Here is a 57,671-nt window from a genome sequence, read left to right as displayed (position 1 = left end):
ATGATTTTGCCTCAATGGAAGAGGTAGTTCACAGAAGATATAAAAGACTTCTTGAAGAAGATGCACCATTGCCTCAATTGATAATAATTGATGGAGGAAAGGGTCAGTTGTCTTCTGCTCTTAAAAGTTTGGATTTATTGGGCTTAAGAGGTAAAATTGCAATTATCGGTATTGCGAAGCGTTTAGAAGAATTATTCTATCCAGATGATCCAATTCCACTATATTTAGACAAGAAAAGCGAGACACTGAAAATTATTCAGCAATTAAGAAATGAGGCGCACCGTTTTGGTATAGAGCATCATAGAAACAGAAGGAGTAAAAGCGCACTAACTACAGAGCTTGAAAATATTTCAGGTGTTGGTGAGCAAACTATAATAGATTTAATGAAACACTTTAAAACCGTGAAACGGATTGCAAATGCAAAATTAGATGAATTGGAAAACGTGGTTGGTGTTTCAAGAGCAAATAAAATTTACAATTATTATCACAAAGAATAGAGTGAAAATAGTAGGACAACATATTGTAATTCTAGTTTTATTATTAGGATTAATAGTTAATACTTCTGTATTTGCTCAAAAAAAGGAAGAGCCAAAAGTAGGATTGGTGCTAAGTGGTGGAGGTGCTAAAGGATTTGCACATATCGGAGTATTAAAAGTGATTGATAGCTTAGGTATAGAGGTTGATTATATCGCTGGAACAAGTATGGGAGCAGTTATAGGATCTTTGTATTCTACAGGCTACTCAGGCAAACAACTAGAAGCGTTTTTTAATAGTCAAGATTTTAATGTATTAATTAACGATGAATTTGAGAGGTCTTCAAAAACATTTTATGAACGAGAGAATGCCGAAAAATATGCTGTAAGCTTACCCTTTGAAAATTTAAAAATTAGTCTTCCTTCGGCTCTATCTAGAGGTCAGAACGTCTATAACCTACTATATCAATTAATGTTACCTGTTAAGGAAATAGATGATTTTAGTCAACTGCCTATTCCATTTTTTTGTGTTGCTACAGATATTGAAACTGGCGAATCTATTATAATGGATAAAGGAAGTTTAGCAGAAGCCGTAACAGCTAGTGGCGCTTTACCATCCCTATTTGAACCTGTTGTTATTGATGATCAAATTTTAATAGACGGAGGCGTTACCAATAATTTCCCTGTGGAAGAGCTAAGGGCAAGAGGAATGGATATTATCATTGGTGTGGATGTACAAGATGCTTTAAAAGACAGAGAATCATTAAAATCAGCACCTGAGATATTATTACAAATAAATAATTTTCGCACCATCAACGCGATGAAAAATAAGGCACCACTAACAGATATTTATATTAAACCAGACATAAAAGATTTCTCGGTGATTTCATTTGATGAAGGCAGAGATATTATTGAAAATGGTGAATTAGCAGCCAAAGCAAAATTGAATGAACTAATAGAAGTTAGAGATAATCAAGATGAATCAAAACTAAGATCTCAAATAACTCCATTAGACAGTTTAAGAATAGCATCAGTTAGTATTGATGGAATAAATCGTTTTACGCGATCGTATGTGCTCGGAAAATTGAAATTTAAGGGTGAAGAAAAAATAAGTTATTCAAAATTCAAAAAAGGAATTAATAACCTTATGGCAACAAATAACTTTGATACATTCCGTTATCAACTTAAGTCAACTGAAAATGATTCGACATATAAATTGGTTGGTAATATTAAAGAATCTGATAACACAACATTTTTGAAATTGGGTGTACACTATGACGGATTGTATAAAAGTGCAGCACTAGCAAATATTACCAAGCAAAGATTGTTGTTTAAAAACGATTTAGCCTCATTAGATTTTATTTTAGGAGATAATTCTAGATATAATTTTGATTATTTCATTGACAAAGGTTTTTACATCAGTATTGGATTAAAATCACGCTTCAATCACTTTAGTAAAGGTGTGAATCCGGGTCTTGTACTAGACGATGATTCACCATTATTAGAATCGCTGAACAAAATTGATGTAGATTTAAATGATTTTACCAATCAGGTTTATTTACAGACTATATTTAGAAAAGATTTTGCATTGAGATTGGGAGGTGAATACAAACGTCTTAAAATTACTTCAGAAACACTTTTAGAGGAAGATCAAGATGATGAAATCACTTTTGAAAACTCCGATTACTTTAGCCTTTATGGCAATTTAGTTTTTGATGATTATGACAATCCATATTTTCCAAAAAGCGGTTTTTATTTTAATGGAGATTTTCATTGGTATCTGGGAGCTTCTGGAATTAATAAAGATTTTGAACCTTTTTCCATCGCCAAAGCTGATATTGGTTATGCTTTCAGTTTTTCTAATAATGTAGCATTTAAGGTTGAAACTCAAGGAGGTTTTAAGCTAGGAGACGATTCAACCAATTCCCTTAATTTTGCCTTAGGTGGTTACGGTAGAAACTTTATAAATAATATCTATTCATTTTATGGTTACGATTATCTTGAAATTACAGGAGATAGCTTCGTAAAGGCAATCTTTACTTTAGATTATGAATTATTTAATAATCATCATTTATTATTGGCAGCAAATTATGGAAATGTAGAAAATGGACTATTTGAAACTGGTAATTGGCTGTCTGCACCAGATTACACTGGTTATGCATTGGGCTACTCCTTAGAGACATTTTTAGGGCCATTAGAGGGTAAATTCACCTATTCACCAGAAACAGGTAATTCTTATTGGTTTTTTAACCTTGGATTTTGGTTTTAAAATTAAAAATTCTCAACTTTACATCAGTATGATAGTATTCTGGGCAGATATTAAACTTCACTTACATTTCCTAATAAAAAGGAACCCAGAATAGATATGCATTTTTTGTACCTTTAAGACTGTATAGTTTACACGTTTCAGTGTATAATTAATTCAATTTTTAAACCAAAAGAAATGCCGTTTTATCATAAACTTGGAAAAATTCCACCAAAAAGACATACCCAATTTAAAAAACCGAATGGTGACTTTTATTACGAGCAGTTGTTCGGTACCATAGGATTCGATGGAATGTCTACAAATAGTTACCACGAACAAAGGCCAACTCAGGTTAAAGAGATTAGATCTCAATATAGTGTGGCTCCAAAAGTGGCTAAAGCCAACAATATGCAATCTTATCGTTTACATGGATTCAAAGTTAAACCTGAGAATGATTATCTAGATAGTAGAAAAACTGTTCTAACCAATAGCGACTGCAATATCATTTTAGCTGCACCAAAAGAATCTACAAGAGATTATTTTTATAAAAACACGGATGCAGACGAACTCATTTTTGTTCATAAGGGAACTGGGAAATTAAGAACCATGTTGGGTAATCTAGATTTTAAGTATGGAGATTATCTTTTAGTGCCGAGAGGTATTATTTATAAAATGGATTTTGATACAGAAGACAACAGATTGTTTATTGTAGAATCCTATAGGCCTATTTATACACCAAAGCGCTATCGTAATTGGTTTGGCCAATTGTTAGAACATTCTCCGTTTTGTGAAAGAGATTTACGTCAGCCACAAGAACTAGAGACATATAATGAATCAGGTGACTTTTTAATAAAAATTAAAAAACAAGATGAAATCATAGAAATGGTTTATGCGTCCCATCCATTTGATGTGATAGGTTATGATGGTTATAACTATCCTTATGCATTTTCAATTCATGATTTCGAACCAATAACCGGAAGAGTACACCAACCACCACCAGTGCACCAAACTTTTGAAACAGATGCATTTGTGGTTTGTAGTTTTGTGCCTAGGCTATATGATTATCATCCATTAGCGGTTCCTGCTCCATATAATCATAGCAATATAGATAGTGATGAGGTACTTTACTATGTAGATGGTGATTTTATGAGTAGAAACGATATTGAAGCAGGTCATGTTTCATTGCATCCTGCAGGAATACCGCATGGTCCTCATCCTGGTGCGATGGAAAGAAGTATTGGCAAAGTAAAAACTGATGAATTAGCTGTTATGGTAGATACTTTTAAACCCTTAAAAGTGACTGAGGAAGCTCTAAAAATAGCCGATGAAGATTACTTTAAGTCTTGGTTAGAATAAATAAATTCAATTTAAAAATTTATGAATAATAGTAAGTTAGCAGCAGATCCATTAGCACTTGTACTAGGAATTTTATCACTTGTTTTAGGAATAGCAGGTTGTTGTTGTTATGGTATTACGGCCATTATTCCATTAGTGTTGGCAATTGTTGGTTTGATTTCTGCAAATAGAAGTTTAAAAGAGTATAGACAAAATCCAGAAGCATTTTCACAGCAATCTGCAAGTAATGTAAACACAGCAAAAATCTTAAATATAATAGGCATTGTAATCAATGGTTTTGTGGTTTTAATTTCTATAGGCATAATTGCTTTTTATGGGACAATGTTGTCTTCGGAAATTTTTGATGAAATTCGAAATAATACCAGTTCAGATGGTTATTACGATTATGAATTCGAAATCGATTCAACGGAAACTAGTGAGGAAGAATACTATTTAGAAGAAGAACAAGATTCGGTGAATATAGATGCTTTAATTGAAGATAAATCAGTAGAAATAGAACAAGAAATTAATTAATATTATGGCAAAAGAAGTTAAAAGCGTTAACTACGGCTTAGAAAAAATATTTGATGAGGCTCAAGATTTTTTGCCTCTTTTAGGGACGGACTATGTTGAATTTTATGTTGGCAATGCAAAACAATCAGCACATTTTTACAAAACCGCATTTGGATTTCAGTCATATGCCTATAAAGGATTAGAAACCGGATCTAAAGATTCCGTGAGCTACGTCTTAAAACAAGATAAAATAAGACTTGTACTTACAACACCTCTAAATAGTCAATCTCCAATAAACAATCATATTGTAAAACACGGTGATGGAGTTAAAGTAATTGCACTTTGGGTTGATGATGCAAGAAAATCATATGAGGAAACAATAAAGCGAGGTGCTACGTCTTATATGGAACCTGTAGTAGAAAAGGATGAATATGGAGAAGTTGTAAGATCGGGAATATATACATATGGAGAAACTGTTCACATGTTTGTTGAACGTAAAAACTATAATGGTGTTTTTATGCCGGGCTTTGTAGAATGGAAAAGTGATTATAATCCTGAACCAGTTGGTCTAAAATATATTGACCATATGGTAGGTAATGTCGGTTGGGGCCAAATGAATAAATGGGTTAAATGGTATGAGGATGTTATGGGGTTTGTAAACTTCTTATCTTTTGATGACAAGCAAATTCATACCGAGTACTCGGCATTAATGAGCAAGGTTATGAGTAATGGTAATGGCAGGATAAAGTTTCCAATTAATGAACCTGCAAAGGCAGCCAAAAAATCACAGATTGAGGAGTATCTTGATTTTTATGAAGATTCTGGTGTACAGCATATCGCAGTGGCAACGGATGATATTATCAAAACCGTAGCACAGCTTAAGGCTCGTGGTGTAGAGTTTTTACCACCGCCTCCACAGTCATATTATGATATGATACCTGAAAGATTAGGTGTTCATATGGAAATGATGAAAGAAGACATTAAAGAACTTCAAAAGCTTTCAATATTGGTAGATGCAGATGAAGAAGGGTATCTGTTGCAAATTTTCACAAAGCCAGTGGAAGATAGGCCTACCTTATTCTTCGAAATTATTCAGCGTATGGGAGCAAAGGGGTTTGGAGCTGGTAATTTTAAAGCACTTTTCGAGTCTATTGAGAGAGAGCAAGCAAAAAGAGGAACACTTTAAGATAATATTCTCTTTTTCATGTTCGTTATTGGGATGTGTTTTTATGATTTAATACTTTTGGAATAGTAATTGTAAATACCCTTAATGTAAACTAGAAACTAGTTTGGATTTATTAAGATAACTGTAACACATATAATGTGTTACATTATTTACATTTACACTAGAAGAGTTATGAAATATATTTTTGTAATATTATTATTTTTTGCTGGGCTGGGAACGCCTGGAGTCCAGAAGGATACTGCTTTCCAAAAAGGAGAATGGTTTAAATTTAAGATGAGTTATAGTGGCTGGTTAAAGGCTGGTGAAGCAACTTTAAAAATAGATGAAAAGGTATTAGATGGTAAGCCTGTTTTCCATGTTGTTGGTAAGGGTAAAACCACTGGATTAATCAATGCTTTCTTTAAAGTTAGGGATCGCTATGAGAGTTATTTTGATAAAAATACAGGCGCACCTTACAAATTCATTAGAAAAATTGATGAAGGTGGTCATACAAAGGATATCGAAATCAACTTTAACCATCAAGAACAAAAGGCAATTGTCAATAACAAAAAAAGGAAAAAAGTTACAACCATAACTACTGAACGTGATGTCCAGGATATGGTGTCAATGTATTATTACCTTAGAAATAACATTGATATTGATGCGCTAAAAGAAGGTGATGAAATTAAAACTACAATGTTTTTTGATGAAGAGAACTATGGTTTTAAACTTAAATATTTAGGAAGGGAAAGCATTAAAACTGAGATTAATGGATCAAGGGTGAAAGTAAAGACATTAAAGTTTAGACCATATGTAATGGCAGGACGGGTTTTTAAAGAGGAGGAAAGCTTAACACTTTGGGTAAGTGCCGATAAAAATAAAATTCCTTTAAAAATTAAGGCAGACCTTGCTATAGGTTCTTTAAGAGCAGATTTAGAAGCATTTAAAGGACTAAAGCATTCTTTTCAGCTAGAAATTGACGATTAAATTATGGAAGACCAACCCAATTACGACGATATAATAAAGCAACTTCAAGAGAAGTACGAGAAAATAGATCAAGACACAGATGACCATTTATACGGCTTGCTATATAGCAAGCCGATTACATATTGGGACTATATACAAACAGACGCTCTTTTAAACCTTCAGATTCAGAGAACTACTTTGCCTGATGAAATGGTGTTTATAGCATATCATCAGATTAATGAACTTATTTTCAAGATGATTCTTTGGGAGATTAACCAAGTTGCAGAAAAAGAAAATTTAGATGTAGCTTATTTTGAGAATAAGATTATGCGCATTAGTCGATATTTTGATATGCTTACTACATCATTTAACATTATGAGGGAGGGTATGGAAGTAGAGCAGTATATGAAGTTTAGATATACGCTTACGCCAGCAAGTGGCTTTCAAAGTGCACAATATAGATTTATTGAATTTGCGTCTACTGAATTAATCAATCTAATTGATTACCGATTTAGATCTACAATTAATAGAGATACACCTTATACTCACGCCTTTGAGCATCTTTATTGGCAAGCCGCAGGAAAAGATCATAAAACAGGTAAAAAATCCACACTTTTAATTAATTTTGAGCGTCGTTATAAAGACGAGTTTCTGAGATTTATGGAAAAGTATAACACCAAAAATCTTTGGACACGTTTTAAGGAGTTGCCAGAAGAAGATCAGAATGATGAAGATCTTGTTAAAGCCATGAGGCACTATGATTATACCGTAAACGTCAAATGGGTAATGGCTCATTATAACGCTGCGGTACATTATATAGAAAGTGGTATTGGTGATGGAGAAGCAACAGGAGGAAGTGATTGGAAAAAATATATGCATCCAAAATATCAAAGAAGAATTTTCTTCCCAGATTTATGGACCGAAGAAGAATTAAAAAATTGGGGAAACAATATAAAATAAGTGCACTTAATGCAATTTAAACGATTAGTAGCATTAGCCGGAATAGCATTAGTTCTATTTAATTGTAAGAATGAAGATTCTGCAATAGACAACAAAAAAGATATCGCTGAAATAGTCGTAGAAGAGAAGGTTCTAGAGTTTGGATTTAATCTTAATGACTATGTTGTAAAGCGTGATACCATAAGAAAAGGGGATAGTTTTGGTGAAATACTTGGTCGTAATAAAATAGGTTATCCTAAGATTTTTGAGATTGCAGAAAAAGCTAAGGACACTTTTGATATTACAAGAAGATTAATACCTGGTAAACCATATACTTTGCTTTGTTCTAAAGATAGCCTTGAGATTCCTTCTACATTTATTTATCAACCTAATATTGAAGATTATGTTGTGATAAATTTTAAGGATTCAATTGAAGCCTACACCAGCAAAAAACCAATTACTTACGTTGAGAAAACTGCCACAGGAGTAATAGAGAACAATATCTCAGAAACTCTTGAGCAAAAAGGTATTAGCCAAGTATTGGCATATAAAATGGCTGATGATATTTACGCTTGGACAATCGATTTTAGAAGGCTACAAAAAGGTGATCGATTTAAGGTAATTTATACAGATAAATATATTTCAGATTCTATTTATGCAGGAGTGCATGATGTAAAAGCCGCTTATTTTGAACACAATGGAGATTCACTATATGCTTTTGAGTTTGTAACTGATTCTATAAAAGGGATTAAGGACTATTTTAATGAAAAAGCAAAAAATTTAAGACGTGCCTTTTTAAAAATGCCTGTTAAATTTGGTCGACTTTCTTCACGCTATAATTTAAAACGTCGTATTGCGTATTATGGTAATAGAGTTAGACCTCATAAGGGTACTGATTTTGCTGCACCAGTAGGAACACCAATTATGGCTACAGCAAATGGAACTGTAATAGAATCTACCAGACGAGGTGGTAACGGTAAGTACGTCAAAATTCGACATAACGACACCTATACTACACAATACTTGCATATGAGTAGGCAAACAGTAAAAAAAGGTGAATTTGTGAAGCAAGGCGATGTTATTGGCCTTGTTGGAATGACAGGAAATACAGGTGGTCCACATGTTTGTTATCGCTTCTGGAAAAATGGAAGGCAAGTAGATCCTTTTAAACAAAAATTACCTGAAGCAAAACCGATATCAGATAGTCTTAAAATAAGATTTTTAGAACATATTAAACCTATTAAACAGCAATTGGATAATATTTTCTTCTTAGAAGCAGAACCTAAGAAAGTTGAAACAACAATTACTGTAGATCCAATTTTATAAATCATGGCATTAAAATCAACCAACCCGACTTCTACGAAGTCATGGAATAAACTACAATTGCATTTTAAAAATATAGAGCACAGACATTTAAGAGATTTGTTTGAGGCTGATCCCAACAGAGCAAAAGATTTAACGATTCAATGGGAAGATTTTTATGTAGATTTTTCAAAAAATAGAGTTACTCAGGAAACTTTAAATCTTTTAACCGATTTAGCAAATGAAGTTGACTTAAAAGATGCAATATCAAAATATTTTGGAGGAGATATTATAAACGCAACTGAGGGAAGGGCTGTTTTACATACAGCCTTAAGAAGTAGTAAAGATTCAGAAGCATTTGTAGAAGGGGCTAATGTAATACCTGGTGTTTTTGAAGTAAAGCAGAAAATAAAGGAGTTTACGAATTCTGTGTCCTCTGGAGAGCATAAAGGATTTACCGGTAAAGCGATTACGGACGTAGTTAATATTGGTATTGGAGGATCTGATCTGGGACCAGCTATGGTTGTAGATGCTTTGCAGTTTTACAAAAATCATTTAAACACTCACTTCGTAAGTAATGTAGACGGAGATCATCACAAAGAGATTATAAAAAACCTAAATCCAGAAACCACATTATTTGTTATTGTTTCCAAAACATTTACCACTCAGGAAACTTTATCTAATGCAAATTCAATTAGATCATGGTTTTTAGAGTCTTTACCTCAAGAGGCAGTGGCCAATCATTTTGTTGCAGTTTCTACAAACATAGACAGTGTCAAGGCGTTTGGTATAAACGAAAACAATATATTTCCAATGAAAGATTGGGTTGGTGGTCGTTTTTCACTTTGGAGTGCAGTTGGTTTGTCTATTAGTTTAGCTCTAGGCTATGAGAATTATGAAAGCCTTTTAGATGGTGCCTATAAAATGGACAATCATTTTAAAACAGCGAATTTCAATCAGAACATACCTGTTATCTCTGCTCTACTAACGGTGTGGTATAATAATTTTTTCAATGCAGAAAGTGAGGCAATAATTCCTTACACACAATATTTAAATCAATTTGCTACCTATTTGCAACAAGGGATAATGGAGAGTAATGGGAAAAGTGTTGATAGATCAGGTAATCCTGTAACATATCAAACAGGGACTATAATTTGGGGTGAACCAGGTACTAATTCTCAACATGCATTTTTTCAATTAATACATCAAGGGACAAAACTAATTCCTGCTGATTTTATTGGATTTGTAAAATCCTTACATGGAAATTCAGATCACCATGATAAGCTTATGTCAAATTACTTTGCTCAGACAGAAGCATTAATGAATGGTAAAAATGAAAAAGAAGTATTGGCAGAATTAGAAGGGCAAAGTTTGTCTGATGATAAAATAAAAGAACTACTTCCATTTAAAATATTTGAAGGCAATAAACCTACAACTTCTATACTAATTAATAAACTTACACCAGAAAGCCTGGGTAAACTAATAGCGATGTATGAACATAAAATCTTTGTTCAAGGCATAATTTGGAATATTTACAGTTACGATCAATTTGGTGTAGAATTAGGAAAACAGCTTGCTAAAACCATATTAAAGGAGCTGAATAATGATTCAGTTGCCAATCTTCACGATGCGTCAACTCAACAACTGGTTGATTTTTATAAAAATAATTGCTAAAAACTGTTAAAAAGTTTCTAATAATTAAATTATGCGCGCACAATTGTTATTGAATCAATAATTAATTTGCAGTGTTAAAATTTTTAACAATTAGTTAATGTTATAACTATAGTTATATGTAATTTTGCAACACTAAAAGAAACCAATTAACTTAAATTTTATATGAAAAAATTTAACTCTTATTTATTTGCGACTGTACTGACATTATTTGCTACAGTGGCTTTTGCTCAAAGTACTCTTACCGGTAAGGTAATTGACGGAGAGATGAATGCACCCCTTCCAGGAGCTAACGTAATTGTTAATGGAACTTCAAATGGTGCAACTACAGACTTTGAGGGTAATTTTACAATTACTGCTCAATCAGGATCTGGAGAAATTGTAATTTCTTATGTTGGATTTGAATCTAAAACACTTCCATTTAACGGTGATACAGATTTTGGTTCAATTGTATTGAATTTAGACAATACCTTAGATGAGGTTGTTGTTGTTGGTACTGGAATTATCGATTTAGCTGAAGGTAGAAAAACACCAGTGGCAGTATCGACAATTACAGGTAGAGACATTCAACTTAAGGCTTCAGGTAACGTAGAATTTGGTGAGTCCATGAAAAACACACCTTCTGTTTATGTTTCTAATCAAGCAGGTGGTTTTGGTGATAGCCAGATATTCTTAAGAGGTTTTGACCAAACAAACACTGCATACTTATTAAATGGTCAGCCAATTAATGGTATGGAAGATGGTAACATGTACTGGTCAAACTGGTCTGGTATGTCAGACGTAGCTAACGCAGTACAGGTACAAAGAGGTTTAGGGTCTTCTAAACTTGCTATCTCTTCTGTTGGTGGTACTGTAAACATCGTTTCTAAAACAACTGACAAAAGAAAAGGTGGTTTTGTACGTTTCTTAACTGGTAACGATAGTTATATGAAAGGAACTATCAACTACAATTCTGGTATTAACGATAAAGGCTGGGCATTTTCTGTATTGGTAGATCACTGGCAAGCTCACAGAAAGTACTCAATTGGTACTGCTGGTCAAGGACAAAACTATATGATATCTGTTGGTTACAAGCCAAATGAAAATAACACATTCAACTTTTTATTAACTGGTGCACCACAATGGCACGACCAAAACTTCTCTGAAGATTTAGAATTCTATGAAGCGTATGGTGAAAAAGCTAATGATAACTCTGGTTTTTATGAAGGTGAGCGTTTTACTGAAAGACGTAACTTTTACCACAAGCCAGTTGCTAACTTAAACTGGGACTGGAAAATTAAAGAAGGTTTAGATTTATCTACTGTACTTTATGCGTCTTGGGGCCGTGGTGGTGGAACTGGAAACCTTGGTCGTGGTCGTATTAGAAACCAAGACGTAGGTATTTTTGGTCTTAACGAAAGAGAAATCAACTTCGACGCTATCGAAGATAATAACATCGCTACTGCAGATGCTAACGGTAATGGTAATTTTGGTGATTCTTACTTAAGAAGAGCTTCTATGAACAACCATAACTGGTATGGTTTATTATCTAACTTAAATATTGAAACTAGTGAAAACTGGTCGTTCAATGTTGGTTTTGATGGTAGAACATATAACGGTATTCACTTTAGACAATTAGTTGATAAGTTTGGTCTAAACGGTTATGTAGATAACTTTAGAATTCCTGAGCGTCCGGACGATTATGTGATTTCTGAAACTTTTGAAGCAAATCCTTGGACAACTTTATTTGATTTTGCAGATGACGATCAGAGATATGACAGAAACTACGAAGAAGTTATAAACTATCTTGGTGCATTTGGTCAAGCAGAATATTCAAAAGATGACTTCTCTGTATTTGTACAAGCTGCACTTTCAACACAGTCTTATCAAAGAGAAGGTTTCTTTGGTGGTGTAGGTGATGGTTTAGGAAAATCTGAAAAATTAAGCAAGACAGGATACCAAGTAAAAGGTGGTGCTTCTTATAATATTGATAGTAATCACTCTGTATTTGCTAATGCAGGTACTTTTTCACGTCAACCATACTTAGATAATGTTTTTGCAAATATTAGATATTCTAATGCTCTAGTTGATCCAGAAATAGATAATGAAGAAATATTAGGTTTAGAAGCAGGTTATCGTTTCAAAAATGACGTTTTAAGAATAAATGTTGATGCCTACAGAACAGAATGGGGTAACAGATTTGTTAGCGTTGGAACAAACCTTCCTATGGATGAGTTTGGTATCTATAGATTTACTGATGTAACTCAGATTCACCAAGGTGTAGAATTTGATTTTGAATATAGACCAGTCGCAGCCGGATGGAGCTTAAGAGGTTATGGATCATTAGGTAACTGGAAGTATGAAGGTGATACACCATATACTTTACAAAATGATGATACAGGTGATTTCTTAGTTACTGATGGAAACCTTGAATTAACTGATGTGAAAATTGGAAATGCTCCTCAAACATCTTTCGGTGTTGGATTTAGAGCAGATGTTTGCGAAGGATTATCAGTTGATATGGATTACAATATCTTCACAGATTTGTATGAGTTTATTGACGTAGAGGATGTTGTTGATGCGGCTTTAGCAGGTAATAAGTATGAAGCAGTAAGATTACCAGCTTATACTTTAGCAGACGCTGGTTTAACGTATAGATTCTCATTAGGAGATAATCCTATGGTATTTAGAGCTAACGTTTATAACTTATTCAACACTGCCTATATCAACCAAAGAAATGCATTTGGTTACTACTTAGGTATTGGAAGAACGTTTAACGCAAGTATTCGTTACAACTTCTAATCTATCAACATAGAAGAATAAAAAAGCAACCTTTTTTAAGGTTGCTTTTTTTTGGTTTAAACTTTAATAGAATTATTCCTTCCACTTCAATGACTCCATAAGTCGCTTTATATCTCTTTTTAAATATTCAGATGCTGGGTAAATAGAATCATAATTTGGTTTTGCGTAGAAGTAAAGAGAACCACTAATAAAATGATTTATACTATCGGTAAGGTAAAACTGTGATTGAGATGCAGCATCTCCACCAATTTCATATAACATGCCATATTTATTGGATTCTTTGTTTTCAAATAAATTGCTTGCTATTTCATCTGCCTTTATCGTATGTTTTTGAGTTAAGTTTTGGGCATCTCTTAAAAGGCTATCCAAATTGTTGTTTCTTATTTTTTGGTAGGTAAGATAAATAGTTGCTTTCATTGAAGGGTACTGGATATCAATTCCCTTGACCTCACCTGAAGATTTTATGTTTTTAACAGGAGTTGTCATTTGATTCTTGTCAAAAGTAAATGGCAATGGAATAGAAGTCTTTTTATACTTGGCATCCGGATATTCTAATCTTAAATAACCTTTTGGCTTCGGTAGAGGATCATTACCACAACCAAGAAGTAAAAGACTTATTAATGGTATAATTACCTTTTTCATTCTATAGGTTTAATTAAGGTTAGTTTTATTTGTTTTATACGCTTTCGTTCTAAAGCCTCTATAGTAAAAACGTAAGTTTTGAAATTTATTTTACTACCAATTCTAGGAAATCCACCAGAAATCTCTAAAACAAAACCGGCTAAAGTTTCGGCATCTCCTTTTTTAGATTCAAAGTCATCAATATCTTCTTCAATTCCTACAATTTTATAGACATCTTTTAGAGGTGTTTTACCTTCAAAACTATAATTATTGTCATCGAGCTTGGTGTAAATTAAATCTTCATCATCATACTCATCACTGATATCTCCAACTATTTCTTCAATAATATCTTCCAGAGAAACCAAACCAGATGTGCCACCATACTCATCTACCACTACAGCTAAATGAACTTTTTTTGTCTGAAATTCTACCATAAGGTCATCGAGTTTTTTGTTCTCAGGCACAAAAAATGGTTCTCTTAAAATCTTGGTCCAGTTGAATTTCTTTTTATTTAGATGAGGTAGTAGGTCTTTAACATAAAGTACGCCTTTTATGGTATCAATTGATTCCTCATAAACAGGTATTCTAGAATATCCATTGTTTATTATTTCTTTAATAATGGTTTCATAAGGTGTATTTATATCTAACGCAAATAAATCCATTCTCGGACGCATTACTTGTTTTGTGTCTGTATTTCCAAAAGACACAATACCTTGTAATATTTTTTGCTCTTCTTGTGTGGTATCTTCATCATTTGTAAGCTCTAATGCTTGTGATAACTGATCAACACTGAGATTGGATTTTTGTTTACCAAATGTATTTTGAATTTTCATTGTAACATACCTCATAGGTAGGCTAATAGGAGAAAAAATAACGTCTAATATCTTTAATGGTCTGGCCATAAAAGAAGAAAATTGAACACTATTTCTACTCGCATATATTTTCGGAATTATTTCTCCGAATAATAGGATTAAGAATGTTGCACAAACTACCTCCAACAAAAACCTTGCGATACTGTTAGTGATATTGCTAAATATGGTTTCGCCTAGATATGCAAACAATAAAACAATGGCAATATTAATGAAGTTATTTGCGACTAAAATAGTGGCAAGTAGTTTCTTTGGTCTGTTAAGGAGATCAGAAATAATCTGCATTTTTACAGACTTATTTTCTATGCCTTCATCAATATTAGACTTTGTTAACGAAAATATAGCTACTTCAGCTCCAGAAATCATTGCCGAACAAGCAAGTAAAATAACAAGTAAAATAATACTTGTTAGAAATGATGTATTAATTGCTAGAAAAATTGAAATTAAAACCGAGGGTTCTGGGTCCAAATTAGTTTTATTTAAATTATTTAGAATGGTAAATCATCATCCTCATCAGGTACAACACTCTTCTGTTCTGTCTGTTGAGTTTGTATATTGGTTGTTGGTGCACTTGGCTGTTGTGTCTGTTGTTCATTTTTATTTGTTAAAAATGTAAAATCCGTACACTGAATTTCTGTAGAATAGCGTTCCATACCCTTGTCATCTGTCCATTTTCTAGTTTTAATTCTTCCTTCAATATAGACTTTATCACCTTTGGTGAGGTATTTTTCGCAAATTTCAGCAGCCCTATTTCTAACTACTATATTGTGCCATTCTGTGTTAGAAACACGTTCATTAGTAGTTTTATTTGTGTATGTTTCGTTAGTTGCCAAAGGAAAACGACCGACGCAATTTTTGTCATCGAAATAATGCATTTTCACTTCATCTCCTAAATGCCCTATAAGCATTACTTTATTTAACGTCCCTGACATATCTATTATATTTTTTTACAAAGTTACAGTTTTATATACTCTATTAAAGGTAATAATTTTTTGTGATTATTAAACCGCCTCAAAATTGAATTCGTCAATAAAGTTACTTATCAATACAGGTGCAGGGTATGATTTTAATTTTTCAATTGAAATGCTGTCTTGAGGTAATTGATCTACCTCAATAATCCAAAATTTGGTGTGTAAATGTTGATGAGATAACTTGTGAATTCTGTCAGTTTCATTATAGAGGGAAAATTCAAAATTAGAATTTTCAAGAATTGTATTTTCAAATTTCAATAAGTTAAATTCCTCTGCTTTTAGACTACGGTTTGATTCTATAAGTGGAAACTGATATAGGTTCTGCCAAATGCCCTTGCCTGTTCTTTTTTCTATAACCGTATTCTTTTTCTTGTCAATACAAACCAGGAAGTTGAAATACTTTGTACTAACTTTTGTCTTCTTCAATTTTACCGGAAGTTGATCTATCGATTTATTTATATAAGCATAGCAACTGTTCGACACAGGGCAAGAATTACAATCTGGATTTTTTGGTCGGCATTGTCTTGCACCAAATTCCATTATGGCTTGATTATAATTTCCTGGTTCTTTATGGTCAATTAGGGTTGAAGCAAGTTCCTTAAATTCTTTAATTCCCTTTGTACTATTAATAGGTGTATCTATACCATAGAATCTAGATAATGCGCGATAAACATTTCCGTCTACAACTGCAGAAGCTTCATTAAAACAAATCGATGCGATGGCGCTTGCAGTATAGTCGCCAACTCCCTTTAGAGACAACAAGTCTTTATAGTTGTCTGGGAAAACACCGTTAAGATTAAAGGCAATATTTTTAGCTGTGGTATGTAAATTTCTTGCTCGAGAATAATAGCCCAGTCCCTGCCAAAGTTTTAATACCTGTTCTTCAGTAGCGTCTGCAAGGTCAAAAACAGTAGGAAATTCCTTGATAAATGAAAGATAATATGGCAACCCTTGTTTAACTTGAGTTTGTTGTAATATTATTTCCGAAAGCCAAATATTATACGGGTTTTTTGTAGCTCTCCATGGTAAATCTCGTTTATGTATTGAATACCAGTGAGTTATTTGCTTTTGAAAATTCATTTATTAAAAATCAGGTTTTGCAAAATTAAATCTTTATAGTGTTAAATTTTAATTAATTACGCTTGAAATATTGAATTTAAATTACCTATATTTGCATCCCTTAGAATTTATAATAACCCTAAAACTAATAACAATGACAAAAGCTGATTTAGTAGCTAAAATTTCTGATAAGCTAGGTATAGAAAAAGGAGATGTTCAAGCTACAGTAGAAACCTTTATGGAAGAAGTAAAATCATCATTAGAAGGAGGCGATAATGTGTATTTAAGAGGTTTCGGAAGTTTTATAATTAAAACTAGAGCTGAAAAAACTGGTCGTAATATTTCAAAAAATACTACGATTAAAATACCTGCTCACAACATACCTGCTTTTAAACCTGCTAAAGTATTTTTAGAAGGTGTAAAATCTAATGTTGAAGTTAACTAAATAGGTAGTAAAAAAAATATTAACTAAAAGCATTATTAACTATGCCAAGTGGTAAAAAGAGAAAAAGACACAAGGTAGCGACGCATAAGCGTAAAAAACGTAGACGCGCTAATCGTCACAAAAAGAAATAAACTGAAAAAAGTAGTTTTTAAACTACTTTTTTCAGTTTTAAAAAAACGTTCTTTGATATAGAATTTAAGAAGCATTTAATAGAGTGTTCTTAAGTTTGTTGGATACTAAAATCCTGTGTCAAAAAATTTAGTAAAATCCATCTAACTCAATTAAGAGCTAGATTTAAATTAACATTATGAACAAAGAATTAATCGTAAGATCGAGTTCTGATATTGTTGATTTTGCCTTATTAAAAGATGGAAAACTTATTGAATTACATAAAGATGAAGAAGACAATAACTTTGCAGTAGGTGATATTTTTATTGCTAAAATTCGCAAGGTTATACCAGGTCTAAATGCCGCGTTTGTAAACGTTGGTTATGAAAAAGATGGTTTTTTACACTATCATGATCTTGGACCTCAGTTACCTTCTCTTTTAAAATTCATTAAACGTGTAAGCACAGGGAAATTAAGAGATTATAGACTCAAAGACTTTCCATTAGAAAAAGATTTAAACAAGCACGGTAAAATTGCCGATGCTATTAAATCCAATCAATCAATTTTAGTACAAGTAGTAAAAGAACCAATTTCTACAAAAGGACCACGCATTAGTTCAGAATTATCTATTGCTGGTAGATACATAGTCTTAGTCCCTTTTTCTAATCGTATTTCAATTTCTCAAAAAATTGAATCTCAAGAAGAAAAAGACAGATTAAAGCGACTTGTTAAGAGTATCACACCTAAAGGATTTGGTGTTATTATACGTACTGTAGCAGAAGGCAAAAGAGTTGCCGAGCTAGATAATGATTTACAGAATTTGCTGGGTAGATGGACAGCAATGTGTAAAAAATTGTACAAAGCGCATCATCCTACAAAAGTATTGGGAGAAATGAACAAAGCGTCCTCAATTTTGAGAGATATTTTTAATGATTCATTTTCTGGTATTGTTGTGGATGACGAAGAATTGTACATACAAGTAAAAGATTACGTGCAACAGATTGCACCGAAAAAAGAGTCTATTGTAAAGTACTATAAAAATGGAGTGCCAATTTTTGAAAAATATGGTATTGAGCGTCAAATAAAAACATCATTTGGCCGTACCGTTTCCATGGCAAAAGGTGCTTATTTGGTTATAGAACATACAGAAGCTATGCATGTTATAGACGTAAATAGCGGTAATCGTTCTAATAAAGAAAAAAACCAAGAAGACACTGCTCTAGAAGTAAATTTAATCTCTGCTACCGAAATTGCCCGCCAATTACGATTACGTGATATGGGAGGTATTATCGTTATTGATTTTATCGACATGGGTAGAGCAGAGAACAGAAAAAAACTTTACAATCATCTTAGAGATGAGATGAAAGACGACAAAGCAAAGCATAAAATATTACCGCCGAGTAAGTTTGGTTTAGTGCAAATAACCAGACAACGCGTTAGGCCAGAGCGTAATATTAAAACAAAAGAAGAAAATCCAAATCTCGTAGGAGGCGATGAAATCGAAGCACCAATTAAGGTGGTAGAGAGAATCAATCAAGACTTAGAACGGATTTTTAAAAGAGACTATAAAAAGGTAACCTTAAATGCACATCCTTTTATAGCAGCCTTTTTAACAAAGGGGTTTCCATCAGTGCGTTCAAAATGGTTTTTTGAACACAAAAAATGGGTAAAAGTCTTACCTAGAGATGCTTACACTTATCTTGAATATCATTTTTTTGATAAAAATAATAACAAAATCAAGTAATATCTATTAGAAAAAAGCCCTTCCAATTTGGAAGGGCTTTTTTTATTTTATTTAATCTCTGAGTTATGGTGCTGGATTTGGTATCTCAGTATGTACCTTATTGATTTCATTCATTACTTCTTTTGACAGTGAAATATTGATACTCTCAATATTTTCCTCTAACTGTTCCAAGTTTGTTGCACCAATAATATTACTGGTTAAGAATGGTCTTTCATTAACAAAAGCCAAAGACATTTGGGCCAATGTCATACCATTATCTTCCGCTATTTTTAAATAACGTTTGGTAGCCTCAGTGGATTGTTCACTACTGTAGCGTGCAAATCTCGGGAATAGTTTTAGCCTTGCATTATCTGCTGCAGTTCCTTTAATGTATTTACCAGAAAGAACACCAAATGCCATTGGAGAATAAGCTAACAAACCAATATTCTCACGAATTGCAATTTCTGCCATATCACCTTCAAAAACTCGATTCAGAAGCGAGTAGGCATTTTGGATCGTTATCATTCTAGGTAATTTATTGGCATTTGATTCTTCAAGATAACGCATTGTTCCCCATGCTTTTTCATTAGAAATACCAACTTGTCTAATCTTACCAGATTTAACAATATTGTCTAAATTTTGAAGTATTTCATTGAAATTATCTTCCCAACCGTCATTAGGATTATGTGTATAATCTCTAACACCAAAAGTATTGGTTTGGCGCTCTGGCCAGTGCAATTGATATAAATCTATATAATCAGTTTTTAAGCGTTTTAAACTGTTGTCAACAGCTTCATTAAGTGCTTCTTTGCTAAATCCTGTTGTTCTAATATGTGCTGTATAATCGCCAGGTCCAGCAATTTTAGTCGCCAAAACAACCTTATCTCTATTACCAGTTTTAGTAAACCAATTGCCTATGATTCGTTCTGTCTCAGCATAGGTCTCTGCCGTTGCTGGTACAGGGTAAAGCTCTGCGACATCAAAGAAATTTACACCCTTGTCTAATGCTAAATCCATCTGTGCAAATCCTTCTTCTTGGGTGTTTTGGTTTCCCCATGTCATGGTTCCTAAACAAATCTTACTAACCTTTATATCGGTATTGGGTAGTGTTGTATATTTCATCTTTCTATTAATCAGTAATTTCTTGTAAAAATAAGAAGACCTTTCAAGTCAATACAACATGAAAGGTCTAAATCTATGTTAAGTTTTGCTTTTAGATATCGTTAAGCAATTTTGAAATTTCATCTAACTTAGGCGTTAAAATCACCTCAATTCTTCTGTTTTTTGCTCTACCTTCAGTCGTGTCATTTGAGGCAATAGGTGCATATTCACCGCGACCAGCTGCAGTTAAATTCTCAGGATTAATAGATGTGTTTTCTCTCAGAATATTCACAATGGCAGTTGCACGTTTTGTAGACAAGTCCCAATTGCCACTTAGCTGAGCATTTCCTTTATAAGGTACATTATCTGTATGACCTTCAATTAATATTGCTATATCTGGATTTTCAGCAAGTACATTAGCTAATTGCTGTACTGCTTTACGGCCTTCAGATCCTACAGACCAACTCCCAGATTGAAATAGCAACTTATTCTCCATAGAAACATACACTTTACCATCACGTTGTTCAACTGTTAATCCTTTGCCTTCAAAATTTGTTAGGGCTTTAGATATCGCATCTTTTAGGGCTTTCATACTTGCATCTTTTGTCGCAATTACATTCTCTAATTCCGCAACTCTTTTAGATCTATTCTCAAGTTCTCTTTTAAGTTTTTCTAATCTTGCACTTTCACTTGCTAGAGCTTGTTCTTTTGCTTCAAGTTTTGCTAGTAATTCTCTATTCTTTTTTGAATTTTTAGCTATTTCTGCAGAACTGTTTTTCTCTAATGCCTCATATGACGCTTTAAGGTTATCAAGATTTGATTTAGTAGCTGCTAATTCCGATTTTAATTGATTCAATTCTTCAATTGCCAAATCGTATTGTTTGGCCATAGTGTTGAGATCATTGAGGACAATATTTTTTTCTTTAGACAGTTTTTCTACTTCTTCATTTAAACTTCTATTTTCTTTTTTAAGTGTGGCATATTTATCTTCTAAATCTGTGTAGATTTTTTTTGAAACACAAGAAGAAAATAATCCAACTGTTACAATCAACAAAGAAATTCTTTTTATCATTTTTAAGGTTTTAATGATTACTATACTATATATCCAATTCTAAAAGAATAGGGCAGTGGTCACTATGAACTGCTTCAGTGAGTATAACGCTTCGTTTTATATTTTCTTGTAATGGTTTACTAACCATTGCATAATCTAATCGCCAACCTTTATTGTTTGCTCTAGCATTTGCGCGATAACTCCACCAAGAAAATTCTTGTTTTTCAGGATGCAAAAACCTAAAACTATCAACAAACCCACTGTCAATAAAATTGCCTAGCCACTCACGTTCTTCAGGTAAATATCCTGAAACACCTTTCATTTTTGGGTTATGTATATCTATTGGTTCATGACAAATATTGTAATCACCACAAACAACTAAATTTGGCAGTTTCTTTTGGAGTTTATTTAGATATTCATGGATCATATCCATGTATTCAAATTTGTGCTCTAATCGTGCATTATTTGTACCTGATGGCAAATACATACTCATTACTGAAACATTGTCGTAATCTGCTCTGATGTTACGACCCTCAAAATCCATTGATTCAATGCCAGTACCAAATTCTATATGGTTGGGTTCCTTTTTACAAAGTAATGCTACACCACTATATCCCTTTTTTTGAGCACTAAACCAATAGTTATATTCGTATCCAATTTCAGTGAATAGATTTAAATCTAATTGCTCTTCTAAGGCTTTAATTTCTTGTAAACAGATTACATCTGGGTTGGTAGCTTCAAGCCACTGAATAAACCCCTTATTTATTGCTGCTCTAATTCCATTTACATTATAGGATGCGATTTTCATAATTGAATTCTAAGGTTTAAGCGAAATTAAATAATACCCTACTTTTACACTATAATTTTGCGCCTATTTTAACAATAAAATATTTTAAGTTATAAACAGTTATTAGTCTACATGAAACGAGCTTTGGCCTTTATTGTTTTACTGTATTCTTTTTTGGGTTTTTCCCAAGAAGAACAAAGTAATTATAGGACCAAACGAATTGCAGTTAAAGACTCTATTAAAATTGATTCCGTAAGTATTAATCCTTCGAGATTTATTGTAAGGGATGAAAACGGGAAAATAATAGATTCTAGTTCATATAATATTGATTTTGTAAAATCATTATTAGTCTTTAGAAAAACAATTTCAACCGATACTGTTGAGGTGGATTATTTACGTTACCCAGAGTTTATAACCAAAGTATATAAACAACTAGATGACAATATAATCGTAAACAGAAGTTCTAGCCTTCAGAAGTTATATCAACTTGAAAATACTATAAGAAAAAACACATTTACACCATTTGATGGCTTAACTACTTCTGGTAGTATATCTCGAGGTGTTACAATTGGGAATAATCAGAATTCTGTATTAAATAGTGAACTAGACTTACAGATTTCTGGAAAGCTAAGTGACAAGGTGTCCTTAAGAGCTTCAATACAAGATGCGAATATACCTTTGCAAGAGAGTGGTTACTCTCAGAGATTAGATGAGTTTGACCAAGTATTTATTGAATTGTTTAGTGATAGTTGGAACATAAGAGCTGGTGATATAGACCTTGTAAATACACAGAGCTATTTTGCAAATTTTACAAAAAGAGTACAAGGACTTTTGGTGAACGCCAATTTAAGTGAAAAGACTAATGTCTTTGCTTCTGGAGCATTAGTAAGAGGGCAGTTTACCACGACCCAATTTACCGCCCAAGAAGGAAACCAAGGACCTTACAAACTTAGAGGTCCAAATAATGAGTTGTTTGTGTTAATAGTTTCAGGTAGTGAAACGGTTTATGTTAATGGTGTGCCCTTAGAACGAGGAGAAAATAGAGATTATATAATAGATTACAATGCAGGTGAAATTATTTTTAATTCTACGTTTCCTATAACTTCAGAAATGCGAATTACGGTAGATTATCAATTTAGTGAGCGCAACTACAGTAGATTTACAGTTTTTGGAGGAGGAGGCTATAAATCGGAAAAATTTAATCTAAATGTTTCTATTTACTCAGAAAGTGATGCCAAAAACCAACCATTGCAACAAAACTTATCTACGGAACAAACGCAAATTTTAGCTGATGCCGGTGATAACAGAAGTTTAATGACAGCACCTTCTGCAAGCCCTCAATCTTATTCCGAGAATAGAATTTTATATAGAAAAGAATTTATTGGAAGTGAGGAAATTTTTGTTTTCTCCAATGACCCAGATGATGAGTTGTTTAGTGTCAGCTTTACTTTAGTTGGTCAAAATCAAGGTAACTATATACTAAGTAATGATAATGCTGTCAGTAATATTTTTGAATATATTCCACCTGTGGCAGGAGTACCTCAAGGAAATTATGAGCCTATTGTGCAATTAGTTGCACCAGAGCGATTGCAAATAGCAGTATTAAATGGAAGTTATAAACCTTCCGAAAACACCAATGTGTTTGTTGAATTAGCAGGAAGCAAAAACGATCTCAACTTATTTTCAAACTTAGATGATAATGATAACGATGGATTTGCGGGTAAATTAAAAGTAAACCAGAAAATTGTCAAGTCCGATAGCTTATGGAATTTGTCTGCACTTATTGATGCAGATTTTATTCAAAAAGATTTTAGAACCATACAGCGATTATATAGAGCTGAATTTAATAGAGATTGGAATTTGGAAGATGATAGAGATGACCAAGGAAATTTTAATTTCGGTAATCAACTGCTGTTTACTTCTGGGTTACAATTATCACATTCCAAAAAAGGGGTTGCAAGTTATAATTTTGAGTATTTGGATTACTCTAATAATTTCACAGGAAACAGGCACAATGCATTAGTTAACTTAAGACTCGGCAATTTTTCAATTCTCTCAAATACCAGTTATCTAAATAGTGAAAGCACTATAAATAACTCTACCTTTTTGAGATCATTTAATCGTGTGGTATATGGTAAAAAGAATAAATGGGCTGGTGCAAAAATAGCACTAGAGGATAATGAACAACGTGTAATTGCAACAGATTCATTAACACCTCTGAGTCAGAAATTTAACTCGTATGAAGCTTTTGTGGGTATTGGTGATAGTACTAAAGTCTTTGTAGAACTGGGCTATATTAATCGTGTAAACGATAGTGTAAGAAATAATTTGGTTCAACGTGTTAATCGATCAAATACCTATTATTTAAAATCTAGATTAATTCAGAACAAAGCAACCAATTTGCAGTTGTTTGTTAATTATAGAGATTTAAAGGCTGATGTTGCAGATTCACAAAATGAGCAAAGTTTAAACAGTCGTTTAAACTTTAATCAAAAACTGTTTAATAATATAGTTATTTGGAACACAAATTTTGAAACTAACTCTGGTACCTTGCCACAACAAGATTTTACATATGTTGAGGTAGAAGCAGGCCAAGGCGCATATACTTGGATAGATTATAACGAAAATGGAATTCAAGAGTTGAATGAATTTGAACTTGCTCAATTTCAGGATCAAGGTAATTACATTAGGGTTTTGCTGCCAAATCAGGTTTTTGTTAGAACCCACCAAAATAGACTCAGCCAAACAATTACATTTAATTTTCAACAGTTAAGTTCATCAAAGGATAAATGGGATAAGTTCTTTTCACATTTCTATAATCAAACGTCTTTTCTTATTGATAGAAAAGTTAGGCGAGATGGTAATAACTTTAATCTAAACCCTTTTAATGAGGATGAAGAAAATGAATTGGCTTTGAATAACAGTATAAGAAATGTACTGTTTTACAATAGAGGTAAACAGCACTACACAACTTCATATACTTTCTTAACAAATACAAGTCGTAATCTGTTATCTATCGGTTTTCAGGAAAATAAATTGACTAACCATCAATTAAACTTTAATCATAAATTTGCTACTAACTGGCTTATTAATGCTCAAGGTAGTTTTGGTACTGAAGAAAGCTTAAGTGAAAATTTCGCAAATAGAAATTTTAATATAGATGAGGAACGATTTCAGCCAAAGCTCTCTTATTTATTTAATGAAAATGCACAGTTTGATGTATTTTATCAATATACCTCCAAATCTAACACAATAGGTAGTTTAGAATCTTTAGCTCAAAGCAATTATGGACTTTCATTTACCTATAATAACACTCAGAAAATTGCCCTCACAGGAGAATTTAACTTTTTTCAAAACGATTTTGAAGGAAACTCCAACACTCCAGTCGCCTACCAAATGTTAGAAGGACTTCAACCTGGAAAAAACTTCACTTGGAACTTGCTTGCTCAAAAGAAGCTAACAAAGTTTTTAGATTTAAACCTCTCATATTTTGGCAGAAAAACCGAAACATCTAAAACTATTCATACTGGTACTGTGCAACTAAAAGCATATTTCTAAAATAAAGTAATTTCTTACGCAACCATTTGACTAGTTTGCCGTCTATATGTAAAGAAAATCTAAATTAATCATATAATGAAAAAACTACTTTCAACCGTTTTGTTCTTCCTACTAATATTAAATACTAATGCACAGGAGGATAAAAATTCTAATACTTTAGCAAAGAATGAGATATCAGTTAATCTGTTAGACTTAGTTGTAGCTGGTACTCTAGGAGTAAATTACGAACGCCTTTTCGATAATAATCAATCCCTATTGATAGGTGCTAATTTTTTTGATACCTATGGATATTACGATGCTGGCTATATTGAAGATAACTCAGCATTTTCCCTGGAGGCTGCTTTTTTAATTTACTTTTCTAAGGAAAAAGATCATCACGGCTTTTTCTTCTACCCGCAATTGAAATTTAGAACTGGAGAAATTACAGTAGATGATTATTATTACTACGACATAGCTACAGAAACAGATGTTAACGAAGAATATACGTATGATATTGGCGGCGCCTCTGCTGGATTTGGCATTGGGCATAAATGGGTATTTAACAATAAAATAACCTTAATGCTCAATGGTGATATTGCACGGAATTTAGGAAATTTTGATGATGACTACCTAGACAATATTGAAGTGAGATTCTCTGTTAATTTTGGCTATAGGTTTTAACTAAAAAACGCTCAATAAAAAAACCCCAAACAATTTGTTTGGGGTTTTTAATTTTACTCTAGCCTATTACATTTTCATTAACCACTCTCTAACATCAACTTCTTTTTTAATAATGCTTCTGAGCTCGTCAATTTTCACTCTTTTTTGCTCCATTGTGTCTCTATGACGTATAGTTACGGTATTGTCTTCTAAAGTGTCATGATCTACAGTAATACAATAAGGTGTACCAACGGCATCTTGTCTTCTGTAACGTCTACCAACGGCATCTTTTTCATCGTAAACCACATTAAAATCCCACTTAAGATCCTCAACAATTTGCTTGGCGATGTCTGGCAAACCATCCTTTTTTACTAATGGAAGGATAGCAGCCTTGGTTGGTGCTAATACTGCTGGTAATTTCAACACTGTACGAGTTGTACCATTATCTAATTCTTCTTCTTGAAGCGAATTAGAGAATACGGCAAGGAACATACGGTCTAAACCTATAGATGTTTCTAACACATATGGAGTGTAGCTTGCATTGTCCTCGTGATCAAAATATTGTAGTTTTTTACCAGAATATTCTTCGTGTTGGCTTAAATCAAAGTCTGTACGAGAATGTATGCCTTCTAATTCTTTAAACCCGAATGGGAAGTTAAACTCAATATCCGTTGCAGCATCAGCATAGTGGGCTAATTTTTCATGATCATGGAAGCGATAATTGTCATCTCCCATACCCAATGACTTATGCCATTTTAAGCGATGTTCTTTCCAATATTCAAACCATTCCTTCTGTGTGCCTGGTTTAATGAAAAATTGCATTTCCATTTGTTCAAACTCGCGCATTCTAAAAATAAATTGTCTTGCAACAATCTCATTTCTAAAAGCTTTACCTGTTTGTGCAATACCAAATGGTATTTTCATCCTACCTGTTTTTTGCACATTTAAGAAATTGACAAAAATACCTTGAGCAGTTTCTGGTCTTAGGTATAAATCCATAGCAGAATCTGCAGATGCACCTAATTTGGTACCGAACATTAAGTTAAATTGTTTTACGTCAGTCCAATTACGACTTCCAGACAACGGGTCTGCTATTTCGAGTTCTTCAATAAGTGCCTTTACATCTGCTAAATCTTCATTTTCTAATGACTTGCCTAGACGTTTAAGCGTAGAATCTATTTTTTCTTGATAACCTAAGACACGGCCATTTGTAGAAACAAATTCTTCTTTATTAAAAGCATCACCAAATCTCTTTGCTGCCTTGGCAACTTCCTTATTAATCTTAGCTTCTATTTTAGCGCAGTAATCTTCTACTAGAACATCTGCTCTATAGCGTTTTTTCGAATCTTTGTTGTCAATAAGTGGATCATTGAACGCATCTACGTGTCCTGATGCTTTCCAAGTGGTGGGATGCATAAATATTGCAGCATCTATACCAACAATATTTTCGTGCATTTGTACCATCGCCTTCCACCAATAGTTACGAATGTTATTTTTTAATTCAGCACCATTTTGTGCATAGTCATAAACAGCACTTAGGCCATCATAAATCTCGCTACTCTGAAATACGTAACCATACTCTTTTGCATGAGAGATTACCTTTTTGAATTTATCGTCGTTTGCCATGGCACAAAAATAAAAAACCGCTCTAATTAATAGACCGGTTTTAAAAAAATTATGTTATTGAATTTACTTTAAATTTACAGTAGTACTTCCAAGTTTCATGTTTTTGTGAAAAACATTGATTAAATAGTCTCCTTTTTGGAAAGGTTTATCATCTTCATCTGCAATAATGGCTGTGCAAATTTCTAGATTTTCATTATTGTAGGTTATAACTTCTTTCTTGCTATAGATTAAAGAAAATTCTCCAAATACAACTTCTCCTTTATCTGCAACTATATTACCATCTGGGCTAACAATCTGGATAAAAATATCCTTACGCCCATTTTCAGTTAATGGGTTTTCTGCCACCAACACACAAACATCTATAGCATTTGCACGTCTTGCTTTGGTTGTAAATCTCTTTTTGGAACCACTTAATTTATAAGATTTTGCCTTAACATCACTTGCTTTAAGTATTGCAGCATTATCAATGGCTTTACTTAGTAGATTGTTTTTAGTGGCAAGATCATTGATTGTAAAACTCTTTTTCTCAATGGTATTGAGTGCGTCTTGATTTTCCTTTAGAAGTTGCTTATTTGCAATATTCAAAGAATCAATGGTATTTAGAAGTACCTTGCTTTTAGATTTTAGAATTATAAGTTGCTCCTTAAACTTAGTGATAATCGATAAATCACTTTTTAATAATCTTAATGAATCTAAGGCGTTCTTAGTTTCTAATTTTGCTTCTTGGAGCTGAGAAGCCATAAGATCATAATCTTGGCTTAGTTCGTCATAACTTTCTAACATTTCTGTTAGTTCTTGTTCTATCAAAAACTTTTCCTGCTTTAGGAATTCTTCGTAGGATTTAATGGATTTATAATTTGTAAAGCTATAAATACCTAAAGCTGTTAAAACGACTAATAAAGAACCTATAATTAATCTGTAGTTAAATAATTGAGGGTTAACTATCATAATTAATTGCTAATTTGAGCCAAAATTAGAGCTAATTAAATGACCAATTTATTTTATTCGATTAAGTGGTAAAAAATTTGTTGAACTTGTTCTTTCCGCAAGTCTGTGAAGCATGCAATAATGTTTTAAAAGACAAGGAATCCGTAATTTGTATTTCTTGTAGGCATCAATTACCTGTCACTAATTTTCATCATGAAGATTCAGAGGTCGTAAAAAAAACCCTATATGGCAGAGTGAAACTAGAAAATGCGACATCTCTATTGCATTTTTCCAAGAAGGGAATTGTACAACAACTATTGCACAATCTCAAGTATCGAGGCCATGAAAATATTAGTGAATTCTTTGGTAAATGGCTTGGAGCGGAGTTAAGTACTATAAGCGCCTATAATAATATAGATGTTGTTGTACCAGTACCTTTGTATAAAACAAAACTCCGAAAAAGAGGATTCAATCAAGTGTCTAAATTCGGAATTGAAATTGCCAAAGCATTACAAGCTGACTATAACGACACGGTATTGATTAAAGCCAAATCTACTAAAACGCAAGTATTTAAGGACAGATTGAAACGAATTGATACAGATAATACTTTATTTGATATTTCAGAGAAAACTTCATTAGAAGGTAAGCATATTTTGATCGTAGATGATATTATTACAACTGGCGCAACAATTGAATCCTGTGCTTCTGTTTTGTTAAAAATTGATAATATTAAGTTAAGTCTTGTTACAATGGCAATTGCAGATTAATTTTTTCGTTTCTAACTATTAAAATTGTTTCTTTGTTCTAAATAATTCTTACTGAATGTATTCATACTTGCAGAGATTTTTTATTGGTCTTTTTTTGATTAGCATTTTGACAGGTTGTGCTAATCGTGGTACACCAACTGGTGGTGATAAGGATACTGAGCCACCTGTTATTTTAAAATCTGAACCAGAGAATTTTTCAACAAATTTTAAAGGAGATGAAATCAATATCTACTTCGACGAGTATGTTAAGATTAAGGACCTTAGGAAGCAATTGATTATTTCTCCTCCAATGGATACTGATCCTTCTATTACTCCTATGGGAGGCGCAAGTAAATATATCTCCATAAAAATTAAAGATACCCTTGAGGCGAATACAACTTATGCATTGAATTTTGGTGAGAGTATTGTAGATAATAATGAGGAAAACCCTTATCCATATTATAGATATGTGTTTTCTACCGGAGACACCATAGATTCATTATCGGTTAAAGGATTTGTAGAAGATGCTATTGCTGAGGAACCGGATACCTTTGTAACAGTTATGTTGTATGAGGTAGATTCTACTTATACAGACTCTATTGTTTTTAAGGAAAAACCTAGATATATCACTAATACATTAGATAGTTTAACCACTTTTAGCATAGACAATATTAAAGAAGGTAAATACAAACTATTAGCTATTAAGGATAAAAACAGCAATTTTTTATTTGATCAAAAGGATGATAAAATTGCCTTTAAAGAAGGATTTATTAATGTGCCTACAGATTCAACGTTCGGATTAAAATTATTTAAGGAAGAACCAAATTTCAAGGCATTTAAGCCAAAGCAAGATGGAGACAAAAGGATACTTTTTCCATATGAAGGCAATTATAAAACCATGCAAATTGAACTTTTGGGTGATAAACCTGAAGGATTTGAAACAAGAATAACTAAGGATAAACAAACAGATACTCTTTATTATTGGTACAAACCAAAATTTGAAGTAGATACAGTAAATTTTATTGTTAGAAATGAGAAGTCCATTGATACTTTTAAACATAGGTTTAGAGCTATGGAAGCTGACTCTTTAAAAATTAAAGCATTGGTTTCTGGAACTATTAATTTTGATCAGGATTTTAGTCTCGAAGGAAATATCCCAATAATAAAATTAGACAAATCAAAAATCAGTCTTATAAACAAGGATTCTGTTTTTGTTGATTTTCAAGTTGAATACGATTCTATTTATAATAAATACACTTTTCCGGTAGAAAAAGAAGAAGGCCAGAGTTACGTTTTTACAATGTTGCCAGAAACATTTGAAGGCTTTTATGGAGGTGTCATTAAGGATACGCTTAATTATTCATTCAGAACAAAAATGAAATCTGAATATGGGAACTTAAGGGTTCAATTAAGAAACGCAAAGTTTCCTCTTATTGTACAGTTGGTCAATGATACAGGTATTGTAATATATGAGCGCTATACTACTGAGAATCCTGTGGTAGACTTCACTGATATTGCGCCGCGCAAATATGCCTTAAGGGTTATATACGACACCAATGGAAATGGTAAGTATGATACTGGGAATTATTTACTGGGAATACAACCGGAAAGGGTGAGCTACGCACCTTCTGCAAATGTGGAAGAGGTTAGAGCCAGTTTTGATTTTATTATTGAATTTACACTTTTAGATTAAACTCATCCCTGTCATTCAAAAAGTTAAGTTTATCCCTGTATTTACCAATCATTGATTTTTCTAGAGAAACAATCTCAACCTTGTCTTCATTTTCCTTTATACTATCTATGCGGTGACCCAAAACATCATATGCACCAGAATGACCTGGATATTCATAATTAAGGCCATCTAGGCCAACTCTATTAACACCAATACAATAACTCATGTTCTCAATGGCTCTTGCTTTTAGTAATGTATCCCAAGCATTAATTCTTGGTTTAGGCCAATTGGCAACGTATAACAATAAATCATAATCCTCGGAATTTCTTGCCCAAACGGGAAAACGAAGATCGTAACAAATTAGGGGACAAATTTTCCAACCTAAATAACTAAATATTACTTTTTCTGTACCGGCTGTGTATACTTTGTGCTCTCCTGCAAGCGTGAATGTGTGCCTTTTATCATATTCAATAAGTTCACCAGATGGTTGGGCACATATTAAACGATTGTAGTAGTTGTTATTTTCTGAAATAACTAAACTCCCTATTATAGCAGTATCTTTATTTTTTGAAATGTTCTTTAGCCAGTTAATAGTCTCACCTTGCATAGTTTCAGCCACCTTAGGTGCATTCATTGTGAAGCCAGAAGTAAACATTTCGGGCAGCACTATTATATCAACATTATCTGATATAGAATTAATTTTCTCTTTAAATTGTTTTCGATTTGCTTCAGGGTCTTCCCAAACCAAATGAGATTGAATAATTGCTATTTTCAGAGTGTTTTGCATAGTTACATTTTGCTATGGGCTTTGTTAACTTTTGATTGTAATTTGTCAATTTTATCTAGCCACTTACGTTCGTCAATTGGAGACAATTTACCTTTCTTTTTTAATTTTTTATATTTTTTTTGAGCTTTCTCTAAATTAGTTTGAGCTTGTTCATATCGTTTTTGAAACTTCTCTTTCTCTTTTAAAGCCTTTTCGGCATTTTTTTGAGCTTTTTCAGCCTTTTTTTGAGCTTTTTCGGCTTTTTTCGCTTCTTTTTGAGCTTTTTTAGTCTCTTTTTTGGCATTTTCTCTAAATTTTAAATCTAATGAAATTGCCTTTGCCTCCTCAAAAATTAAATCGCGCTCATCTTTATTTAAGGTAGATGTAATGTCTTTTCCATCTAATAGAATTTTGTCTTTTTTCACCTCATAACTTTTCCCATCCATTTTTACAACTTGGGCAGAAATACAAAAAGAATAAGCGAAAATTAAAAGTGTTATTAAATATCTCATCTCAAAATGTTTTGTTACAAACATTGGACACATCAAATTACAAAAAGTAACTCAAATTTTACTAAGAATTTCTGCTGCCTTAATCAAAGTTTCTTCAGTTTTAGCAAAGCAAAAACGAAGGACTTTATCATCCATGTTTTCGTTATTGAAAACTGACAAGGGTATCGAAGCTATTTTATAATCTATGGTTAATCGTTTTGCAAAGTCTACGTCATATTCATCTGTAATTTCGGAATAATCTAAAACCTGAAAGTAAGTGCCGTGTGAAGGACTATATTTAAATCGAGATTCAGAAATCAAATTAAGAAACAAATCACGTTTACGCTGAAAAAATTCTGAAAGGCCATTATAGGTTTGAGGATCTTGCATAAAATCGGCAATTCCTTTTTGTGCAGGATGATTAACTGAAAACACATTAAACTGATGTACTTTTCTAAATTCTTCCATTAATGATTTTGGTGCACAACAGTACCCAATTTTCCATCCTGTATTATGAAATGTTTTTCCAAAAGAGGCAGTTATAAAAGAGCGTTGTTTTAAATCATTAAATAAACAAATACTGTAATGTTTAGCATCATCAAAAACAATATGTTCGTAGACCTCGTCACTTAAGACAATTATATTGGTATTACTGGTAAGTTTTTGTAACTGTAAAATGTCCTCTTTAGACCAAATGGTACCTGTAGGGTTATGAGGTGTATTTATTATTATCATTTTTGTTTTAGAAGTTATCTTTGATGATACTTCTTCCCAACTAATTTTATAATTAGGTGCTGATAACTGAATAGATATAGGCGTTCCACCATTTATTTTCACAGCAGGTTCATAACAATCGTAAGCTGGTTTAAAAATTATTACCTCATCATCCTTGTGTATAAAGGCTGTGATTATTGTGTAGATGGCTTGCGTAGCACCAGCTGTTATGGTTATTTCATTCTCTGGATGATAGGTTTTATTGTATAGCAATTCATATTTATGTGCAATTGCTAACCTCAAATCCAAACTACCTGCCATGGGAGCATACTGGTTATAACCACTATTCATTGCTTGAGCAACTAAGTCATTTAATTTTTTATCACTTTCATAGTTAGGAAAACCTTGAGATAGATTTAATGCTTTATGCTCATTGGCAAGAGCACTCATTACAGTGAAAATTGTTGTGCCAACCTTTGGTAACTTAGAGTTTATGTCCATATTTTGAATTTGTAATGTGCATTAAAACATCGCTGATGCATGTTTTAAGATTGTCTTTTATTTCGTGTGCCCAAAATCTAAAGATGGTATATTCCATATTTTGCAACTGCTGGTTCACTTCAATATCACGTTGCATATTACGTTCAATCTTGGGAATCCAAAATTTACGATTGGTTTTTAACTTAGGTTTTCTCTCATCCCAATTGTAACCATGCCAGTATTCTCCGTCAATAAAAATAGCAAGTTTGTATTTTTTTATACTTACGTCTGGTTTGCCTGGTAATTGTTTATTGTTAACTCTATAACGAATTCCTTTTTTCCACAAAGCTTTTCTGAAAATCAATTCTGGTTTGGTATTATGACCGCGTATTTTGCTCATCATTTTAGAGCGCTTCTTTGTGGTATAGAAGCCTTCTTCTTCACTAAATCTCGGGACTTTTATTTTCTCGCTTGAATAGATCATTTCAGACTTAAAATAAAAAAACCCTTTCATTTCTGAAAGGGCTTTTTAATATATTTAAAATTGTAATTATATAATAAAAACAATTAGTATCTATAGTGTTCTGGCTTATATGGCCCTTCAACCGTAACACCAATATAATCTGCTTGGTAATCTTTGAGCTCTGTTAATTCAACACCGATTTTTTCCAAGTGCAACTTGGCGACCTTTTCATCTAGGTGCTTTGGTAACATGTACACCTTGTTTTCGTAGTTTCCAGAATTGTTCCAAAGTTCAATCTGTGCTAATGTTTGGTTTGTAAAAGAGTTACTCATTACAAAACTTGGATGACCTGTAGCACAACCTAAGTTTACCAATCTACCTTCAGCTAAGATGATGACATCCTTACCATCAATAGTATACTTATCAACTTGAGGTTTAATGGTGTTTTTGGTATCACCATAATTTTCGTTTAACCAAGCCATTTGTATTTCATTGTCAAAATGACCAATATTACAAACTATGGTTTTGTCCTTCATTGCCTTAAAATGCTCTGCTCTTACAATGTCTTTATTACCTGTAGTAGTAATTACAATATCAGAATTAGAAACAACAGTTTCTAAACGCTTCACCTCAAATCCGTCCATTGCTGCTTGCAAAGCACAAATTGGGTCAATTTCGGTAACAGTAACAATACTTCCAGCACCTTTAAAAGAAGCTGCAGTTCCTTTACCAACGTCACCATAACCACAAACAGTTACACGTTTACCAGCTAGCATAGTATCTGTAGCACGGCGTATAGCATCTACAGCAGACTCTTTACAACCGTATTTATTATCAAACTTAGATTTGGTTACAGAATCATTAACATTAATTGCAGGCATTGGTAAAGTTCCATTTTTGAAACGCTCATACAAACGATGAACACCAGTTGTAGTTTCTTCAGATAGTCCTTTGATTCCCGACGTCAATTCTGGGTACTTATCTAAAACCATATTAGTTAAATCACCACCATCATCTAAAATCATATTTAATGGTTTTCTGTCCTCACCAAAGAATAAGGTTTGTTCTATACACCAGTCAAACTCTTCCTCAGTCATATTCTTCCATGCGTAAACAGCAGTACCAGCTTCAGCTATTGCCGCCGCAGCCTGATCTTGAGTGGAGAATATGTTACAAGAGCTCCATGTAACTTCTGCACCAAGTGCTTGTAAAGTTTCAATTAATACTGCAGTCTGAATAGTCATATGCAAACAGCCTGCAATACGCGCACCTTTAAGTGGTTGTTCATCTTTATATTCTTCACGAAGACTCATTAGACCTGGCATTTCTGCTTCTGCTAATTCAATCTCTTTTCTTCCCCAAGATGCAAGAGACATATCTTTTACTTTATAAGGGACGTAAGCAATTTTTGTACTCATTTTATATTTCATTTTTTAAATAACTGCCTTTGGGATTAGCATGTAATTGGTTAAATTCGTTCTTCATTAAAAGCCAAATCTGATTAAGGCTGTGCAAAGATAAACATTACCATTTAGAATATTAAATGCCACTTTATAAATCCATTGATGTAAACTCACAAACTACTGTTAAAATATGGAAGATTGAGGAGTCTTATAATGAACTATTGAAGCCTTTGGATTTAAAACCAAATAGTTTAGAACGCGTTTTGGGTATGAAAAGTGAATTACATCAACGCGGATTTCTAAGTGTCAGACACCTGCTTAGAGAATTTGGATATACAGATCAGGATTTGTTTTATGATGAACATGGTAAACCCCATCTTAAGGATGGGAAATGTATTTCAATTACACATTCGTTTATATTTTCGGGTGTGATAGTAAGTGATAAGGAAGTTGGTATAGACATTGAAAAGCAACGTGAAAAAATTTCAATCATTGCAAAAAAGTTCGTGGATTATGAATTTAATTATCTAGACACTTATGCCGATGATTATATAAATAAATTAACCGTTATTTGGGGTATTAAAGAGTCGTTATATAAACTTTTTGCAACTCCTGGAATGTTATTTAAAGATCATTTTTTAGTTATTCCATTTATGATTAATGATGGCAATACGGTAGCCTGGATAGATTATAATAATAAAAAGTACAGATACAATACTGCTTTTTTAGAGTTTGAAGGTTTTACCTGTGCTTATGTTGTACCATAATGAAGAATTTATATAAGGATATTATTATTAACTCACAGATTGCAAAAACGCAATTGGCCGTTTTAATTGATCCTGATAAAATGGAGATAAAGAATATTTCTTCATTTATAGGTAAAGTCAATAGGTCCATTGCTACTCATATTTTTGTTGGTGGAAGTGAAGTGGATACTAATATTGATGAACAGATTTTGGAAATTAAATCCCATACAAAATTGCCCGTAATATTATTCCCTGGAGATACTAATCAAATTTCTCCAGAGGCAGATGGGATTCTGTTTTTATCATTAATATCTGGGAGAAACCCAGATTATTTAATAGGAAAGCATGTTGAGGCTGTTCCTAAATTATCAACTACCAACTTAGAAATCCTACCGACTGGTTATTTACTTGTTGAAAATGGTAAGAAAACCTCAGTAGAGAAAGTTAGTAAGACCACGCCAATGCTAAGGGCTGATATCGACCTTATAAGAGATACTGCAAAAGCAGGAGAATTATTGGGTATGAAACTTATTTATTTAGAAGCAGGGAGTGGAGCAATACAGCCCATTGATTCTGATATAATTTCTAAAGTAAAAGGATCATTAAATATTCCTTTGATTATAGGAGGTGGTATTAAAACAAAACAAGACCTTAATAACGCATATGGTGCAGGGGCAGATATTGTGGTGGTTGGTACAGCATTTGAAAAGGACGAATCCTTTTTTGAGGATTTGTTAAAGCCAGAATTTAAAATAACTGCCAATTAATGAATTCAATGAAAATATCCGTAGAGCTTACTCTAACGCCATTAAAAGATGATTACGAATCTCATATTATCGAATTTATCAAAGAACTAAGAAAATCTGAATTTAAAGTTCTTGAAAATCCATTAAGCACACAAATTTATGGAGACTATGATGCTCTAATGACTTTTTTAACTAGAACCATTAAACAATCTTTTCTAGATATAGATATTGCCGTATTAAACATGAAAGTTGTAAAGACAGACCGAAGCGATTATGAACCAGATTTTTGATTTCTTTTTTGGTCAGTACTCGGACTATCAAACTATGGATATTGTATTAGAGATAGTTGCCGTATTCTTTGGGTTTCTATCCGTATGGTTTTCCAAGCAAAACAATATTTTAGTATTTCCAACAGGTATGATAAGTACCGCGATTTTTGTGTATTTATTGTTTAAATGGGAATTGCTTGGCGATATGATGATCAACGGGTACTATTTTGCTATGAGTGTTTATGGTTGGTATATATGGACTCGAAAAGTTGATGCAACACATGTTACACCAATATCAACCACTACCCAAAAGGAAAAGCAAATTAGTATTGGCATTTTTATTGCAACCTTAATTTTTGTTTTCGTTGTATACAAGTCATTTGATAAATGGACAAGTTGGGTTGCTTATGTAGATACATTGACTACTGCCATATTTTTTGTTGGTATGTGGCTTATGGCAAGACGCAAAATAGAAAACTGGATATTTTGGATTATAGGAGATGTCATATCTGTACCTTTGTATTTATATAAAGGATTTACATTTACTAGTTTTCAGTATTTAGGATTTACAATTATTGCCATTTATGGCTATTTAGCATGGAAGAAGCACTTAAACAACAACCTTCAAATTGTATAAAAGTAGTATTGTTTGGACCCGAATCCACTGGAAAAACTACACTTTCAAGACAACTAGCAAGGCACTACAACTCTGTTTGGGTACCTGAGTATGCAAGAGAATATCTTCAGAATAAATGGAATAATGAACGCAAAACTTGCGAGCCAAAAGATTTGTTGCCAATAGCGATTGGACAGATGAAACTTGAAAATGAACTGGCACAAAAAACAGATACCATATTGATTTGTGATACGGACTTACTTGAGACTAAAGTTTATAGCGAGGCCTATTACTCAGGTACTTGTGACCCGATTTTAGAGACCAATGCTCTAAAAAATTCATACGACCTTTATTTTTTAACTTATATTGACACCCCTTGGGAAGCAGATGACCTTAGAGATAAACCCAATGAAAGAGAACGTATGTTTAAGGCATTTGAAGAAACACTTATTAAATACAACAAACCATATGTTTTACTTAAGAGAAATAAGCAAGAACGATTAAAATTAGCTATTAAACATATAGATAACCTACTAAAGAATTCAAAATGAGTTTTACAGAATCCGATATTAACCAAATCGAAGAAAAAGGATTAACAATAGAACAAGTACAATCACAAATCAACTTGTTTAAAACAGGAATTCCTTTTACCCAAATTGTTGAAGCGGCAACAATAGATAATGGAATCATTAAGTTAAATGATCATACGATCAAAACACATATCTCTAAGTTTGATTCTAATAGAGAGAATTTATCCCTTATCAAATTTGTGCCAGCGTCTGGAGCTGCGACTAGAATGTTTAAGTTTCTTTTTAAATTTTTAAAAGAATATGATCCTGAAAAGGAATCCTTGAATGCATTTATAAATAAGAATAAATTGAAGGAGTTTTCATTGTTCAGAGTTGGTCTAGAACAATTTCCATTTTATAAAATGGTTATGGATAGAATTGAAGCTAGTGAAGTTGACTATGCTTCATTATCATCTGGTGAAAAAGCACGTCAGTTTGTAAATACAATGTTGCACGAGAACCACTTAAATTTTGGTAATTCTCCAAAAGGCTTATTGCCATTTCATCAATATAAAAACAATCATATATCAACAGCTTTTGAAGAGCATTTGTATGAAGCTGCTTTATATGCATCTGACAAAAATGAGGCTAGACTACACTTTACAATTTCAGAAAAATATAAAGACAGATTCGATGAGGAATTCAAAAATATTGAAGAATACGTTGAGAGAATAACAGGTATTACATTTCATATTTCCTTTTCATACCAGCAAGAATCAACAGATACCATTGCTGTAACATTAGATGACAAACCATTTAGGGAAGATGACGGCACACTATTATTTAGACCATCCGGTCATGGTGCCCTTCTTAAAAACCTTGATACACTAGATGCAGACATAATATTTGTAAAAAACATAGATAATGTTGTTGTTAAACAATACAAAGAAGAAGTAGCAAAGTACAAAAAGGTTTTAGCAGGTATTTTACTAGATGTCCAGGAAAAGGCCTATAAATATCTGAAGGACTTAGAGGCCAATGAAATTAGTGAAGATTATCTTACAACCATTGCAGAATTTCTAACAAGACAACTTAACGTTAGAATTTCAGAGGAGTTTGAAAAGTATTCTGAAAAGTATAAAATTGAATATTTAAGAGAAAAATTAAACCGTCCTATAAGAGTTTGTGGTATGGTAAAAAATGAAGGAGAACCAGGAGGAGGGCCGTTTTGGGTTAAGGATCAAAACTCTAATATCTCATTGCAAATTGTAGAATCTGCTCAGATAAATCAAAAGAACAAAGAGCAAAAAAATATACTTAAGAATGCTACCCATTTTAATCCAGTAGATCTTGTATGTGGTGTTAGAAACTACAAGGGCGAAAAGTTTAATCTTGAAGATTTTGTAGATCATAAGGCTGCTTTTATCACCATGAAAACAAAGGTTGGTAAAGATTTAAAAGCATTAGAACTACCAGGCCTTTGGAATGGTAGTATGGCATTTTGGAACACAATTTTTGTTGAAGTGCCAATTATAACCTTTAATCCGGTTAAAACGGTAAACGACCTACTCAAAGACACGCATCAAATTAACTAATTGTGGATGCAGAAAATTTAATTTCTGAGTTAACTTTTAAGGCTGTTCGAAGCTCAGGTAGTGGAGGGCAACATGTTAATAAAGTCGCAACAAAGGTTGTTCTTAGTTTTGATATTTTAAATTCCAGCCATTTAAACGAAGACGAAAAAATTAAACTTCTTTCCTTTCTAAATAATAGAATAAATAAGTCAGGTATTTTAGTTTTAAGTTCAGATCAAAACAGAAGTCAATTAAAAAATAAAATAGATGTTACTAAAAGATTTGTAAATCTAATTAAGCTTGGTTTAAAAGAAGAAAAAGAAAGAAAACAAACTAAGATTCCCAAATCCGTAAAGCGTAAAAGACTAGAAAGTAAACGAAAAATATCTGAAAAGAAGGCCAATAGGAAACCACCTAAATTAGACTAATAATTAATTTGAATTAATTAGTTTTCAAATATCATTTGTTAGTATATTTACAGCGTTCTCAAAAAGGGGTGCCAATAAGTGGCTGAGATCATACCCATTGAACCTGAGCAGGTAATGCTGCTAAGGAATTTCAAGGATTTAAGTATTTAATAAATCCAAAATTAAAAATTACAAATAAAGAATAATTACCTCTTTTTATTCGATTATAATTTATAGTCGTATGAAAAATTTATTCAAAAAAAGGACACAGAAACTCAAACCGAATTTACTATTTGTTTTATGCCTTTGCTTCGGGACAATGTTCGCCCAAGAAAAACAACAGGATTCTACAAAGGTTGAAAAACTAGATGAGGTTTTGGTGAAATCCGTACGTGTAGATGCTAAATCACCAATCACACACTCAAATATCTCAAAACAAGAAATTACTAAACGAAATTTAGGGCAAGACATCCCAATTTTATTAAATTTTTTACCTTCTGTTGTTACCACTACAGATGCTGGTGCAGGTGTTGGTTACACAGGTATAAGAGTAAGAGGTGTAAGTCCACAATCTACCAATATCACGATAAATGGAATTCCTTACAATGATGCTGAATCATTGGGTACGTTTTGGGTTAATTTAGGAGATTTTGCTTCATCCGTTGAAAGTCTTCAGTTACAGCGAGGTGTTGGGACTTCAACCAATGGCTCCGGGGCATTTGGTGCTAGCATTAATGTGCTTACAGATGCCATTTCCAAAAATCCCTCTGGCGAAATATCCAATTCTTTCGGAAGCTTTAATACAAGAAAACATACTGTAAAATTTAGTACTGGATTAATAAATGATCATTTTGAAATTGCAGGTCGGTTATCTAACATTTCATCAGATGGTTACATAGATAGAGCTTCTGCAGACTTAAAATCTTATTTTTTACAGGGTGCTTATGTAGATGAAAACACATTGATTAAAGCTGTTGTTTTTGGTGGAAATGAAGTAACTTATCAAGCATGGTATGGTATAGATGCAGAAACATTGGTTGCTGACAGAACTTTTAATTTTGCAGGTATTTATACCGATGACGATGGTAACACCGAATTTTATGATAATGAAGTAGATAATTATAGCCAAGATCACTACCAATTGCATTGGAATCAGCGCTACAATAATTATTGGTCTACTAATGTGGGATTAAATTATACATATGGAAGAGGATATTTTGAACAGTTTAGAGAAGATGATGAATTTTCAACTTATGGCTTTGAGGAATTAACCGTAAATGGAGAGATACAAAACACTACCGATCTAATACGTCGTAGATGGTTAGACAATGATTTTTATGTTATTAATGCAAGCGCGAATTATAAAAATAATGGCTTAGATATGATTTTTGGTGGCTCTTTAAGTCATTACGATGGTGATCATTTCGGAGAAGTTATTTGGGCAGAATTTGCAAGTCAAAGTGATATTAGAGATAGATATTATGATGGCAATAGCTTAAAAAACGATTTATCTGTATTCACAAAAGCCAATTACAAACTAAATGATAGAATTAGTCTCTATGGTGATTTGCAAGTTAGAAACGTATCGTATAAAACTTATGGCACAACTTCAGATTTAGTGCTTTTTGAAGTAGATAAAGATTTTACATTTTTTAATCCAAAGGCTGGAATCACATACGATTTAAACAATAGTGATAGTTTCTATTTTTCTTACGCGAGAGCTAACAGAGAACCTAATAGAACCGATTTTGAGTCTAATAATGATATTGAACCTGAACAGCTTAATGATTTTGAGCTTGGTTGGAGACATAGAAAAGGAAATTTTAGCTTCAATGCAAATGCATATTATATGCTTTATAATGAACAATTGGTTTTATCTGGGCGATTAGATGATGTTGGAAATCCAATAAGAACAAATAGTGGTGAAAGTTATCGACTAGGATTGGAGTTAGAAGCTATAATTCCCGTATCCTCCAAGCTAACAATACAACCTAACATGACAGTTAGCTCTAATAAAAATAAAGAAACTATTGTGTCTCTTAATGGCGAATTAGAAAACCTAGGAAAAACAGATATTTCATTTTCGCCAGATTTGGTCGCGGCAAATGCAATTGTATATCAGCCAATTGAAAATTTGCAAATGTCTTTATTGAGTAAATATGTTGGTGACCAATACATGGGTAATACAGAGAACCCAGAATCAAAGCTTGATAGCTTTTTTGTAAACGATTTCAATATCACATACACTCTTAATACAAATTCAATTTTTGAGTCTGTTGTATTTACAGGTTTGGTAAATAATATTCTTAACGAAGAATATGTTTCAAATGGTTATTTTGGATCGTTTGACTTTGAGGATTCCAATAGCGCAACAGGTATTTCAACAGGATTTTTCTCTGGATTTTATCCACAGGCTAATACAAACTTTTTACTAGGTATAACCTTAAACTTTTAGTTGGTTACCAAATAGGTATTATTACCTAATGATTCAACCCTGTATGGTTTTAATGTGCAGGGTTGATTTGTTTGGCTTACTAATTGCCCAGTAACCAAATTATATATATTTCCATCATCACAGCCACATTCCGCATCTATACCGTTAAGTTGTAAAGCTGAACAAGGTCCTGGTGAGTGGTTCGGATCTGCGCCATCCCAAGCTAAAATATTATCACCGATGCCTCGTATTAAAATAAGTCCTTCATTGCCTTGGCCTTCTACTCTTACAGGATTATTAGCAAATTGAAGCTGACTGAATTGAGGTAAATTAATATTTACTGTTAAGTTGACTCCAACATTAAGAAGAAAGTTGCAATTGTTGTTGTCATCACTTTTATTACATCCTAATAGAAGTAACAAAACAAGTAATAAAGACAATTTTTTCATCATAGAATTTTATGTGGCAATTTACGATTATTTCAACTATACCGTAAATATTTTATATATTTGCATACACATCTTATTGAAAAGATGACGTATTAACGCTGAACATGGTTCGGCGTCTTTTTGTATATACAAAAACGAATGAATTATGAGTAAAGTATCTTATTATACTGAAGAAGGATTAAAAAAGTTGAGAGAGGAGTTAAACCACCTCAAAGATGTTGAACGCCCTAAAGCGTCTCAGGCAATTGCCGAGGCAAGAGATAAGGGTGATTTAAGTGAGAATGCTGAATATGATGCGGCCAAGGAGGCTCAAGGAATGTTAGAGATGAAAATTTCTAAAATGGAAGAAACTTTGGCTAATGCAAGAGTAATTGATGAGTCGCAATTAGATACCTCTAAGGTATTGGCACTTTCTATAGTGAAAATAAAGAACCAAGTTAATGGGATGGAAATGACCTATACTTTGGTTGCAGAAAGTGAGGCAGATTTAGCTGCTGGAAAAATTTCCGTTAATTCTCCAATAGGACAAGGCCTGTTGGGTAAATCTGTAGGTGATGTAGCTGAAATAAAAGTACCAAGTGGTATTATGAAGTTTGACATCTTAGAAATTTCAAGATAGAAGACTATTTCCAAAACAATAATTGTATTTAAAATTAAAAGATTCCTTTATCGAGGAATCTTTTTATATTTATAATATGGCAACATTATTTACAAAGATTATACAAGGCGAAATCCCTTCATATAAAGTCGCAGAAACTGAAGAATTTTATGCTTTTTTAGATATTAACCCGAACACCAAGGGACACACTTTATGTATTCCAAAGAAAGAAATCAATAAAATTTTTGATCTAGATAAGGAGACCTACTTGGGTTTAATGGAATTTTCAAGAAAGGTTGCTATGGCAATAGAAAAGGCTGTGCCATGTGAAAGGGTTGGTATGTCAGTTATTGGATTGGAAGTACCGCATGTTCATGTGCATTTAATACCCTTGCACAATATGGAAAATGCAAGGTTTACAACTAAGCAAAAATTATCTTCTACAGAATTTGAAGTGGTCGCAAGTTTAATTGCAAAATATTATAATGAAATAGACTAAACCGTCTTAAGTGAAATTTGGATTGTGGTTCCTTTTCCAATCTCCGATTTAAGTACTTTTATTTTTCCATTGTGATAGTCCTCGATAATACGTTTAGCTAGAGATAGACCTAGACCCCAACCACGCTTTTTTGTGGTATAACCAGGCTCGAATATTTTCTGAAATTGATTCTTAGGTATTCCTTTACCAGAATCAGATATATTAATTAAGACTTGCTTTTCGTTTTGAGAAACGTTTAGTTTTAAATCTCCCTTTCCTTTCATGGCATCAATTGCATTTTTTACAAGATTTTCAATGGTCCAACTATAGAGTTGGGGATTTAAATTAACGTTAACTTCTTTTTCTAAACTTTGAATTTCAAAATTCACAAGTTTAGAGGAACGTGATTGTAAGTACTCAAAAGATGAATTTGTGGCTTCAATTATATCTGTCTTTTTTAATGTGGGTGCAGAACCAATTTTACTAAATCGTTCAGTAATGGTTTGCAATCTGCTGATATCCTTTTCAATTTCAGTAATATATTCTTGCTTAACATTTTCAGATTTTAATATTTCGGCCCAACCAACAAGAGAGGATAAAGGTGTGCCAATTTGATGAGCCGTTTCTTTTGCCATACCTGTCCAAAGTTTATTTTGTTCGGCATTCTTAGAACTTCGGTAAAAGAAATACACAACAGCTGCAAATAATAATATGATTAATAAGAGTGCAAGCGGGTAGTATTTTAGTTTATTTAGTAATGGAGAGTTACCGTAGTAAATGGTCTGTATAGTTTCTTTACCGACTCTAACTTCAATAGGTTGGTTTTCATTAGAGAACTTTTTAATTATTTTCTGAACTTTTAAGGAGTCGCTTAGTTTAGATTCTTCAATATTGATGTAATTGTTTACTTCACCATTTGCATCAATTACTAACATTGGTGTGCTCGTTGTCATTTCTGTAAGCACATGAGATGTTACATTATTAACATCCTTGTCTAAATCGTCTATGTTTTTTATAAAGTCAATTTGGGCAACTGACCAAGTATTCATTTTCACTCGTTCTTCGGCCTTAAATTTTTGAAAGAATGTGTAGGTATTCCAAAGAATAAGAGAGATAATTATAAAAGAAGAAACTATGATAATCCAACGGATTACATTACGGTTAGTACTAAACATTGGCTAGTGCAATTTCATTTTTAAATATAATGGATTTCTGTTAATAATATTGTGTCTGTTATTGTATAAAACACTTTCGCCTGAGGTTCAATATATTTATATTTGCTGAAAATCAGAGTGCTATATGATTTCAATAAACCCTAAGGACCTTACTACAGCTAAATTACACAGTTATTTGTTGAGTTCGGTAGCTCCAAGACCCATTGCTTTTGCGAGTACCATTGATGCTGAAGGAAACCCTAACTTATCACCTTTTAGTTACTTTAATGTATTTAGTACTAATCCTCCAATTTTAATTTTTTCTCCGGCAAGACGAGTTAGAGATAATACGGTTAAACATACATTAACCAATGCAGAAGAGGTTAAAGAAGTTGTTATAAATGTTGTTAATTATGATTTGGTACATCAAATGTCACTGACTAGTACTGAATATCCAGAAGGTGTCAATGAATTTGATAAAGCAGGATTAACAATGTTGCCTTCAGAAGAGGTAAAACCATTTAGAGTTGCAGAATCTCCTGTGCAGTTAGAATGTAAGGTCAATGATATAGTATATTTAGGTAAGGAAGGTGGTGCAGGTAATTTAATTATTTGTGAAGTTGTGAAATTTCATGTTGCAGAAGAAGTTTTAAATGGTGATGGTTCAATTAACCAAGAAGCGCTAGACTTGGTTGCTAGAGCAGGAGGAAGTTATTATAGTAGAGCAAAAAAAGGATTTTTTCAGATCCCGAAGCCATTAAAAACAATGGGAATTGGTGTAGATGCTATGCCAGAAGAGGTCAAAAACAGTATGATCTTAACAGGGAATAATCTTGGTATGTTGGCAAATGTAGAGGCGTTACCAAGTAAAGAAGAGGTCAGTAGCTTTATTAATCATATTAGTGAACGCTATCCAGACATAAAAAACACCTCTCACAGAAAAAAACATAAGCTAGCTCAAAATTATTTGAGTTATGGGGATGTAGAAAGTGCATGGAAGTTATTACTTTCGTAAACTCAATTAAAAATCAATATTAAAATAACATAGATTAAGTAAAAAATGGAAGTACAAGGAAGAATTAAGGTGATTGGAGAGACACAGACTTTTGGTAGTAATGGGTTTAGAAAACGTGAGGTTGTCGTAACTACAGAAGAGCAATACCCACAACATATTATGGTAGAGTTTGTTCAGGATAAGTCGGAATTATTAAATAATTTTCAAATAGGGCAACAGGTTAAGATCAGCATTAATTTAAGAGGTAGAGAATGGGTAAATCCACAAGGAGAAACTAAATATTTTAATTCTATACAAGGATGGAGAATTGAGGCGTTACAACAAGAAGCGGGTAATGCAGATATGCCACCTGTTCCTCCAACGGATGCTTTTGAGCCTGTAACAGACTTAAATGAAGAAGACCACGACGATTTACCGTTTTAGTAAAAATACTAGGTAATAAATAATGAAGACTTGTTTTTTGTAAACAAGTCTTTTTTATTTTTAAAATAAAAAAGTCCTGATGGTTAGTCAGGACTTAATGTTGTGGTTTTAGGTTTTGACCTTTACAAACAAACTTAAAAAAAAGCAATGATGAACAAAAATTTATAAATAAAGGTCAAGTCAAATATCAATAAAATTAAGTTACTATCAAAGTCAAACGCCCTATTTAACAACAAAAACAATGAAAAAACCGTATTATAGCAAGTAAAATGTACTTTTTAAACCAAAAAATTGAATTTCCTGATGTAAGCGAGGCTTCTGTGGAAGGCTTACTTGCTGTTGGTGGTGATCTTTCTTCAGAGCGACTCCTTCATGCATATGCTCACGGTATTTTTCCTTGGTATGATGCTGATGATCCAATTCTTTGGTGGTCACCAGATCCCAGATTTGTATTATATCCTGAAGATTTAAAGGTTTCAAAGAGTATGAAACAAGTTCTACGTAAAAAGCAATTTAAGGTAACTTATAATAAAGCATTTACTGAAGTAATCAATAATTGTGCTCAAGCCAAGCGAGAAGGTCAAGAAGGAACATGGATTACTGAGGAAATGATTGGTGCATTTATTAAACTTCATGAATTAGGATATGCAAAGTCTATTGAGGTGTGGGAAAATATGCAATTGGTAGGAGGTCTATATGGTATAGATTTAAATAATAAAGTCTTTTGTGGTGAAAGTATGTTTGCTAAAGTTAGTAATGCAAGTAAAGTAGCATTTATAGCCTTGGTTCAAAGCAATGAGTACCAATTGATAGATTGTCAATTACACACTAAACATCTCGAAAGTTTAGGTGCTAAGCATATTTCTAGAACCGAATTTTTAAAATATTTAAAGTAGTTTATCAGACTTCGCTGTATCTAAAACAAGACATTTCATGGTCGTTTACCATTCCTGTGGCTTGCATATGAGCGTATACTACAGTTGTCCCAACGAACTTAAAACCACGTTTTTTCAAATCCTTACTTATCATATCACTCAGAGCAGTGTTTGCTGGTGCATTTTTATGATTCTTAAGGTTGTTTTTAATTGGCTTTCTATTAACAAAACCCCAAATATAGTCTGAAAATGAACCAAATTCATTCTGGATATTTATAAAGGCTTGGGCATTTGTGACAGTTGCTTTCACTTTTAATTTATTTCGTATAATACCTGCATCTTGAAGTAATGCATCAATCTTTGATTGCTTGTAATTTGCTATTTTTTTATAATCAAAATTGTCAAAAGCTTTCCTAAAATTTTCACGTTTCCTTAAAACAGTTATCCAACTTAAGCCAGCTTGAAAAGTTTCTAATATCAAAAACTCAAACAACTTATTGTCATCATATAAAGGAACACCCCATTCATCATCATGATATCTTTCATATAATGGGTCGCCTACACACCATCCGCATCTGTGTTTTTCCATTTTGTAAGTTTTTAAATTCTTTACTACTAATGTAACAACTGTTGCAAAATAAATCGCAACATAACCGTAATTTTACACTATGGACGTACTAGATAAATTAATGATAAACGATATAATTAAAGATAGCTTAAATAATAGTATTAGCTACAACGAATACAGAGATTTGGTTGTAAACCTTGTTGCAGAAAATTCAACAACTGGCAACGAGAAAACGGAAGCATTAGCTAATTATACAATGCTTAACGATAGACGAATGAAGCGTTGGGATAAAACCGTAAAACTTTCGGAAGAAACAAAGACAGCAATTGAGTCTTATAATAAAAAGGTTACTTGGTTGGTTATTACCGAGAGTTGGTGTGGAGATGCAGCCCATATTATGCCTGTAATTCATAAAGTTGCAGAATTAAATGATAATATTGACTATAGAATTGTGTTGCGTGATGGGAATGATGCATTAATGAATGAATTTTTGACCAATGGAGGACGCGCCATACCTAAGTTAATAATGATAGACAAATCTTCGAATGAAGTTGTCAATACGTTTGGGCCACGACCTACTGTTGCAACTGATATGGTGAATGATTATAAGGCAAAACATGGTAAATTAACACCAGAATTTAAAGAAGATTTACAACGTTGGTATAATAAGGATAAAGGTCAATCTACAATACAAGATTTGGTTAAACTTTTAGGTTAAACTAGTTTTTTCCTTTAAATAAAAATGTTATTGTACCAAGTTGATCTGTACGATCTGAAGCGTCAAATTGTACGGACTTGGCATAGTCAATGGCATGATCAATTAAGCATTGGTTTTTTGAATTTGAAGATCCGTTTATATAAGCATCAAACACATTACCCTTTTCATCCACTCTGATGGAAACAACAATTTTTCCACCTCTTTCACAAAGGTATCTCGGTATTTGATAATAACCCAAAGTACGACCCTTTAGCGAATAAGTCAATGTGCTTCTTCTATTGGCATGCTCATCAGCTATTTTTTGGTTTTTGAGGCGTTTGTTCAGTTTTTCCTGTAATGCTTTATAAGAATCGGTTTCTGCATTATTTAATGCATAAGCATTATTGTCATTTATAGACTTATTTATGTTTCTTTCTTCAATTAAGTCTTTGGTATTATCAGTATTGTCAAGTTCCTTGGTGGTTCGCTGAAAATCGTTTGATGCTAAGGTTTTGAAGTTGCGCATCATCTCCTTGAATTCTTGATCTTCATTAAAAGCCTTATTGGTTGAAGGTCCTTTCAATTTCTCAAATTCCTCAATTAATTTTTCCTCTTCTGTTTCAGGTTCTATTTTATAAAAGCTTTCTGATATTAGAGAACCTTTTTGCTTTAATTGAATTGTAAACAAACTTAGAACCACAATTCCTGATAACAGGAATGTGATAATTGCAGCTTTATGTTTATCGATTAAATTCATAATGACTATATACAACTGTAATTGAATATACGAAATTTAAGGCTAGTTGGTTCTTGAATAGTATTTGCGCACTTATTGATGAAGAGGCAATTCATTAATAAATTCATCAATTGTAAGAGCATTTTCAACTTTAAAATCACCAATGCGAGTTCGCCTAAGTTCAGATAAATGTGCGCCAGAATCTATGGCTTTTCCAAAGTCATTTGCTAAGGATCGTATGTAAGTTCCTTTGCTACAGACTACTCTGAAATGTAATTTTAAACCATCGATTTCTGTTATCTCAAATGCTTTAATTTCAACCTGTCTAGATTTAATTTCAACATCTTCACCAGCTCTTGCAAATTCATATAATCGTTTACCATCCTTTTTAATAGCAGAAAAAACTGGAGGGAATTGGTCGATATTTCCTAAGAATTTTTTGGTTGTAGAATGAATAAGTTCTTCTGTAATATGGTCAGTAGGATAGGTTTTGTCAATTTCGGTTTCTAAATCAAAAGAAGGTGTAGTACTTCCAATAGTGAATGTGCCTGTATATTCTTTCTCTTGACCTTGAAAGATGTTTATTTGCTTGGTCATTTTACCTGTGCAAATAACTAATAAACCTGTTGCTAAAGGATCTAAAGTACCAGCATGACCAACTTTAATCTTTTTTATGCTGAATGCCTTTCTAATTGCCCACCTTAATTTATTCACTGCTTGAAAAGAAGTCCATTCAAGAGGCTTGTCTATTAACAACACCTGTCCATTCTTAAAATCTTCTGCAGTAAACATTAAATGAAATTAGTTTTATTGGCTCACCGCCCAAATTATAGCTATTAGGCCAACAATAGCGCAATAGATAGAAAAATAGGTTAGCTTGCTTTTCTTCACTAAGGCAATCATCCATGTACAAGCAAATAATCCTGCGATAAAGGCCGCAACAAATCCAATACTCAGTGGTAAAAAGTTTGAACTTTCATAAGTTAGTTCACCACTCAGAATATCTTTTGCAATTTTCCCAAAAATTAAAGGTACTACCATTAAAAAAGAAAAACGTGCTGCTTTTGTTTTGTCATTACCCAATAATACCGATGTAGAAATTGTTGCTCCAGATCTCGAAATGCCAGGTAATATTGCTATGGCCTGTGATATACCAATTACAAAAGCATTTGAGAAGGATACGCTTTTGTTTGTATTTTTTGCTCTATCTGCTAAATATAGAAGTAAGGCCGTAATAATTAACATAAAACCTACAAGTGCTATTTGACCACCAAATAATAGTTCTAATTCTTCTTCAAAAAATACACCTATAATAGTGGCAGGAATCATAGAAATAGCAATTTTAGAAATGAACTTCATATCCTCGTTCCATTCAAATTTTAAAATTCCTTTAATGATTTCGAGAATGTCTTTTCTAAAAACAACGATGGTACTTAAAGCTGTCGCAAAATGAAGTACAACGGTAAAAAGTAAACTCTCTTTTGGTAATGAATTATCACCCAATATAGCTTTTCCTAATTCTAAATGACCACTAGAGGAAACAGGTAGAAACTCTGTAAGTCCTTGGATTATTCCTAAAATAATTGCATCAATTACTTCCATGGAGCAAAAGTATCAATTAGAAACAAGATTCAAAGCAAATGATCCTAAAATCGTTAATCCTAATTTTTATTTTAATTTTATAGGAACTAACTAATATAACCAACAACCAGGATCCAAATTTTCTTTCATGGATAAAACCAACCTAATTGAAGGCGCTAAAAAGGTGCTTAATTCTAATTTTAATGAAGAAAAAGGATTTACAATTCCGTGCGAAGGATTATATCCATTCCAGTGGCACTGGGACTCTGGATTTATAGCTATTGGTTATGCACATTACGATATTGAGAAGGCTAAGCGAGAAGTTGAATCACTATTAAGTGGCCAGTGGGAAAATGGATTTATTCCACATATAATTTTTCATAATGAAAGTGATACCTATTTCCCTGGACCAGATTACCACAGATCAGATTTACATCCTTCTTCACCAAAAACTATAAAGACCACAGGAATTACACAACCACCAGTATTGGGATTTGTTTTAAAAGAAATCTATGATATAGCCAGAGATAAGCAGGATGTGTTAGAATTCATAAGACGAAATATCGATAAGATATTTAAGAATCATGAGCATTTTTATAAGTATAGAGATCCACATGATGAAGGCCTAGTATATATCTATCACAACTGGGAATCTGGCACTGATAATTCTCCTATTTGGGATGAAATTTGGAAGACAATGGATCCTCCTAAATACAAATATGAAAGAAAAGATACTACTCATGTTGATGCTTCTCAAAGGCCTACTAATAGAGAATACGACTGCTATTTACATTTATTAGAAATAGCAAAAGCACATAATTATGATGATGCAAAAATCGCTGATTTATCACCATTTTTAGTTCAGGATCCACTATTTAACGCCATACTAACAAAGTCTAATGAGGCCTTGATTGAATTATATCATATTCTCGGAGGCAATGAGGATAAGGTTGAGGTATTAAAGTCCTGGCAAAATAAAGCTAAGGATAGTTTTGAGGCAAAATTATTTAATGAAGAATTAGGCTCATATGTGTATTATGATTTAAGAAATCAAAAGCAGATTGCATTTACTACATCTTCGTCATTTACACCTCTTTTTGCTGGTATACCCAATACAGGTAGAGCGAATAAATTAGCACATAGGTTGTTGAAAAATTTTGGAAGTGAAGATTTATTTCTTTGTGCCTCTTTTGATCCAAAGAGTGAGCAATTCAATCCTAAAAAGTATTGGAGAGGACCAGTTTGGATAAACCTAAATTGGTTGATTTATAAAGGGCTAAAAAGATATAAGTACTATGAATTGGCTGAACGATTAAAACAAGAAACCATCAACTATATTGAGAAGCATGGTTTTTACGAATATTTTGATGCACGAAAGGATCAGTTTGAAAACGCTGCTTATGGAGGTAAGAATTTTTCGTGGAGTGCCGCCTTAACATTAGACTTATTAAACGAAAAATAAATTATTATGAATTGGTTAGACTATACCGTAATTGCTATTTATCTCATAGGTTTTATTGCCATGGGCTATTTCTTTAAGGATAATAAAGATTCCAAAGACTATTTCTTAGGTGGTAAAAGTTTGGGTTGGTTTCCGTTGAGCTTATCAACCATGGCAACACAGTTGTCTGCTATAAGTTTTATTTCGGCACCTGCTTTTGTTGGTTTAAAGGCTAATGGTGGCATGAAATGGCTCACCTTTGAGTTCGCTGTACCTCTGGCAATGATTGGGATTATGTTTTTTATTATTCCACCTTTATATAAATCTGGCATTGTTAGCATTTATGAATATTTAGAACAGCGGTTTTCCAAATCAACAAGAAAATTAATAAGTGTTGTTTTTCAAATAAGTAGGGCATTGGGTACAGGTGTTATGGTGTTTACTATGGCATTAATTATTCAGGCAGTCGTTGGCATAAGTTTTCATTATACATTAATAATAATTAGTGTTGTTACTCTTGTGTATTCCTATCAAGGTGGTATGAAAGCTGTAGTTTGGGGAGATGCTATACAAATGATTATTCTTTTTGCAGGATTAGTAATTTGTCTAATTGTTGGTTATTCATTATTAAAAGATACAGGAACATTTACAGGCTTTGACACTGAAAGACTACAGGTTATTGACTTGGATAATTTTGGATTTTTTAGTGGCGATGAATACGGTTTCTGGCCAATGCTTTTAGGTGGACTCTTTTTGTATTTATCCTATTACGGAACAGATCAAACACAGGCTCAAAGGCTACTATCAGCGAGAGATGAAGGGACAATAAAAAAACTTCTAATGGCAAACGGACTTTTGCGTTTTCCTGTAGTATTGGTTTACTGTATCATGGGTTTAATAATCGGTTATTTGGTTAGTAATATTCCAGAGTTTTATGAAAGCATAAAAGAGACTACACGTATTCATTATCCTGGAGAATTTGCAAAGTCTGGGATTAAACCAGATTTGATGATTCCTGTTTTTATTACCAATTATTTACCTAATGGATTAATAGGTATCCTTATGGTTGGTGTTATGTCTGCAGCAATGTCATCTTTGAGTTCAACTATAAACTCGTTGAGTGCGGTTACGATTGAAGATTTTTTTAATAGTGGCGAAAAAAAATTAAGCGGTAAGAAATATATGATTATTTCTAAAGGCTTAGTTGTTTTTTGGGGATCTGTGTGCATTTTAGCAGCCTATTTATTTGGCAATAGCCAGAGTACGGTTATTGAAATGATTAATGCCATTTCCTCGCTCTTTTTTGGACCAATATTGGCAGCGTTTATTTTAGCAATTTTCTTCAAAAAGGTAAACCATATTGGCATGAACGTAGCCATTATTACCTCTGTTGTGGTTAATTTAGTATTCAAATACTTACCAGAATTGGTATATCTTTTTAATCAAGGAAATTTCTATTCAGGAAATACTTCAATTCACCAGGCTTTAGCAGATATTGGTGTTTCAAATGTTCCAGATTTATTCTGGATATGGTACAATCTAACCGGTTTTGTAATTGCAGTAATAATTGCAGTTATAGTAAGTAAGTTAACCAGTAAAGTGCCAGCTAAACAAATGGAGTTACAATATAGGTTTAATGCTAAGGAATTTATGCAGAAAGAAAGTGTCATTTTACTTTCCTTTTTTGTTTTAATATTGGTATTCAGTTATTTCTTACCGTCAATTTTAGGTTAATACCATGCGAATAGTCCTAGCACCAGATAAATATAAAGGTTCAATTTCTGGCATGGAATTTTGTGATATTGTAGAACCAATTATTCACAAACATGTTGAAGCTGAGGTCATAAGATTGCCTCTAGCAGATGGTGGTGATGGTACTATTGAGGTTATTGATTTTTATTTGTCTGGAGAGACCATTAAAATTCAAGTAAACGACCCATTATTTAGACCAGTTGAAGCCACTTATTTGTTTTCAGACTCTAGCAAAGTTGCATTTATAGAAATGGCTGAAGCTTCCGGTTTAAAGCTTCTCAAACCTGAAGATCAAAATTGTATGAATACCAGCACGTATGGTACTGGAGAATTGGTTCTTGATGCTTTAAGTAAAGGAGCTCAGCATATTATTTTGGGAATTGGAGGAAGTGCTACTAACGATTGTGGAATTGGAATGGCTACAGCACTCGGGTATCAATTTTTTGATGAAATCGATAATCAAATAAAGCCCATTGGTAGAAATCTAAAGGAAGTAAAAAGAATTGACGCTTCTCAAGTAGATAAGCGATTGGCTAATGTAAAAATTCAGATTGCATGTGATGTAAAAAACCCTTTGTATGGCCTGCAAGGCGCAGCACATATTTATGGAAAACAAAAAGGTGCTAGTCCTTCTGAAATTGATCATTTAGATAATGGTTTACGAGAATTTTCAACTGTATTAGATGATTTTTTTCATTTATCAACTCAAGAAATTGAGGGCGCTGGTGCAGCAGGTGGTATGGGAGCTGGAACTGTGGCTTTCTTAAATGGAGAACTAATTTCTGGGATTGAATTAATTATGCAAATAGCCAATTTTAAAACTAATGTCAAGGGGGCAGATTGGATACTGACTGGTGAAGGTCGATTAGATGAACAGACTTTATCTGGTAAGGCTTTAAGCGGTGTTATAAAGGTGGCTAAAAAGCAAAATATTAAGGTAGCTTCATTTTGTGGTAGTACAGCTTTAGATCCAATAGAAATTAATGAAATGGGGATTAATTATAGTAGTACAATAATGGAAAAGGCTAATAGTTTAGAAGATGCCTTAAAAAACACAAAGTTATATCTAGGGCAATTAACAGAAGACTTTATTTCTTCCCTTTAGATTTCTTTTTGTCAGGATTTAAAAGAATAGCATATACCTGAATTCCAAAACCAATTAAAACTAAAGTTGGCGCTAATCGGATACGTCTCCAACTAAAAATTGAGGGATCAAATACATTAGGATCATCACTTCCACCACCTGCCATGAGGATAAATCCCAATACAATAAAACCTAGCCCAATGAACAACCATTTATAGTTTTTCTTACCAAAAATAAATTCGGCTTGAGACTCTTTTTTTCGTTTTTGCTCTCCCATCAGTTTTTAAATTCTGTAAAGATTATTTCATCTCCAATGGCTAATTGAGAAATGTGTTCTGAGGTAATACCACTCAAAACTTTAGCCAAGTGCAAAGTAACAGTTTTATTTAAAACTTTTGTCTTAAGAGAATCTAAATTTAATCCTCTTTCTAAGCCACGATTAATATAATAGAAATCTGTACCGTCATCATGGAATACAATATCTTTTACACCACCTTCGGTAATTTTGGTAATTTTTACTTCAACTACGACGCAATCTTCTGGTGATGGATTTTGGATAATGCACGATTTTAACATTAAGAAGCAAAGGGCAATTAACGATAAACCAATTAGGGTTGACATTAACGCTTTTTTCATGTTTGGTGGTTTTCAATAAAAACGTAAAGACTTTATAATTATTACACTAAAATTAATAGTATAATTGATCTGTCTTCAGATTTAGGAAGCGTTGTGTAGCTATAAAAGTGCTGATCCAAGTTATAATTACTCCAAGTAGAAAAATGCCAATAAAAAGTGCAATGATCAGAATAGTATTTCTGAGTAATTCTAATTCTGGGAAAGTTAAATCGAGGTAATATAAGACAACAGCCATACCAATTAATGCCACAATAGCACCAATTATTCCAAGTTGTACGCTTTTCCAAATAAAAGGCCTTCTAATAAAACTCTTTGTTGCGCCAACCATTTGCATGGTTTTAATAATAAACCGTTTTGAGTAAACCGCTAAACGAATAGAACTATTGATCAGTAGCACGGCAATTATTGTAAAAACACCACTGATTATTAGTACCCAAAAGGTTATTTTTTTAACGTTATCATTCATCAATTCTACTAAGTCATTATCGTATCGAATTTCTTCAATGAATGATTTGTTAGACAAGCCTTCAGAAATTTCAGTCAGCTTTTCAGTGGTTACAAAATCTGCTTTCAGATACACATCGATGGAGTTTTTAAGTGGATTATATCCTACAAAATCCATAAAATCTTCTCCTGTTTCAGCTTTCATAAGAGCAGCAGCTTCTTCTTTTGAAACATAAAGTGCTTCTTTAGAGTAATCTGCCATGGCTAGGCTTTTCTTCAACTGATTAACTTCGACATCTTTTGCAGTATCATTTAAATATATAGTCATAACCACTTGTTCTTTAAAATGGTCAGCTACTTTTTTGGCGTTTATAACCAGTAGGCCAAGACATCCTAATAGGAAAAGTACCAAGGCAATACTTATCACCACAGAGATATATGATGAAATAAGTTTTCGCTTTTGGTATTTGTCAAAGGATGAGGCCATATAAAACGGATTAATGCTGTAAAAATAAAAAACAATTTAGTTATCTAGAGTATTACAACGTTTAGTTTTTAATTGTGTTGTAATACCACTAAATTTGCACCTTATTTCAAGGAAATTTCGGTAATGAGATACGAGTTTAACAAGATTGAGGAAAAGTGGCAAAAGTATTGGTCGGATCACCAAACCTTTAAAGCTGAAAATAATTCAGGTAAACCAAAATATTATGTTTTGGATATGTTCCCTTATCCAAGTGGTGCAGGTTTACATGTTGGTCATCCATTAGGCTATATTGCTAGTGATATTTATGCACGTTATAAGCGTCATAAAGGTTTCAATGTTTTG

General features: G+C 32.9%; 57 protein-coding genes (2 of these 57 cut by a window edge). 34 read left to right on the top strand and 23 right to left on the bottom strand.

Annotated features, from left to right (window positions below; all coding sequences use genetic code 11):
- The 10 genes from uvrC to LBV24_RS03105 all read left to right on the top strand — a co-directional run.
- Positions 1–497, top strand: the 3' portion of a protein-coding gene (uvrC, locus tag LBV24_RS03150) for an excinuclease ABC subunit UvrC (protein ID WP_224477135.1). Its footprint begins 1,297 nt before the window's first position; the window shows 497 of its 1,794 coding nt (coding positions 1,298–1,794); its start codon lies off the left edge, out of view; its stop codon occupies positions 495–497.
- Entirely contained in the window at positions 430–2,742 is a 2,313-nt protein-coding gene (locus tag LBV24_RS03145) for a patatin-like phospholipase family protein (RefSeq protein ID WP_224477134.1), read from the top strand. Before uvrC ends, LBV24_RS03145 begins: the two co-directional genes overlap by 68 nt.
- 174 nt (positions 2,743–2,916) lie before the next feature.
- Positions 2,917–4,074 carry a homogentisate 1,2-dioxygenase gene (locus LBV24_RS03140; RefSeq protein ID WP_224477133.1) on the top strand — a complete coding sequence of 386 codons (1,158 nt, stop codon included), beginning with the start codon at positions 2,917–2,919 and terminating at the stop codon, positions 4,072–4,074.
- A 21-nt stretch (positions 4,075–4,095) separates the two neighbouring features.
- A complete protein-coding gene (locus LBV24_RS03135; protein ID WP_224477132.1) occupies positions 4,096–4,587 on the top strand; it encodes a CCC motif membrane protein in 492 nt (163 codons plus the stop codon).
- Between the two features lie 4 nt (positions 4,588–4,591).
- Positions 4,592–5,752, top strand: a complete 1,161-nt coding sequence (gene hppD / locus LBV24_RS03130) for a 4-hydroxyphenylpyruvate dioxygenase (RefSeq protein WP_224477131.1) — start codon at positions 4,592–4,594, stop codon at positions 5,750–5,752.
- Between the two features lie 171 nt (positions 5,753–5,923).
- The gene (locus LBV24_RS03125) at positions 5,924–6,718 is read left to right on the top strand and encodes a DUF3108 domain-containing protein (protein ID WP_224477130.1); all 795 of its coding nucleotides are present in this window, start codon (positions 5,924–5,926) and stop codon (positions 6,716–6,718) included.
- A 3-nt stretch (positions 6,719–6,721) separates the two neighbouring features.
- On the top strand, positions 6,722–7,657 hold the full coding sequence (locus LBV24_RS03120) for a tryptophan 2,3-dioxygenase family protein (RefSeq protein WP_224477129.1): 936 nt from the start codon (positions 6,722–6,724) through the stop codon (positions 7,655–7,657).
- Positions 7,658–7,666: 9 nt separating this feature from the next.
- Positions 7,667–8,962 (top strand): peptidoglycan DD-metalloendopeptidase family protein, encoded by a 1,296-nt coding sequence (locus LBV24_RS03115; protein ID WP_224477128.1) that lies wholly within the window; start codon positions 7,667–7,669, stop codon positions 8,960–8,962.
- A 3-nt stretch (positions 8,963–8,965) separates the two neighbouring features.
- On the top strand, positions 8,966–10,612 hold the full coding sequence (pgi, locus tag LBV24_RS03110) for a glucose-6-phosphate isomerase (RefSeq protein ID WP_224477127.1): 1,647 nt from the start codon (positions 8,966–8,968) through the stop codon (positions 10,610–10,612).
- Between the two features lie 162 nt (positions 10,613–10,774).
- Positions 10,775–13,390 (top strand): TonB-dependent receptor, encoded by a 2,616-nt coding sequence (locus LBV24_RS03105; RefSeq protein ID WP_224477126.1) that lies wholly within the window; start codon positions 10,775–10,777, stop codon positions 13,388–13,390.
- A gap of 72 nt (positions 13,391–13,462) precedes the next feature.
- On the opposite strand, the gene gldD is transcribed toward LBV24_RS03105, so the two are convergent.
- From gldD to mutY, 4 genes are all read right to left on the bottom strand, one after another.
- The gene (gene gldD / locus LBV24_RS03100; RefSeq protein ID WP_224477125.1) at positions 13,463–14,032 is read right to left on the bottom strand and encodes a gliding motility lipoprotein GldD; all 570 of its coding nucleotides are present in this window, start codon (positions 14,030–14,032) and stop codon (positions 13,463–13,465) included.
- A complete protein-coding gene (locus LBV24_RS03095; RefSeq protein ID WP_224477124.1) occupies positions 14,029–15,348 on the bottom strand; it encodes a gliding motility-associated protein GldE in 1,320 nt (439 codons plus the stop codon). Before LBV24_RS03095 ends, gldD begins: the two co-directional genes overlap by 4 nt.
- Before the next feature lie 20 nt (positions 15,349–15,368).
- Positions 15,369–15,812 carry a single-stranded DNA-binding protein gene (locus tag LBV24_RS03090; protein WP_224477123.1) on the bottom strand — a complete coding sequence of 148 codons (444 nt, stop codon included), beginning with the start codon at positions 15,810–15,812 and terminating at the stop codon, positions 15,369–15,371.
- A gap of 69 nt (positions 15,813–15,881) precedes the next feature.
- Positions 15,882–16,931 (bottom strand): A/G-specific adenine glycosylase, encoded by a 1,050-nt coding sequence (gene mutY / locus LBV24_RS03085; protein WP_224477122.1) that lies wholly within the window; start codon positions 16,929–16,931, stop codon positions 15,882–15,884.
- A gap of 133 nt (positions 16,932–17,064) precedes the next feature.
- Between mutY and LBV24_RS03080 the strand changes: the two genes are divergently transcribed.
- On the top strand, positions 17,065–17,355 hold the full coding sequence (locus tag LBV24_RS03080; RefSeq protein WP_224477121.1) for an HU family DNA-binding protein: 291 nt from the start codon (positions 17,065–17,067) through the stop codon (positions 17,353–17,355).
- A 307-nt stretch (positions 17,356–17,662) separates the two neighbouring features.
- The gene (locus LBV24_RS03075; protein WP_224477120.1) at positions 17,663–19,207 is read left to right on the top strand and encodes an Rne/Rng family ribonuclease; all 1,545 of its coding nucleotides are present in this window, start codon (positions 17,663–17,665) and stop codon (positions 19,205–19,207) included.
- Positions 19,208–19,270: 63 nt separating this feature from the next.
- Here the strand turns inward: LBV24_RS03075 and LBV24_RS03070 are convergent, their stop codons facing one another.
- From LBV24_RS03070 to LBV24_RS03060, 3 genes are all read right to left on the bottom strand, one after another.
- Positions 19,271–20,308 (bottom strand): aldo/keto reductase, encoded by a 1,038-nt coding sequence (locus LBV24_RS03070; RefSeq protein WP_224477119.1) that lies wholly within the window; start codon positions 20,306–20,308, stop codon positions 19,271–19,273.
- Between the two features lie 91 nt (positions 20,309–20,399).
- Complete coding sequence (locus LBV24_RS03065) at positions 20,400–21,359, bottom strand: OmpA family protein (RefSeq protein WP_224477118.1); 960 nt, start codon at positions 21,357–21,359, stop codon at positions 20,400–20,402.
- A 25-nt stretch (positions 21,360–21,384) separates the two neighbouring features.
- Entirely contained in the window at positions 21,385–22,146 is a 762-nt protein-coding gene (locus LBV24_RS03060; protein WP_224477117.1) for an exodeoxyribonuclease III, read from the bottom strand.
- A gap of 111 nt (positions 22,147–22,257) precedes the next feature.
- Between LBV24_RS03060 and LBV24_RS03055 the strand changes: the two genes are divergently transcribed.
- Both LBV24_RS03055 and LBV24_RS03050 read left to right on the top strand, forming a co-directional pair.
- Positions 22,258–25,683 (top strand): hypothetical protein, encoded by a 3,426-nt coding sequence (locus LBV24_RS03055; protein WP_224477116.1) that lies wholly within the window; start codon positions 22,258–22,260, stop codon positions 25,681–25,683.
- A 75-nt stretch (positions 25,684–25,758) separates the two neighbouring features.
- Positions 25,759–26,343 carry a hypothetical protein gene (locus LBV24_RS03050; RefSeq protein WP_224477115.1) on the top strand — a complete coding sequence of 195 codons (585 nt, stop codon included), beginning with the start codon at positions 25,759–25,761 and terminating at the stop codon, positions 26,341–26,343.
- 66 nt (positions 26,344–26,409) lie between these two features.
- Here LBV24_RS03050 and LBV24_RS03045 read toward each other — a convergent pair whose 3' ends face one another.
- Positions 26,410–27,948 carry a glycine--tRNA ligase gene (locus LBV24_RS03045; protein ID WP_224477114.1) on the bottom strand — a complete coding sequence of 513 codons (1,539 nt, stop codon included), beginning with the start codon at positions 27,946–27,948 and terminating at the stop codon, positions 26,410–26,412.
- 63 nt (positions 27,949–28,011) lie between these two features.
- Complete coding sequence (locus LBV24_RS03040; protein WP_224477113.1) at positions 28,012–28,896, bottom strand: hypothetical protein; 885 nt, start codon at positions 28,894–28,896, stop codon at positions 28,012–28,014.
- A gap of 86 nt (positions 28,897–28,982) precedes the next feature.
- Here LBV24_RS03040 and LBV24_RS03035 point away from each other — a divergent pair, with 86 nt between their 5' ends.
- Together LBV24_RS03035 and LBV24_RS03030 are read left to right on the top strand one after the other, a co-directional pair.
- On the top strand, positions 28,983–29,642 hold the full coding sequence (locus tag LBV24_RS03035) for a ComF family protein (RefSeq protein ID WP_224477112.1): 660 nt from the start codon (positions 28,983–28,985) through the stop codon (positions 29,640–29,642).
- Between the two features lie 55 nt (positions 29,643–29,697).
- The gene (locus LBV24_RS03030; protein ID WP_224477111.1) at positions 29,698–31,314 is read left to right on the top strand and encodes an Ig-like domain-containing protein; all 1,617 of its coding nucleotides are present in this window, start codon (positions 29,698–29,700) and stop codon (positions 31,312–31,314) included.
- Here LBV24_RS03030 and LBV24_RS03025 read toward each other — a convergent pair.
- The 5 genes from LBV24_RS03025 to ahcY form a co-directional block, all read right to left on the bottom strand.
- On the bottom strand, positions 31,298–32,080 hold the full coding sequence (locus tag LBV24_RS03025) for an amidohydrolase (protein ID WP_224477110.1): 783 nt from the start codon (positions 32,078–32,080) through the stop codon (positions 31,298–31,300). The two genes, LBV24_RS03030 and LBV24_RS03025, sit on opposite strands and share 17 nt — an antisense overlap.
- Positions 32,081–32,082: 2 nt before the next feature.
- The gene (locus tag LBV24_RS03020; protein ID WP_224477109.1) at positions 32,083–32,484 is read right to left on the bottom strand and encodes a hypothetical protein; all 402 of its coding nucleotides are present in this window, start codon (positions 32,482–32,484) and stop codon (positions 32,083–32,085) included.
- A 138-nt stretch (positions 32,485–32,622) separates the two neighbouring features.
- A complete protein-coding gene (locus tag LBV24_RS03015; RefSeq protein WP_224477108.1) occupies positions 32,623–33,765 on the bottom strand; it encodes a methionine aminotransferase in 1,143 nt (380 codons plus the stop codon).
- A complete protein-coding gene (locus LBV24_RS03010) occupies positions 33,749–34,258 on the bottom strand; it encodes a very short patch repair endonuclease (protein WP_224477107.1) in 510 nt (169 codons plus the stop codon). Before LBV24_RS03010 ends, LBV24_RS03015 begins: the two co-directional genes overlap by 17 nt.
- Before the next feature lie 53 nt (positions 34,259–34,311).
- Complete coding sequence (ahcY, locus tag LBV24_RS03005; protein WP_224477106.1) at positions 34,312–35,625, bottom strand: adenosylhomocysteinase; 1,314 nt, start codon at positions 35,623–35,625, stop codon at positions 34,312–34,314.
- A gap of 125 nt (positions 35,626–35,750) precedes the next feature.
- Between ahcY and LBV24_RS03000 the strand changes: the two genes are divergently transcribed.
- The 8 genes from LBV24_RS03000 (at position 35,751) to LBV24_RS02965 (ending at position 42,932) form a co-directional block, all read left to right on the top strand.
- Positions 35,751–36,377: a 4'-phosphopantetheinyl transferase family protein gene (locus tag LBV24_RS03000; protein ID WP_224477105.1), complete on the top strand. Its 627-nt coding sequence runs from the start codon at positions 35,751–35,753 to the stop codon at positions 36,375–36,377.
- Positions 36,377–37,123 carry a geranylgeranylglyceryl/heptaprenylglyceryl phosphate synthase gene (locus tag LBV24_RS02995; RefSeq protein ID WP_224477104.1) on the top strand — a complete coding sequence of 249 codons (747 nt, stop codon included), beginning with the start codon at positions 36,377–36,379 and terminating at the stop codon, positions 37,121–37,123. The genes LBV24_RS03000 and LBV24_RS02995 overlap by 1 nt, the downstream gene beginning before the upstream one ends.
- A gap of 8 nt (positions 37,124–37,131) precedes the next feature.
- Positions 37,132–37,392, top strand: a complete 261-nt coding sequence (locus LBV24_RS02990) for a hypothetical protein (protein WP_114302092.1) — start codon at positions 37,132–37,134, stop codon at positions 37,390–37,392.
- A complete protein-coding gene (pnuC, locus tag LBV24_RS02985; RefSeq protein ID WP_224477103.1) occupies positions 37,376–38,008 on the top strand; it encodes a nicotinamide riboside transporter PnuC in 633 nt (210 codons plus the stop codon). The genes LBV24_RS02990 and pnuC overlap by 17 nt, the downstream gene beginning before the upstream one ends.
- Positions 37,969–38,538, top strand: a complete 570-nt coding sequence (locus LBV24_RS02980; protein ID WP_224477102.1) for an AAA family ATPase — start codon at positions 37,969–37,971, stop codon at positions 38,536–38,538. The genes pnuC and LBV24_RS02980 overlap by 40 nt, the downstream gene beginning before the upstream one ends.
- Entirely contained in the window at positions 38,535–40,091 is a 1,557-nt protein-coding gene (locus LBV24_RS02975; RefSeq protein ID WP_224477101.1) for a DUF4301 family protein, read from the top strand. Before LBV24_RS02980 ends, LBV24_RS02975 begins: the two co-directional genes overlap by 4 nt.
- A gap of 2 nt (positions 40,092–40,093) precedes the next feature.
- The gene (arfB, locus tag LBV24_RS02970) at positions 40,094–40,498 is read left to right on the top strand and encodes an alternative ribosome rescue aminoacyl-tRNA hydrolase ArfB (protein WP_224477100.1); all 405 of its coding nucleotides are present in this window, start codon (positions 40,094–40,096) and stop codon (positions 40,496–40,498) included.
- Between the two features lie 298 nt (positions 40,499–40,796).
- Positions 40,797–42,932, top strand: coding sequence for a TonB-dependent receptor (locus LBV24_RS02965; protein WP_224477099.1), 2,136 nt, complete (start codon positions 40,797–40,799; stop codon positions 42,930–42,932).
- Here LBV24_RS02965 and LBV24_RS02960 read toward each other — a convergent pair.
- Positions 42,929–43,360: a hypothetical protein gene (locus LBV24_RS02960; RefSeq protein WP_224477098.1), complete on the bottom strand. Its 432-nt coding sequence runs from the start codon at positions 43,358–43,360 to the stop codon at positions 42,929–42,931. The two genes, LBV24_RS02965 and LBV24_RS02960, sit on opposite strands and share 4 nt — an antisense overlap.
- Positions 43,361–43,505: 145 nt before the next feature.
- Here LBV24_RS02960 and greA point away from each other — a divergent pair, with 145 nt between their 5' ends.
- Together greA and LBV24_RS02950 are read left to right on the top strand one after the other, a co-directional pair.
- Positions 43,506–43,979: a transcription elongation factor GreA gene (gene greA, locus LBV24_RS02955; RefSeq protein WP_114302099.1), complete on the top strand. Its 474-nt coding sequence runs from the start codon at positions 43,506–43,508 to the stop codon at positions 43,977–43,979.
- A gap of 76 nt (positions 43,980–44,055) precedes the next feature.
- Positions 44,056–44,457 (top strand): HIT family protein, encoded by a 402-nt coding sequence (locus LBV24_RS02950; protein ID WP_224477097.1) that lies wholly within the window; start codon positions 44,056–44,058, stop codon positions 44,455–44,457.
- On the opposite strand, the gene LBV24_RS02945 is transcribed toward LBV24_RS02950, so the two are convergent.
- Positions 44,454–45,611, bottom strand: coding sequence for a sensor histidine kinase (locus LBV24_RS02945; RefSeq protein ID WP_224477096.1), 1,158 nt, complete (start codon positions 45,609–45,611; stop codon positions 44,454–44,456). The genes LBV24_RS02950 and LBV24_RS02945 overlap by 4 nt on opposite strands.
- 124 nt (positions 45,612–45,735) lie before the next feature.
- On the opposite strand from LBV24_RS02945, the gene LBV24_RS02940 reads away from it, so the two are divergent.
- From LBV24_RS02940 to aat, 3 genes are all read left to right on the top strand, one after another.
- The gene (locus LBV24_RS02940) at positions 45,736–46,605 is read left to right on the top strand and encodes a flavin reductase family protein (protein WP_224477095.1); all 870 of its coding nucleotides are present in this window, start codon (positions 45,736–45,738) and stop codon (positions 46,603–46,605) included.
- A 45-nt stretch (positions 46,606–46,650) separates the two neighbouring features.
- Positions 46,651–47,028 carry a DUF3127 domain-containing protein gene (locus tag LBV24_RS02935; protein WP_224477094.1) on the top strand — a complete coding sequence of 126 codons (378 nt, stop codon included), beginning with the start codon at positions 46,651–46,653 and terminating at the stop codon, positions 47,026–47,028.
- Between the two features lie 269 nt (positions 47,029–47,297).
- Complete coding sequence (aat, locus tag LBV24_RS02930) at positions 47,298–47,924, top strand: leucyl/phenylalanyl-tRNA--protein transferase (protein WP_224477093.1); 627 nt, start codon at positions 47,298–47,300, stop codon at positions 47,922–47,924.
- 4 nt (positions 47,925–47,928) lie between these two features.
- On the opposite strand, the gene LBV24_RS02925 is transcribed toward aat, so the two are convergent.
- The gene (locus LBV24_RS02925) at positions 47,929–48,492 is read right to left on the bottom strand and encodes a DNA-3-methyladenine glycosylase I (RefSeq protein ID WP_224477092.1); all 564 of its coding nucleotides are present in this window, start codon (positions 48,490–48,492) and stop codon (positions 47,929–47,931) included.
- 79 nt (positions 48,493–48,571) lie between these two features.
- Between LBV24_RS02925 and LBV24_RS02920 the strand changes: the two genes are divergently transcribed.
- Positions 48,572–49,189, top strand: coding sequence for a thioredoxin family protein (locus LBV24_RS02920; protein WP_224477091.1), 618 nt, complete (start codon positions 48,572–48,574; stop codon positions 49,187–49,189).
- 1 nt (position 49,190) lies between these two features.
- On the opposite strand, the gene LBV24_RS02915 is transcribed toward LBV24_RS02920, so the two are convergent.
- From LBV24_RS02915 to LBV24_RS02905, 3 genes are all read right to left on the bottom strand, one after another.
- Positions 49,191–49,925: a hypothetical protein gene (locus LBV24_RS02915; RefSeq protein ID WP_224477090.1), complete on the bottom strand. Its 735-nt coding sequence runs from the start codon at positions 49,923–49,925 to the stop codon at positions 49,191–49,193.
- Between the two features lie 72 nt (positions 49,926–49,997).
- On the bottom strand, positions 49,998–50,696 hold the full coding sequence (truB, locus tag LBV24_RS02910) for a tRNA pseudouridine(55) synthase TruB (RefSeq protein WP_224477089.1): 699 nt from the start codon (positions 50,694–50,696) through the stop codon (positions 49,998–50,000).
- Positions 50,697–50,711: 15 nt separating this feature from the next.
- A complete protein-coding gene (locus LBV24_RS02905) occupies positions 50,712–51,506 on the bottom strand; it encodes an undecaprenyl-diphosphate phosphatase (protein WP_224477088.1) in 795 nt (264 codons plus the stop codon).
- A gap of 127 nt (positions 51,507–51,633) precedes the next feature.
- Here LBV24_RS02905 and LBV24_RS02900 point away from each other — a divergent pair, with 127 nt between their 5' ends.
- From LBV24_RS02900 to LBV24_RS02890, 3 genes are read left to right on the top strand one after another with little or no spacing between them, the layout of a single operon-like run.
- On the top strand, positions 51,634–52,947 hold the full coding sequence (locus LBV24_RS02900) for an amylo-alpha-1,6-glucosidase (RefSeq protein ID WP_224477087.1): 1,314 nt from the start codon (positions 51,634–51,636) through the stop codon (positions 52,945–52,947).
- Positions 52,948–52,953: 6 nt separating this feature from the next.
- Entirely contained in the window at positions 52,954–54,660 is a 1,707-nt protein-coding gene (locus LBV24_RS02895; protein WP_224477086.1) for a sodium:solute symporter family transporter, read from the top strand.
- A gap of 4 nt (positions 54,661–54,664) precedes the next feature.
- Complete coding sequence (locus tag LBV24_RS02890; protein WP_224477085.1) at positions 54,665–55,783, top strand: glycerate kinase; 1,119 nt, start codon at positions 54,665–54,667, stop codon at positions 55,781–55,783.
- Here the strand turns inward: LBV24_RS02890 and LBV24_RS02885 are convergent.
- The 3 genes from LBV24_RS02885 to LBV24_RS02875 are packed head-to-tail and all read right to left on the bottom strand — an operon-like array spanning position 55,767 to position 57,329.
- Complete coding sequence (locus LBV24_RS02885; RefSeq protein ID WP_224477084.1) at positions 55,767–56,039, bottom strand: DUF3098 domain-containing protein; 273 nt, start codon at positions 56,037–56,039, stop codon at positions 55,767–55,769. The two genes, LBV24_RS02890 and LBV24_RS02885, sit on opposite strands and share 17 nt — an antisense overlap.
- On the bottom strand, positions 56,039–56,398 hold the full coding sequence (locus tag LBV24_RS02880; RefSeq protein ID WP_224477083.1) for a hypothetical protein: 360 nt from the start codon (positions 56,396–56,398) through the stop codon (positions 56,039–56,041). The genes LBV24_RS02885 and LBV24_RS02880 overlap by 1 nt, the downstream gene beginning before the upstream one ends.
- Before the next feature lie 52 nt (positions 56,399–56,450).
- Positions 56,451–57,329 carry a cell division protein FtsX gene (locus LBV24_RS02875; protein ID WP_224477082.1) on the bottom strand — a complete coding sequence of 293 codons (879 nt, stop codon included), beginning with the start codon at positions 57,327–57,329 and terminating at the stop codon, positions 56,451–56,453.
- A 123-nt stretch (positions 57,330–57,452) separates the two neighbouring features.
- Between LBV24_RS02875 and LBV24_RS02870 the strand changes: the two genes are divergently transcribed.
- Positions 57,453–57,671 carry the start of a leucine--tRNA ligase gene (locus LBV24_RS02870; RefSeq protein WP_224477081.1) on the top strand. Its footprint extends 2,760 nt past the window's final position, so the window shows 219 of its 2,979 coding nt (coding positions 1–219); the start codon lies at positions 57,453–57,455; its stop codon lies beyond the right edge, outside the window.

Origin of the sequence: Winogradskyella vincentii (genome assembly GCF_020166345.1) — a bacterium.
Taxonomy (GTDB): domain Bacteria; phylum Bacteroidota; class Bacteroidia; order Flavobacteriales; family Flavobacteriaceae; genus Winogradskyella; species Winogradskyella vincentii.
The sequence above is the reverse complement of the archived record's forward strand: the minus strand, read 5'-3'. Positions and strand labels throughout refer to the sequence as shown.

Bases quoted from the DNA above. Each gene is read 5' to 3' on its own strand.
- hppD (WP_224477131.1), top strand. From the start codon at position 4,592: ATGGCAAAAGAAGTTAAAAGCGTTAACTACGGCTTAGAAAAAATATTT.
- LBV24_RS03055 (WP_224477116.1), top strand. From the start codon at position 22,258: ATGAAACGAGCTTTGGCCTTTATTGTTTTACTGTATTCTTTTTTGGGT.
- LBV24_RS03040 (WP_224477113.1), bottom strand. From the start codon at position 28,896: ATGATAGTTAACCCTCAATTATTTAACTACAGATTAATTATAGGTTCT.
- truB (WP_224477089.1), bottom strand. From the start codon at position 50,696: ATGTTTACTGCAGAAGATTTTAAGAATGGACAGGTGTTGTTAATAGAC.
- LBV24_RS03010 (WP_224477107.1), bottom strand. From the start codon at position 34,258: ATGAAAGGGTTTTTTTATTTTAAGTCTGAAATGATCTATTCAAGCGAG.
- LBV24_RS03000 (WP_224477105.1), top strand. From the start codon at position 35,751: ATGCCACTTTATAAATCCATTGATGTAAACTCACAAACTACTGTTAAA.
- LBV24_RS02900 (WP_224477087.1), top strand. From the start codon at position 51,634: ATGGATAAAACCAACCTAATTGAAGGCGCTAAAAAGGTGCTTAATTCT.
- LBV24_RS02925 (WP_224477092.1), bottom strand. From the start codon at position 48,492: ATGGAAAAACACAGATGCGGATGGTGTGTAGGCGACCCATTATATGAA.
- LBV24_RS02935 (WP_224477094.1), top strand. From the start codon at position 46,651: ATGGAAGTACAAGGAAGAATTAAGGTGATTGGAGAGACACAGACTTTT.
- pnuC (WP_224477103.1), top strand. From the start codon at position 37,376: ATGAACCAGATTTTTGATTTCTTTTTTGGTCAGTACTCGGACTATCAA.
- LBV24_RS02905 (WP_224477088.1), bottom strand. From the start codon at position 51,506: ATGGAAGTAATTGATGCAATTATTTTAGGAATAATCCAAGGACTTACA.
- LBV24_RS02960 (WP_224477098.1), bottom strand. From the start codon at position 43,360: ATGAAAAAATTGTCTTTATTACTTGTTTTGTTACTTCTATTAGGATGT.
- LBV24_RS02890 (WP_224477085.1), top strand. From the start codon at position 54,665: ATGCGAATAGTCCTAGCACCAGATAAATATAAAGGTTCAATTTCTGGC.
- LBV24_RS02980 (WP_224477102.1), top strand. From the start codon at position 37,969: ATGGAAGAAGCACTTAAACAACAACCTTCAAATTGTATAAAAGTAGTA.
- LBV24_RS02945 (WP_224477096.1), bottom strand. From the start codon at position 45,611: ATGTTTAGTACTAACCGTAATGTAATCCGTTGGATTATCATAGTTTCT.
- aat (WP_224477093.1), top strand. From the start codon at position 47,298: ATGTACTTTTTAAACCAAAAAATTGAATTTCCTGATGTAAGCGAGGCT.
- LBV24_RS03140 (WP_224477133.1), top strand. From the start codon at position 2,917: ATGCCGTTTTATCATAAACTTGGAAAAATTCCACCAAAAAGACATACC.
- LBV24_RS02875 (WP_224477082.1), bottom strand. From the start codon at position 57,329: ATGGCCTCATCCTTTGACAAATACCAAAAGCGAAAACTTATTTCATCA.
- LBV24_RS03105 (WP_224477126.1), top strand. From the start codon at position 10,775: ATGAAAAAATTTAACTCTTATTTATTTGCGACTGTACTGACATTATTT.
- pgi (WP_224477127.1), top strand. From the start codon at position 8,966: ATGGCATTAAAATCAACCAACCCGACTTCTACGAAGTCATGGAATAAA.
- LBV24_RS02975 (WP_224477101.1), top strand. From the start codon at position 38,535: ATGAGTTTTACAGAATCCGATATTAACCAAATCGAAGAAAAAGGATTA.
- LBV24_RS03070 (WP_224477119.1), bottom strand. From the start codon at position 20,308: ATGAAATATACAACACTACCCAATACCGATATAAAGGTTAGTAAGATT.
- LBV24_RS03090 (WP_224477123.1), bottom strand. From the start codon at position 15,812: ATGTCAGGGACGTTAAATAAAGTAATGCTTATAGGGCATTTAGGAGAT.
- LBV24_RS02880 (WP_224477083.1), bottom strand. From the start codon at position 56,398: ATGAAAAAAGCGTTAATGTCAACCCTAATTGGTTTATCGTTAATTGCC.
- LBV24_RS02995 (WP_224477104.1), top strand. From the start codon at position 36,377: ATGAAGAATTTATATAAGGATATTATTATTAACTCACAGATTGCAAAA.
- LBV24_RS03115 (WP_224477128.1), top strand. From the start codon at position 7,667: ATGCAATTTAAACGATTAGTAGCATTAGCCGGAATAGCATTAGTTCTA.
- LBV24_RS03015 (WP_224477108.1), bottom strand. From the start codon at position 33,765: ATGGACATAAACTCTAAGTTACCAAAGGTTGGCACAACAATTTTCACT.
- LBV24_RS02965 (WP_224477099.1), top strand. From the start codon at position 40,797: ATGTTCGCCCAAGAAAAACAACAGGATTCTACAAAGGTTGAAAAACTA.
- LBV24_RS03025 (WP_224477110.1), bottom strand. From the start codon at position 32,080: ATGCAAAACACTCTGAAAATAGCAATTATTCAATCTCATTTGGTTTGG.
- LBV24_RS03030 (WP_224477111.1), top strand. From the start codon at position 29,698: ATGTATTCATACTTGCAGAGATTTTTTATTGGTCTTTTTTTGATTAGC.
- LBV24_RS03075 (WP_224477120.1), top strand. From the start codon at position 17,663: ATGAACAAAGAATTAATCGTAAGATCGAGTTCTGATATTGTTGATTTT.
- LBV24_RS03080 (WP_224477121.1), top strand. From the start codon at position 17,065: ATGACAAAAGCTGATTTAGTAGCTAAAATTTCTGATAAGCTAGGTATA.
- LBV24_RS03060 (WP_224477117.1), bottom strand. From the start codon at position 22,146: ATGAAAATCGCATCCTATAATGTAAATGGAATTAGAGCAGCAATAAAT.
- gldD (WP_224477125.1), bottom strand. From the start codon at position 14,032: ATGAAAAAGGTAATTATACCATTAATAAGTCTTTTACTTCTTGGTTGT.
- LBV24_RS02885 (WP_224477084.1), bottom strand. From the start codon at position 56,039: ATGGGAGAGCAAAAACGAAAAAAAGAGTCTCAAGCCGAATTTATTTTT.
- LBV24_RS03065 (WP_224477118.1), bottom strand. From the start codon at position 21,359: ATGATAAAAAGAATTTCTTTGTTGATTGTAACAGTTGGATTATTTTCT.
- LBV24_RS02990 (WP_114302092.1), top strand. From the start codon at position 37,132: ATGAAAATATCCGTAGAGCTTACTCTAACGCCATTAAAAGATGATTAC.
- mutY (WP_224477122.1), bottom strand. From the start codon at position 16,931: ATGAATTTTCAAAAGCAAATAACTCACTGGTATTCAATACATAAACGA.
- LBV24_RS03050 (WP_224477115.1), top strand. From the start codon at position 25,759: ATGAAAAAACTACTTTCAACCGTTTTGTTCTTCCTACTAATATTAAAT.
- ahcY (WP_224477106.1), bottom strand. From the start codon at position 35,625: ATGAGTACAAAAATTGCTTACGTCCCTTATAAAGTAAAAGATATGTCT.
- LBV24_RS02895 (WP_224477086.1), top strand. From the start codon at position 52,954: ATGAATTGGTTAGACTATACCGTAATTGCTATTTATCTCATAGGTTTT.
- LBV24_RS03120 (WP_224477129.1), top strand. From the start codon at position 6,722: ATGGAAGACCAACCCAATTACGACGATATAATAAAGCAACTTCAAGAG.
- LBV24_RS02950 (WP_224477097.1), top strand. From the start codon at position 44,056: ATGGCAACATTATTTACAAAGATTATACAAGGCGAAATCCCTTCATAT.
- LBV24_RS03135 (WP_224477132.1), top strand. From the start codon at position 4,096: ATGAATAATAGTAAGTTAGCAGCAGATCCATTAGCACTTGTACTAGGA.
- greA (WP_114302099.1), top strand. From the start codon at position 43,506: ATGAGTAAAGTATCTTATTATACTGAAGAAGGATTAAAAAAGTTGAGA.
- LBV24_RS02920 (WP_224477091.1), top strand. From the start codon at position 48,572: ATGGACGTACTAGATAAATTAATGATAAACGATATAATTAAAGATAGC.
- LBV24_RS02940 (WP_224477095.1), top strand. From the start codon at position 45,736: ATGATTTCAATAAACCCTAAGGACCTTACTACAGCTAAATTACACAGT.
- LBV24_RS03125 (WP_224477130.1), top strand. From the start codon at position 5,924: ATGAAATATATTTTTGTAATATTATTATTTTTTGCTGGGCTGGGAACG.
- LBV24_RS02915 (WP_224477090.1), bottom strand. From the start codon at position 49,925: ATGAATTTAATCGATAAACATAAAGCTGCAATTATCACATTCCTGTTA.
- LBV24_RS03145 (WP_224477134.1), top strand. From the start codon at position 430: ATGAATTGGAAAACGTGGTTGGTGTTTCAAGAGCAAATAAAATTTACA.
- LBV24_RS03045 (WP_224477114.1), bottom strand. From the start codon at position 27,948: ATGGCAAACGACGATAAATTCAAAAAGGTAATCTCTCATGCAAAAGAG.